Below are 57671 nucleotides of genomic sequence, written 5' to 3' on the forward strand. Positions count from 1 at the left end.
ACGGGCTAAGCTTGTTGAACCGCATCCGCGTCAAGGCAAAGGATGCCATCGACGAGATTAGAATCGTTACGACCGAGGCGACAACGGCAATGTACAGACTGTTTAGAAAGTATGTGCTTATTTTGGCGTTGACCCAAGCCTCGGCATAGTTGCTGAATTTGAATTCCGTCGGAAGCCCGAACGGATTGCTTGCAATTTCCACGTTGTTTGCTTTGACAGACGAGAACAAAACAAAAAGAAACGGGAACAGAATAACGGCGAGATAGGCAAGCAATACGACGTGATTCATGCTGCTTTTAATTTTTTTGACCATATCAATATTCGATCCTTTCCGTTCTTTTTGCGACCAACAGCTGATACAACGCGGTAATGATAAGCGTAAAGATAAAGATTAGAACGGCGATGCTGTTGCCGAAGCCGTATTTGAAGCTCTTGATGGAATGCTTCAACATATAGGTCGCCATTACGTCCGTTGCCCCGGATGGCCCGCCCTTCGTCATGACGAGCACGATATCGGCCGCTTTCATCGCGCCGGCCACGGACAGCATAATGACGACAGAAATGATCGGCATGATGAGCGGAACCGTAATTTTCGTAGCCCGCTGCCAACCCGTTGCCCCGTCGATCATGGCTGCTTCGTCCAATTCCTTCGGAATGGCTATAATCGCCGCTAATACCATGACGATATAGAATCCCGTCCATTGCCATCCGTTCGTAATTAAAATCGAAATCATTGCCCAACTGCGATCAGAAAGCCAGTAGATCTTGTCTACGCCGAACAGCCCCAAGAAGTTGTTCATCAATCCAATATCTGGCTCGTAAATAAATCCCCACAAAATACCTATAACCGCTGTAGACATGACCGAAGGGGCAAACACTGCCGTTTTGTATAAGCCTTTGAGCTTCTTGACATTAGCGATAAGAAGCGAGAACAAAATAATGATCGGAACCTGGATAAACACGGAAAACAATATAAACAAGCCGTTATTTTTGACCGCTATCCAGAAATTCGGGTCCTTAACCGCCCGTGAGTAGTTATCCAAGCCCGTGAATTTCACGACTTTGGAAATGCCGTTCCAGCTTGTAAAGCTGTAATAGGTGGCATTCATTACGGGATATATAAAAAACAAAGTAAACAAGAATAACGTCGGAAGCAAAAATAAAATATAAGTGACTGGATGTCTTAGCGCTTTGTTCATCTCGTACCTCCATACTCCAGATAGTAGGCATCAGGTCTCTATTTAAATTCAGCACCACCCGGCCATTTGCGAGTGGTGCTGAATCGGTTGAATCAGAGGCAATGGATTATTGAGCTGCGTCAGTTTCCTCATTGACTTGCTCTTGCACCTTTTGCATTCCTTCAAGCATCGCTTTCGGCTCTTTTACGCCTTCGATGACTTGTTGAATGCCGGTTCCAAGCTCTGTATTGACTTCGGCTTGCACCAGTGCGTCAAATGCAGGCCAAGTGTATTTCACTTCATTCATCCGTGCCAAAATCTCTTGCATCAACGGATGCTCGGCTACTTCCTTCATTTTGCTTTCTTCAATCTTCATCGAAGGAAGCATGCCGTCTTCTTTGAAGGATTGCAATTGAACGTCTTCATTATAGAAATTCTTAATGAACGATTTGATGGCTGCAAGCTTGCGCGGATCTTCCGCCGCTTTCGCAGAGAACGCATAACCATTATTCGTATCCACCATGGAGCTTGTGCCCTCGCCCTCTTTCAGAGGAGGCATCAGGAAAAATCCGAACTTGTCTTTTGTATCCGCTCCAGCCGTCTTCTCATCCGTCAACGCGGAGTAAGCCCAAGAGCCGTCATACATCATGATAGCTTCGTCCGTGAGCAGCTGATTGCGCTGATTGTTATATTCCAAGCCGAGCTCGCCCTTCTTGAAGTAGCCTTTCTTCACCCATTCTTGGTGCTTCGTTACGGCTTCCACCATTCTCGGGTCATCCCATTTCGACTCGCCTGTTTTGAACCCGTTCGTAAATTCCGCTCCGGCATAATAAGCCCACAGGTTATTCGTCGTCATCAACGGAACCCATGCGTCTTTGGAGGCTTGCGCAATCGGAACCTTGCCGTCCGCTTTGATTTTCTCGGCAATCTGTTCCATTTCGGCCAACGTCTTAGGCAACTCTAATCCCTTTTCCGCGAAATACTTTTTGTTATAAAAGTAGCCTTCTATGGAGCCGCCTTTAGGCAAGCCATAGATTTTCCCTTCGTGTGTCCATGGCGTCAGTGAAACAAACTTGTCGCTCAGCCCCATTTCTTCGAGGATCGGCGTCAAATCGAGCACTAGTCCCTCTTTGGCAAATACCCCCACATCAGGGCTGCCGAATGCGTCGAAAATATCCGGAGGATTGCCCGCAGCCATTTCGCTTCTCAGCTTGTCCTTGCGGTTCACTTCACTCTCGACGCCGTCAAGCTTGATCGTCAGGCCCGGATTTTCCGCTTCCGTGTTCTTCACGACGGCTTGCAAACGAGAAAGACGATTTTTGTTGGAGTCTCCAATTTCAATGTGGCGCATCTTCATTTCGAACGGTTCGACTTTCTCCTCTGCCGGTTTATCCGTTCCCGCCTGCGGGGTCGCAGTTTCTTGTTTGCTGCTGCAAGCCGCCAGCACGGTGGATGCGATAAACAGAAGAGACAGCAGCATGACCAAACTCTTTTTCATATTTTGACCTCCCCATAAGTAATTGAATAATTACTACGCTTTCATTATAGAACTACTTCCAGCCCTTGGTAAGGACGACAAATTCATAATTGGGGGATAAAATTCTCCAATCGCCAAAGAGAGTTGTGCACGTTGACAAAAAAGCGCCCGTTCCGGCGGCCGGTAAAGGATCTCGCAACATTAGGCCCGCTCTAAAAAGAGCGCGAAACACGTTCTCCTCGATGGAGGGGTCGCCAAAAAGTCCTTTTGCCCACTCTCCCGACTATTCAGAATTGAGCTCGATTTCGGTTCATAAAAAAGACGGCCTGCTCCGTCGCAGACCGCCCGTTCCAACTTGCTATTATTTCTTCTTCGTATCGAGGGACTCTTGGTGAATTTCCAGGAAGCGCGTTAAATTCATGCCTTCGAGCGTCTGGATATAAGTGTCCCAATCTTTGTCCGGATCCGCGTCGCCAATAATGAAGCGAGCCATCATTTCATCCACGTAATCGTTAATCGTCTTCGATAAGTCTGACAGCTCGGCCGCCTGCTCATCGGTGAAGAACAGCTGTGGCAGGGCCATGTCCGCGTTTGGCTTGTACGGATCGTAATTTTTCTTCGTTTCATTATAGAGGATGACTTCGAGGCTCGGCTTGCCGTCATTCGGAACCGCCGAGCTTAGGCGAAGCTCGTTCGAACGGTAAGTCGGCGCTGTCTGCTCCCAATGGACATTTTGGATTTGCCCGTATTCCTTCAGCTTCGCCCACTTGGCCGGCTTGCCGTTAATGCCGATTTCGCCTTCCTTGGCCTCACGCCATTCCTCGCCCGGTCGTCCGATCGTCGTGCGCAGCGACACTTCCTCGTCATAGAAGCCATCCGCCCAGCGGAACGCCACGTCCGGATGCTTGGAGTTCTTCGTAATAAGGTAGGCGCCCAGCGAGTAGCCAAACGGGTTATAAGCGGCATACTGCACACCGTTCGGCCCCTTAAGCGCCGGAACCGTCACGTAATCGAGCCAGCGCCCGCTTTCGCCCGCGATTTGCGTGAATACGCCCTGATGTCCGCCAAGCGCCGCGCCCAGCACGACGTCACCCGACGATTCTCCCAGCTTGAGCAGCTGATCGCTGTCCTGCGTGAACACTTGCGGATCGATAAGCCCCTCGCTGTACAGCTTGTGCAAATATTTCAAGCCTTCGCGCCACTCCGGCTTGTTGTAGGCAACCTCGACCTTGCCGTCCTGCACATACATATGAACCCGGGATTCGCTGAATGTCGAATTGAAGACGAACGCATTCATAATAAATCCATCAATGCTCGACAGCCATCCGCTGCTGCGCGGCGCGCCGGACAAGACCACTTCATCCGCCTTGCCGTTGCCGTTCGGATCCTTCTCCTTGAACGCTTTCAGAACAGTGTAGAGCTCATCCGTCGTCGTCGGAACCTTCAAGCCAAGCTTATCGAGCCACGGCTTGTAAATCCACATCTTCTGCGCCATCGAGCAGTGGTAGCAATCGTTAATGCTCGGGAGGGCATAGATATTGCCGTCAGGAGCGGTAATCGCTGGTCCCAGCACTTCGTTCTCGTCCAGAGCCTTCTTGAAATTGACGCTATATTTATCAATATAATCGTTCAATGAGAGGAAGACGCCCTGCTTGCCATAAATCATCTGCTGCGCCGGAGTGACGCCGAAAGACATGATGACGTCCGGATAATCGCCCGATGCCAGCATCAGATTCAGCTTCTCGCTTGCGGATTGCTGCGGCACGACGATCCATTCGACGTGGACATTCGTCTTTTCTTCATACCACTTCGTAAATTCATTCGTCTCGAAGTTCTCGACCAAGGAATTGGAAGGCACCATGACCTTGAGCGTCACCTTCTCTTTCACAATCGGAAATGTGCCCTTCTCCGTTACAATCGACTCCGTATCCGCGCCATTTTCCTCGGCCGCCCCTTTGTCGCCGCCGCCCGAACATGCCGAGAGCATGATCACGGTCATCATCATGGCGCTCAAGAGAAGCGCGCTCCATCGTTTCATCCTCATTCATACTCCCCCTATCAATGAATGGTTATTCATGTTGCGGATCAACCTTTAATCGAGCCAATCATGATTCCTTTGACAAAATATTTCTGCACGAATGGATAAGCAGCGAGCAGCGGTGCGGAGGACACGACGATTAATGAATATTTCAACAGCTCGCGCAAGCCTTGCCGGGCGGCCGCCGTCTGGACGTCGCCAAGCGTCTCCTGGCTTACCTGGTTCTGTATTAAAATGTCCCGCAGCACAAGCTGCAGCGGAAACAGCTTCTCCTTCTTCAGGAAGATGAGCGCATTAAAGTATTGGTTCCATTGATCGACACCGTAAAACAATGTAATAACCGCGATGATCGGTCCGGATAACGGAAGCACGATGCGCAGCAGGAACTTGAAGTCATTGCACCCGTCCATCTGTGCGGATTCAAGCAGTTCCTTCGGTATGCTCGTTCGGAAATACGTCATCATAATCATGACATTCCAGACAGACAACGCCGTCGGTACGACCATCGCCCAGATCGTATCCAGCATTCCGAGCTCCCGCACGAGCAGATAGGACGGGATGAGTCCGCCGTTGAACATCATCGTGAAGACGAACAGGAGCGTGAACGCGCGCCGTCCCTTGAAGTCGCTGCGGGACAACGGATAGGCAGCGAGTATGGTGACGAACAAGCTGACTATCGTGCCAAGCGCCGTATAAATAATCGTATTCTGGAATCCCGTCCATACCATGCGATGACGAAACACCGCCTGATATCCTTCCAGCGAGAAATCAACCGGCCATAGCCATACCTTGCCAGAGATGACGGCGCTGGACGAGCTGAACGAAGCGCTCAGCACATACAGGAGCGGGTAGAGGACGATGATGAGAAACAAACCGAGCACGGCGTTGTTTACGATATGGAACAGACGATCACCTTTGGCAGAAGATAACGTGTCCATGGTTTGCCTCCTTTCGCATCACCATAAGCTCTCCTGCCCCGTCTTGCGGGCGGTGTAGTTCACCGTTACGATCAGCACCAGCGAAATGGCCGACTTGAACAGTCCGATGGCCGTGGCGTAAGAGAAATTCATCGCTTGCGACAACAGGCCGATCTTGTACACGTACGTGTCGATCACTTCAGATGTCTTCAGGTTGAGCGGGTTCTGCATCAAATAAATTTTTTCAAAGCCGGTTTCAAGCAGTTGGCCCGTGTTCAGAATGAGCAAAATCATGGCGATGGGCAAAATGGCTGGCATATCGATATGCCAGATCCGCTTCGTCCGCCCAGCCCCGTCCAGCACGGCCGCTTCATGAAGCGCAGGATCCACCGTTGAGAGCGCTGCCAAATAAATGATGCAAGAAAAGCCGATATGCTGCCAAATGCCCGACCATACATAAATGGATTTGAAATATTTCATTTCGCCCATAAAATGCACCGGGTCAATTCCGAACAAGCCGAACAATTGATTGATCATCCCCGTGCGCGGATCCATGAATTGCAGCAGCAATCCGACAAGGACGACGGTCGAAATAAAATGCGGCGCGTAGCTGACCATTTGCACCGTATTTTTGAACCAGCGGATACGGACCGCATTCAGACTGAGCGCAAGCAGCACCGGCAGCGGCGTGCTGACGACAAGCGAGTATATGCTGATGAACAGCGTATTCTCCATGATGCGCCAGAAATCGTAAGAATGAAAGAACCGCACGAAATGCTTCATTCCGGCCCAATCGCTCGCCCATATGCCCTTTACGACGTTATAATCTTTAAATGCGATTTGCGCGCCGACCATCGGCCCGTATTTAAAGATAAGGACGTACAGAAGGGGAATGAGGAATAAAGCGTACAACTGCCAGGATCGCTTCATGTAAGCGCCCAGCGCCATGGATGCTTTGCGCTCGCCCATCCTATTTGTTACGGTAAGCGAACGCTCTGTTTCTTGCTGTCTTTTTTCAGACAAAGACACACCTCCTGTTCCCCGGAATTTCGATCCGCCTTTGATATTGGATTCGGCACGACATCATGACGGCGCTTACAATTGCAGGTTCTTAGTGTTGCTCTGCTGAACGTATGCGCTCATCGCGTTCATCGTGCCCCTATTGTAGGACGATGGCCGGAACCGGGGAAAGAAGCGATTTTCACAATTTATTCACTTTTTGGGATTGAGGATTATTCCCTTTTCAGCTGCTTAACGTTTTTCGATATTCGCTGGCGCTCATGCCTTGGGTGCGTTTGAAAGCCCGGCTGAACGAGTTGAGTGAATTGTATCCGACCCGCTCCGCTATGGCCGTCACGGGCAGCCCTTGCTTAATCATCGCCTTGGCCGCTTCCAACCGCAGCTTTTCCACATAATCGGAGAAATTCATGCCGCGCTGTTCTTTGAAGAAGGCAGAGACATACGCTTCGGACACATGCAGCTCATCTGCCACCGCCGTCAATGAAAGTGAAGAGTCGGCATAGTTCGCATGGATGTACGTCATCATATCCTCGAACAGCGTCTCGTTCCTGCTCCGCTTGCGTTCATGGACGAGCCGGCACAAATGCGCGAATTCTTGTTCGATCAAGTGGAACAGCTTATGAAGCTCAGCCCCTTTCTTCATCAGCTTCTGCTGGAATAGCATATTATCGGCCAGCATCGGCGCATCAACCGTCTGCGACAGCTTCATGGCTGTCGCATATACATCCATAAGCAGCCACTGCTGCATCATGCGAGACAAGTGCCGCCTCTCCCAATTCTCTGTTCGAATCGCGTGAAGCGCCTCGATCAATTCCTCTTCATTGCCGCCGCGAACCGCATGAATGAGGCGAAGCTCTACATCCGGGTTATACGCATACATATCTTCGCATCCCGATTCTCTTTCACCCCACCATGTCCAAGCCGCTTCAGCATCCCGCTCGAATACCGACTGCAGCTGTTGCGCTTGTTCCAGCGAACGGGGCACATCGAGACGTCTCGCCACCATTCCGCCAACGGTGCAGATCGGAGTAACGTGCGATTGCTTCAGCCGCTTGCATAGCTCATGCAGCGTATGTTCAATCTCATGCTTGAAGCGAGCAGCCTCATCCTCCGGCGCCGTCTGGCCGCCGGCATGCGTGTCATAGAAGAGCAGTGCCACTTGATCCTGCTCGATATCGTGTACGTCGCAGGGCACGCTCGCCATGCCGAACGCTTCATCCATGACGACGAGCCGTTTCAGCTCCATCTCATGCAGAACGGAGGCGCTCCAATCGTCTCCGTGCCAGCCGAGCTGCAGCAGTGCTACCGCATAGCGGGAAGCGTTCCGCTCCAGCCCCGCATGCTCAAGCGAGGCGTGCAGCTGCTGTTCCGTCGCATAGCCGCCGCGAAGCCATTTATCGAACACGGCCATGCGGGCGTATTCCTGACGCTCGGTCAGCTTCTGATCGAGCGTCTTCGTCGTCTCGAGCAGCTCGGCGAACGCGTCGCGCAAATAGGCGAATATGTCCGGCCGTTTGCCGCGCAGCGTCATGCCTGGCTTAGCGTACGCGTTAACGTATGAATACAACCGCTCCAGCGGACGGCTGTGCCGATGGGATAGCCATAAAGCAAGCAGCACGACAACCGCTAAAGAAATGCCGACGAGCGTAAATGTCGTACGCTTGATGGCATGCACGCTTTCCAGGATGTCAGCAGCCGGCTGCGCCGCAATATACGTCCAGCCGGTCTTCGCGGAAGCTATCTGCGAGACGAGCATATCCTGTCCGTCCATGTCTGTGCGGTAATGTGAATTGCTCGTGGACACGGAACGTGCAATCATACGATTGATGGAATTCTCATTACCGCTCCCGATTGAGCCGATGATCTCGCCTTGCCTATTGATAATGCGCACGGTGCCGCCTTGCTGCACATCGATGCTCTGCAATATTTTCTCGATTTCTGTATGGGGAATAAGCGCAACGACGGCCCCTTGATAATACCCCGGATAACCGAGCGACCGCACATATGTCACCATCAGCTCCTCCGTCTGCCGGTAGCGCACCGTCCGCATGCCGATAAAATCTTTCAAATGAAAGGTCTTTAGCATCTCCTGCTTCCATTGCCGGATGTCCCAATCCCTATATCGAAGCACATCTCCGTAAAAGGAGTCGACAGATTCTACCCGATGGGGAGAAATGACGAGCGAGCTGTTCTGAAAGATAACGAAATAGTCCATCAAAAACCGGTTGCTCACGCTATAATCATCAAGCGCGCTGCGGGTCGCCATTACTTTGTACGTATTTGTGCCGACAAATGGATCCGACACCAGTTGAAACCCTTTGACTTTCGGATGATCGGCCACCTGCTGCACGATAGACTCCACTTCGGCGAACCGGGTCTCAAGCAAAGTCTGCGCCTGATACAGCGCTTTATCGTTCCGTTCCAGCACTTCGCGCTCCAGTACATCAATCGTTTCCCGGTAAGCAATCCACCCTGCAGTTAGCGTTAACACCAAGAAAAGCAAATAGGGCAGCAAAAAGCGAATCCATAGCCGTCCCATCAGCTTTTTTGTCCAGATGGAGCGAAGGCGCTCTCTTATGAAACCGCTTGCACGAATGGAATGTTCGGATGATTTCGGCATGCAATGGCCCCCCATTCGGTTTTTTGTTACTACCATACCAGAAAAAGATAGTCCTGAACATAAGGGGAGCCTTACAATTGATTAACTGAGATCGCTTTTAGTACCGATTACGAAATGTGGGATCAATAAAAAACTGACTTGAATTTTTAAACAAGCCAGTTTCATCTTTAAAAGTTATTGAGTTGAGCGATTCTCCACCATTATAAAATTACCTAGACCACCGCTCAGGCTTATGAAGTTTCTTGTGAAGAGGCCTGTCCAAAAACTTCGGAAAACCGAACTCCATTAATTTTTGCTTTACTCTTTCCTTCATTTGCCCGGCTGTGATGTTCGGCTGCGTAGACTCACCATTCGCATAGCAATGACTGCAATATTTTTTGCTTTTCTCTCCGTTCTTCTCCGTTCCGCCCCGCTGCTCGTCTCGAGCTAGAGGCATGCCGCAGCTTTCGCAATTCTTATACTCTTTATCCATATCAACAGTCCCCTTTCAGCGCTGAGATCCGCCTTAACGGGTCTACTTCTCTTTTCTTCTGTACAAATCAATCGACTTATAGCCCTCAGCCAAAATCGACTTCATTTCAACAAGTCTTTTATCCTGCGTTTCTTGCTTTTTCGCACTGTATACATAGCGTGCCCAGTCTTTTTGATACCCAGGGGTCAATGAATTGTAGAAAGCCAATTCTCCGCTGCCCTCCAGATATTTCTGTATGTCTGCAACATGATCGATATAATCATCGACACATTGGCTCTTTTTGGAGCTAGCGGATTTGGACGGTTTCTTTCCTTCCCATTTGAGTCCAATTACAGTAAACACGTCATTTAAGCTAACCATTCTAGCGAACTTGATATCGCTTCCTTGTACATATCCGTCTTTATCCACAAGCCCCATGTTGAAGAAGCTGTCCCGTTCAATGTATTCCGCATACTGGGGATTGTTCTTTTTGGGATAAGCAAAGTACAAGTACCCTTTATCCGGCAGCAACTGCTTCTCAATAACCAACTGCAGATGCTTCTTGAAATCCTCTAACGAAAAAATAAAGGTAAATATAAGATCATACTTCTCCTTACTGATCGCTGTATCATACGCTAATTCATCAAATTCAGAAATATCGTCAGGCTTGTCCAAAACCAGCTTGATCGAATACTTGTTCAAATTCAATTTTTCAATAATGCTTTTCTTGGAGTTTGAGTTCATGGCGCAAGTTCCTTCCCCTATATGCTGTCATTCATTATACGCATCCTTACTATGGAAGGAAACATCAGCTTGTATGTATTGAGGCTTGCGGATCATTGGAGCACCTCTTCCTTAAAAATATGTATTATATAAAACTAGGATTACTATTTTTTATTTCTTGTTTTTTATAGTAGTATTCATTTAAACAAAGGAGGATAAATGCAAGTGGGGCAATTATGTCTTTGACTTCAAAAACATCATCAAATAAAAACCTAAGTGTATATGCTAAGATATCGGTTAAATGGTCATGAGAGTGTAAATCTAGAGGAGAGTTCGAGTTCGATTCTTTGTTTGTTTTCATGAGGTTTTCTTGCAAGTGGATTGAATATTTATATTTTGGTTTTTATAAATAAGCTTATTAGAACATATTATAATATTAAAATTTTAATATACCAACCTATATTGAGGTATATTTTCTTAATAATTTTTTTGGTGCCTTCCTGCCTTATCATTATTCCACACAGAAAATAAGAGCCGCAGGATGTTCTCCTACAGCTCTTCTCCCGGATCAAACTCTCCTGCTACTGTTAATTCTGCACCGCTTCCTTGCGGCCTTGATCGATAAGACGCTGCGCCCGTTCCACTTCTTCCGGTGTCGGCGAAGGCACGCCTTCGAGCGGGTATTTCTCGCCAAGGTGCTCCCATTTGTATACGCCCATCTGGTGATAGGGAAGGATGTCTACCTTCTCAACGCCTTGCAACGATCCGATGAAACGCCCGAGCTCAAGCAAGTCCTCTTCCGCATCATTAATCGTCGGCACAAACACGTGGCGAATCCACATTTTCTTCCCGTGATCCGATAACCAACGCGCCGTTTCCAGCGTCCGCGTGTTCGGAACACCGGTGAGGGACATATGCTTCTCGTTATTGATATGCTTAATGTCGAGCAGCACGAGATCCGTCAAATCATACAGGTCCGCCAGCTTGGTAACTTCATTTACGCCGTTCGTATCAAGCGTCGTATGCAAGTCCCAGCGTTCCTTCACTTGCCGGAACAGCTCCTTGACGAACGGCCCTTGCAGCGTCGGTTCGCCTCCAGATACCGTCAAGCCCCCTCCGGAGCTGCGGTAATACGGCAAATACGATTCGATTTCGGACAGCACTTCCTCGATCGTCATTTCTTTCCCGTCGTTTAAACTCCATGTATCGCGATTATGGCAATATTGGCATTTCAATGCACAGCCTTGCATGAATAATATGAAGCGAATTCCCGGTCCATCCACCGTGCCGAACGTTTCTACAGAGTGTATGCGTCCAATCATCGTATCACGGTCCTTTCTCTATTGCTTTCCACGAGTTCATCCATCCATATCAACATATGTCCAGTGAAAAAGCAAGAGGGGGCGCCCTCCCGGAAAACACCGCAAGGCGCGTTGTTCGGGTATGGCTGCTCCCCCTCCTTCATTATTCGCATATGTTGCTGTCGTAATTCGGACTTACATCGAACCGTGGAATGTCCGGTTAATGACATCCATTTGTTGTTCGCGAGTCAGCTTGATGAAGTTAACCGCATAACCGGATACGCGAATCGTCAGCTGCGGATAGTTCTCCGGATGTTCCATCGCGTCGAGCAATTGCTCACGGTCGAATACGTTGACGTTCAAGTGATGCGCGCCGCTGCCGAAGTATCCGTCCATCATCGACGTAAGATTGGATTTCCGGGCGTCAAGCTCTTTGCCCAATGCTTTCGGCACGATGGAGAAGGTGTTCGAAATACCGTCCAAGCTATGCTCGTAAGGCAGTTTGGCAACCGAACTCAGCGATGCGAGCGCGCCTTTTTTGTCACGGCCGTGCATTGGGTTTGCGCCAGGCGCGAACGGTTCGCCGGCTTTGCGTCCATCAGGCGTCGTGCCTGTTTTCTTGCCATATACGACGTTCGACGTAATGGTCAGAACCGATTGCGTAGGCAATGCGTTGCGGTATGCTTTATGCTTGCGAATCATGTTCATGAACGATTCGACCAGCTCGATTGCAATACTGTCGACACGGTCATCATTGTTGCCGTAGCAAGGATAGTCGCCTTCAATTTCGAAGTCAACCGCGATGCCTTGCTCGTTGCGGATTGGTTTGACTTTCGCGTATTTAATGGCGCTCAAGGAGTCAGCCGCAACCGAGAGCCCTGCAATACCGCAAGCCATCGTGCGCAGAATTTCACGGTCATGCAATGCCATTTCGATACGTTCGTAGCTATATTTATCATGCATATAGTGAATGATGTTGAGCGTGTTCATGTACAGCTTCGCGAGCCAATCCATCATTTGCTTGAAGCGTTTCACGACTTCATCGTAATCAAGCACTTCGCTCGTAATCGCTGGCAGCTCCGGTCCGACTTGAGCGCCGGATTTTTCGTCTTTACCTCCATTGATAGCGTACAGCAAGCATTTTGCCAAGTTGGCGCGAGCGCCGAAGAACTGCATTTGCTTACCGATGCGCATTGCGGATACGCAGCAAGCGATACCGTAGTCATCGCCATAGAACGGACGCATCAGGTCATCATTTTCATACTGAATGGAGCTTGTTTCAATCGAAACCTTCGAGCAATATTTTTTGAACGCTTCAGGCAGCTTCGTGGACCACAGGACCGTCAAGTTTGGTTCTGGAGCAGGTCCCAAGTTATACAGCGTGTGCAGGAAGCGGAAGCTGTTTTTCGTAACGCGAGTCGACCCGTCCATAGCCATACCGCCAATGGATTCCGTAACCCATGTTGGGTCGCCGCTGAACAATTCATTGTAGTCTGGTGTACGCAAGAACTTAACGATACGCAGCTTCATGACGAAATGGTCAACCAACTCTTGCGCTTCTTGCTCTGTCAGATTGCCTTCCTTCAGGTCGCGTTCAATGTAGGTATCCAAGAAGGAAGATACACGTCCAAGGGACATTGCCGCACCGTTCTGTTCTTTGACGGCCGCCAAATATCCGAAGTATACCCATTGGAACGCTTCCTGTGCATTCACGGCTGGCTTGGAGATGTCGAAGCCGTGCATTTCTGCCAACTGCTTCAATTCTCCGAGGGCGCGAATCTGTTCGGAAATTTCTTCGCGGTCGCGGATGGTGTCCGCATCCATTGCATCCACTTCAAGGTTTTTCAGGTCTTGCTTCTTCTGTTGAACTAAATAATCGATACCGTACAATGCGATGCGGCGATAGTCGCCGATGATGCGGCCGCGGCCGTAAGCATCGGGCAAGCCCGTGATGATACCGGCTTTGCGCGCTGCGCGCATTTCGGAAGTATATGCATCAAATACGCCTTGGTTATGCGTTTTGCGAATGTCTGTAAACATTTTAATAATTTCATCCGGCATTTCGAAGCCGTATGCTTTACAAGCGTCAATCATCATGCGAATGCCGCCGAAAGGTTGAATGGAACGGCGGAACGGAGCGTCTGTCTGAACGCCGACCACTTTTTCTTTTTCTTTATCCAAGTAGCCTGGTTTATGCGACGTGATCGTTGAAGGAGTGTTTACATCGACATCCCATACGCCGCCGCGCTCGCGCTCTTCTTTAGTCAAACGGCTTACAATATCCCACAGGTCCTTCGTGTTCTGAGTCGGACCCGCGAGGAACGACTCGTCACCATGATAAGCCAAAATGTTGTCATCAAGGAAATTAGGCACATCTACGTGTCTTTGCCATTTTCCCGCTTTGAACCCACGCCATGGATCCATTGCTTTTACTTCAGTCATGTTCTTTTCAATCACCGACATCGTAATCCCTCCATACATTTGATTATCTGTATGTGCTGTAAACAATCCAGAGCGCTCACACCTAGCATTATCATGTTTATACCCAATCATTGTAATGCCAAATCTTGCTTTTTGTGACGTTTTTCACTTTGAAAGCTGCAAAACTTTATATTCCCTATGCAACTTCTCCAGCAGCAGCGTCTTTTCCTGCTAAGTGCGGCTGAGCATGGGAGTCATCCTGTGCTTCATTGTTGGCTTCCCTTGCTGTGATTTAATTGTACCTCTTTTCACGTAATGTTAATGTGATTTTTATCACAAATCAACTTTCCGACATGAAATTTATCACATTTTATTGTTCAATTTTAGTTGAAAGCAAATGGTTTCGCTTTCATGAAAATAGACAATAGCAGCGAAGAGGGCTGGTCTCTTCGCTGCTGTATAAAGGAAAGGTGGATTAGACTGTCATGTTCTTCATGCTTTCAGTTGCTGCATAATTACTCGAAGCGGCCGTAGAAGGCGTTGCGGTACACTTCCGCCAATTCCGGCACAAGCGGCAGCTTCGGATTCGCCGTTGTGCATTGGTCTTCGAACGCGCGGTCCGCCAAATAATCTACGCGGGATTCGAAATCCTTCGCGTCGAAGCCAATCGCCTGGAACGATTCCTCAATGCCGAGCTCGCGGTTCAAGTCACGAATCGCCTTGATGAGGCTGTTAACGCCCTCTTCCGTTGTACGGGAAGGCAATCCCAGAATGCGCGCGATTTCGGCGTAACGCTCATCCGCCACAAAGTGGTCGTATTTCGGGAACGAAGCGAACTTCGTTGGCTTCTTCGCATTGTAGCGAATGACGTGCGGCATCAGAATGGCATTGGTGCGGCCGTGCGCCGTATGATATTGCGCGCCCCATTTGTGCGCCAAGCTGTGGTTGATGCCGAGGAAGGCATTCGCGAACGCCATGCCGGCAATGGTCGAAGCGTTGTGCATTTTTTCGCGCGCCTTTGGACATGCTTCATGATGGGATTTCACCAAGTTCTCGAACACGAGCTGGATCGCTTTAATCGCAAGGCCATCGGTGTAATCGTTCGCCATGACAGATACGTACGCTTCAATCGCGTGAGTCAGCACGTCCATACCGGTGTCGGCTACGGCAGTCTTAGGCAAGCTGTATACGAATTCCGGATCCACGATGGCTACATCCGGCGTTAATTCGTAATCGGCCAGCGGATACTTGGTGTTTCCTTTTTCTTTATCCGTAATGACGGCGAACGAAGTCACTTCCGAACCCGTACCGGACGTTGTAGGAATAGCTACGAATTTCGCCTTCTGGCCGAGACGCGGATATTTATAAGTCCGTTTGCGGATGTCAAGGAACTTCTGCTTCAAGTTGTCGAATTCCGTGTCCGGATATTCGTAGAACAACCACATGCCCTTCGCAGCGTCCATTGGCGAACCGCCGCCAAGCGCGATAATGCAGTCTGGCTGGAAGCTGTGCATCATTTCCGTGCCGCGTTCAACCGTCTTGGTGGACGGATCCGGCTCCACGTCCGAGAATACTTCGATAGCGACCGGAGTGCGGCGCTGACGCAAGTAGTACTCCAATTTTTCCACATAGCCGAGCTTCACCATCATCGGGTCGGTAACGATCATGACGCGGCTGATGTCCGGCATTTTCGCCAAGTATTGGGTTGCCCCTTTTTCAAAGTAGATTTTGTTTGGCACTTTAAACCACTGCATATTCACTGTACGCTTCGCCACCCGTTTAATATTGAGCAAGTTCACCGCCGTTACGTTCGAGGACGTCGAGTTGCGGCCATAAGAACCGCAGCCGAGCGTCAGGGACGGAATATTCGTATTGTACAGGTCCCCGATGGCGCCGTGCGTGGATGGCGAGTTGACGAGAATGCGTCCTGTTTGCAGGCGGTCCGAGAACTTCGCAATCACGTCGTCGTCGTTCGTGTGGACGACCGAAGAGTGGCCCATGCCGCCGAATTCAACGATCTCTGCTGCGCGGTCAATGCCTTCCTGTGCCGTCTTCACCTTATAGCAGGCAAGCACGGGACTCAATTTTTCGGCGGACAGCGGATATTTCGGTCCGACGCCTTCCAGCTCGGCCACGAGAATCTTCGTGTTGTCCGGCACATTGATGCCCGCCATTTCGGCAATCTTCGTCGCCGGCTGGCCGACAATTACTGGATTTACTGCACACGTTTCGGCTTTCATGGCACTGCCCTGCAGCTTGCCGATTTCCTCTTTGCTCAGGAAGTAGCAGCCTTGGGATTGCATCAGCTTCTTCGTCTGATTGAAGATTGGCTCTTCAATGATGACCGCCTGCTCGGATGCGCAAATCATCCCGTTGTCGAACGTTTTGGACAGAATCAGATCGGTTACCGCTTGGTTCAAGTCCGCTGTCTTCTCGATAAAGCAAGGCACGTTGCCGGGACCTACGCCAAGCGCCGGTTTGCCGCAGCTGTACGCGGAACGAACCATGCCCGCGCCGCCTGTTGCCAGGATGAGCGCTACGTCCGGATGATTCATGAGCGCATTCGTCGCTTCCATCGACGGGAACTCGATCCATTGGATGCAATGTTCAGGCGCCCCATATTTCACAGCCGCGTCATGCAAGATGCGGGCCGCTTCCGCGCTGCACTTCTGTGCGGAAGGGTGGAACCCGAAAATAATCGGATTGCGCGTCTTAATCGAAATGAGCGCTTTGAACATCGTAGTCGATGTCGGGTTCGTTACCGGCGTAATCCCCATCACGATCCCCACTGGTTCGGCTATCTTCATATAGGCGCCGTTCGGATTGTCTTCAATTACGCCTACAGTTTTTTCATATTTAATATGGTTGAAAATGTACTCTGTCGCAAAAATGTTCTTCGTAATCTTGTCCTCGTATACGCCGCGGCCCGTTTCCTCCACAGCCATTTTCGCGAGATGCATATGTTTGTCTAAGCCTGCCAACGCCATTTGTTGAACCACTTTGTCGATTTGCTCCTGATTCATATCCATGAATGCTTCCTGCGCCTTATTCGCGCGGTCAATCAATTGCTGAATGTGCTTCTCGACATTTACGGTTTGCTCGGTCTTTTTCTCTGCAGCTTTCAATTCTGGTTTCGTTGCCATTCTCTCCGCCTCCATTCAAGGACTAAGTGTGAACCTTAGACTTGGTTTCTCTCTTTAGGTCTGTGTTTGGTCTGTTACGGCCTTATCTGAGGTTCAATGGTTATTATTGCTTGTGAATCATTTCACATATTCATTGTAACCGATGATTTTCGTTTGGTATGTGATCTGCATCACAGGTTAAACTACTTTATGATTTCTTTTTTCGTTTTATGATTATGACGATGATCACGGCGTTTTCGCAAAAATGTAACTAATTTTTAGCCTATTTAAATTGACATCTTTCGCTGGAACCTCCATGATAGTATTATCGTATAAAATAGTGAAACTTGTCACATGGAATACCTTGGGTCATAATAACTAAAAATTGAAATAGACAAATTGGAGGAGAATGGAGTGACTAACATCATGGAACGATTTCAAGAACCCTGCAACACATCGTGCTTTTCGGAACAAAATGTGGAGCGCTTAATCAGTATAGCCAAAGACCGCACTTATCCGGAAAGCTCTCACCTGTTCTGGGAAGGCGACGTCTCCGACAAGCTGTTTCTGCTGAAGAGCGGCCGCATCAAGATTACTAAATCGACGGATGAAGGAAAAGAACTTATCCTGTACATGTATCAGGCCGGCGACTTGGTCGGCCAGGTGGATCCGTTTCACAGCACGAAGCATAACTTCACTGCCGAAGTGGTCGAAGAAGCCGATGTTTGGCTGATCGAACAGAAGGATATTGAAATTTTAATATGCCAACACTGTGATTTTTCAATTGATTTTATGAAATGGATGGGTATCCATCATCGTCTAACCCAGACGAAATTCCGCGACCTGATGATGTACGGCAAGCCGGGAGCGCTGTGCTCGACCTTAATCCGCCTCTCCAATACGTATGGCGAGGAGTTGGAGGACGGCGGCATTCTCATCAACAAAAAGATTACGCATACCGACCTGTCCAACATGATCGGGGCTACCCGCGAAAGCGTCAACCGCATGCTTAGCGACCTCCGCAAAAAAGGAGTGGTCGAGTACGAGAACGGCATGATCGTCATTCGCGAGCTCGAACATTTGCAAGAAATATGCCATTGCGAGATGTGCCCGAAGGAGATATGCCGTATCTAAGGGGATGGGCAGCATTATCGTTGATGACAAGTGCATCCTTATAAATAAAGAAGAGGGGGCATCTGCCCCTCTTCTTTATTTATCGGTAACATCATTGTTGCAAAATTATATTCGCTACTAAGCTGTAATGCGGAAAACATGAGCAATAGGCGCTTTTTCTGCAAGCTCAGATGCCGGGAGAGTGATGTTTACTCCATCCTCTACGCGTTTGAAGTCCAACACCTCATCCGTACCGACCAATTCCACTTTGCCTACAGCGCCGGTATATGGAATGAATACGTTTTCCTCAACAAGCGTATTGTCTGAAGGGTACAGGTACGAGCAATATACCGTATTTCCTTTGCGGGTAAACGCACACTGCTTCGTAAAATACGGCGCGCAAATTCTTGTGCCGTAAACAGCCTCTCCGTAAGTTTTCATCCACGTTCCCATTTCCTTCATCCGGACAATAGCCCCTTCCGGCAGCCGTCCATCCGGTTGTGGACCGACGTTCAACGCGAGGTTTCCGCCTTTTGCCACAACTTCGAGCAAAATATGGACAAGCTGCCGTGTTGGCTTGTACTTATCTTCATAGCGGAAAGAGAACGACGTTCCCATCGTAATGCAGCTTTCCCACGGAACATCCATCGGTCCTTCAGGGATCGTCTGCTCCGGCGTGATGATATTTTCGTACGGTCCGCCTACCGTCCGGTCGGCAGAAAGGAGCCAAGGCTGTTGCTCGCGCGCACGCTCGACGACCTCGCCAAGGCGTATATCTTGCCACACTCTGCTGCCTTCTCTTACCCATCCGGCATCCAGCCACAGCACATCGATACGGCCGTACTTTGTCAACAGCTCCATGATTTGCTCATGAGTGAATTGAACGAATTTTTCCCATAGCTCAGGATGCTCCTTCGGATTGTACGACGGTCCGCGCCATGTCTTGTTGCCTCGCTCCATGTCAGGTGCCCAATAATAGGGAGTATGCCAATCGGCTTTGGAGAAATAGGTTGCAATTGCCAGGCCTTTATCACGGAACGCATCGAACAGATGCTTGCAGATATCGGCATATTTGTGCGAGTGAAACGGCGTATCCGCTCCCGTAATCTTGTAGTCAGTCGTTTGCGTATCCCACATGCAGAACCCGTCATGATGTTTCGTCGTAAAAATCAAGTATTTGAATCCGCCTTCCGCCGCCAAATCAGCCCATACGTCCGGTTGGAAACGGACCGGATTGAACGTCTTGTTTAGATCGAAATATTGCCGCTTCAGTTCTTCGCCGTCCACATCCCAGTCGATACCGTCCCGGGACCAGTCTGCATCCTCGTCGCTAAGCGCCCAAGATTCCACAACTCCCAATTGGGAATACGTCCCCCAGTGCATCATGAAGCCGAGCTTTTGGTCTTTGAACCATTCCAGACGCTCCTGCAATTGCGGTTCTTCCGGCTTCACCCATTCATCTTCCGCACTGAAGTTGTGTACGCCTTGCTCCACTACTTGCTCTTCCTGTTGCGCATCGTCATGCTGAGTCGCTTCACTCATTGTTTGTAACCTCCCATTATGGAACTGCATAGCCTATTCGAAACAAAATGTTTCCGCTAACATGGTACATCCCTAGTAAACCAGATAAAGGAGGCTCTGCGCAACATACAAATTTCTTCCCCTTACCTTTTTTCCACGAAATAGACGAGTACAGATATTCTCCTTTTCCGCACGCAAATAGAGAGCGATACACTATCGCGAACGCATGCCGGGGATTATTCTGTCTCTGAGTCTCGGGGAGAATGATGCTAAGAACGATTTACTCGGAGTTGGCCGACCTTGCATCGGTAATATGGCAGTTAACACGACAGCATCACGACAATGAATATTGCGTCACAATAAAAAAGCCTAGAGCCATATACTTGCTCCAGACTTATTGCTTATCGACTTATCTGCTTTATGAATGCGATATTGGCTTTTGAATACTTGGATTTCCTGTATATAGCTGCTTTGAATTTAGATTTTGCTGCGAGCGCTTCTGACCGGGCTGATGAACCAGTAAGCTATTCCGACGAAGACGGCCCCGCCGACAATGTTGCCGAGCGTGACGGGCACCATGTTGTGCAGCCAGCCCGCCAGCGTAATCGTATCCGGATGCTGCGGCAAGAGCAGCGCCACGGTCATGAGCGACATGTTCGCCACGCTATGTTCGAACCCGGTGGCGATGAATGCGTATAGCATCCACCAGATGAGCAGCAGCTTCGCAATGTCTTCTTTGGCACGCATGGATGTCCAAATGGCCAGACAGACAAGCCAGTTACATAAAATGCCGCGGAAAAACAACTCCGTTACCGGCATGCTCATCTTGTTCGCTGTCGCCGCGAACAGCAGATGCTCTGCCGGAATGCCGCCGAATACGCCTGAAGCTTTAATGAGCAGGCTAAACAGAACTGCACCGAGCAAATTACCGGCAAAGACGATAGCCCAGTTTTTCAACGTGTGCGTCCATGGTGTTTTGCCGGATAAGCTGCTTACTGTAAACAGCATGTTGTTGCCCGTGAACAGTTCTGACCCGGCAAAAATGACGAGTGTGAGCGCAATCCCGAATGACATGCCCATCACCATCGGAACGGCGGGCGAACCGGCTGCTTTAAAGTTGCCGCCCACTGTGAAAATAAGCATGATGCCGAAGCCGACATACGCCCCTGCAAGCATTGCGGCTACCACGTAACGGAGCAAACCGCTGGCCATCAGCTTCTTTTTCGCTTCAACTGCCTCATTGATTTTTTCCAATGTCGGTGTATACATGGGTTTCTCTCCCTCCAAACGTGCATGCCGACATCATATCCCTATCCATTTATCTATGTTCTAATTACTGCGGCTGCCACTGCCGCCCAACGTCTAATGGTTTACGCCACGGCGATGTATACTGCAGCTTCTTCAAGGCGAACAGGGAAGGTGCGGGCCTGCCCCGTGTCGGGCGCTTGCACACACCCGTCGCGCAGATCGATCTTCCAATCATGCAGCGGATCGTACAAATAATAGCCGGAGACGATTCCTTCGCTTAACGGTCCGCCTTTCGGATGTGGACTGCGGTTCTCAATTGCATATACGGCCTCCGTCGTATGGAATACCGCCACCTCTATGCCATTGATCAATACGACACGCCCCACTCTAGGGATAAAATCTTCCAGTTGGCCGACGGCAACCCATGATGCCTCCCTATTTATTGACATATGCCAACGCTCCTTTCGTCACTATATCTCCCTTTATTGATGAACGAAGACTTTACCGAACATCTTGTCGCGCAGATCTTGATCAGCAATAACTTGCCGCCACGGTTCCTCCGCACGCGACGACAAAGCTTCATCCATCCGTGCCACCAGCTGTTTGCGTCCCTCCGCGTCTTCAACCGTCGTCTTATGAATATGCTCCAATCCGATTCTTTCCACCCAATCCGAGGTGCGCTCCAAGTAATTCGCCGTTTCACGATAGTGTTGAAGGACTGCCGCAGTAATTTCAATAAGCTCTTCATCCGTCTTCACCTTGCACAGCAAGTCAGCCAAACGCGCCTTAATGCCGCCGTTGCCTCCGATATAAATTTCCCAACCGCCGTCGTTCCCGACGATGCCGATATCCTTCGTGCACGATTCAGCGCAGTTGCGCGGACAGCCGTTGACGGCGAACTTTACTTTGGCAGGGTAATCGATGCGTTCGAACTTGCGTTCCAATAGAGCGCCCATTCCCATCGAATCCTGCGTGCCGAAGCGGCAATAGGTCGCGCCAACGCATGTCTTGACGGTACGCAGCGATTTGGCATAGGCATAACCGGACGGCATGTTCAGCTCCTCCCATACGCTCGGCAAATCTTCCTTTTTCACACCGACGATATCGATTCGTTGCCCGCCTGTCATTTTCACGAGCGGCACGTTATATTTTAACGATACGTCTGCTATCTTCTTCAATTCCGCCGGTGTCGTCATACCGCCGTACATGCGCGGCACGACTGTATAGGTGCCGTCCTTCTGAATGTTCGCATTCATGCGCTCGTTGACAAAGCGCGAGTCTTTCTCGTCTCGATGCGTAAGCGGCCAAATCATGCCCAAGTAATAGTTCAGTGCCGGCCGGCACTTGGAGCAGCCTTCCTCCTGCTTCCAGTCGAGCCTGCGCATAACCTCTGTCGTCGAACGGAGCCCCTGCTCCCGAATAGCCGCTACAATCTCGTCGCGTGTCAACGTCGTGCAGCCGCATATCCCCTGCTTGCCCCCAGCTTCAAAGCCGTCACCGAGCACGTGCTGCAGCAGTTGTTCCACCAATGGCTTGCATCCGCCGCAAGAACGGGATGCGCCTGTGCAGGCTTTGACCTCGTCAAGTGTCGTTAAGCCCTGCTCCGAGATGGCGTCCACGATCATCTTTTTGGTGACGCCATTGCAGCCGCATACGATATCATCATCGGCAAAGTCGGCAGCCGCGTTTGCTTTCGTGCCGCAGCATCCTCCCGCACCGGTCAGCTCGTTATAGAGTTCCTCCGTCATTTCCGCGCCTTGCTTGACGAGCCGTTCCAATTTCGAGGCGTCGTCGATATTGCCAAACAGCACGGCGCCAGCAATAACGTTATCTTTCAGGACAATTTTTTTGTAGGTGCCTTTCCAAGCATCATGGAACGTCACGCATACGCATTCCGGCGTCTCCAAGAACAGGCCTGTCGAGAATACGTCCACGCCGGATACCTTCAACTTCGTCGAGCATACCGAGCCTTCATACGGCTTCGTATCTACTCCGGCCAAGGCCTTGGCCAACACCGCGCCTTGTTCGAACAACGGGGCGACGAGCCCATAGCATACGCCGCGGTGCTCCGTACATTCGCCTACGGCATATACGTCCGTTGCTGCGGTGCGCATATAATCGTCCACTACGATGCCACGATTGACAATCAGTTCACTGGCTCGGGCAAGGTCCACGTTCGGACGAATGCCTACGGCCATTACGACGAATTCCGCTTCCAGCTCGGTGCCGTCGCTGAAGCGCAGCCCTTCGACGCGGTCGCCGCCGAACAGCTCCTGTGTCTGTTTGCCGAGCGCGAACTTGAGCCCTTGCCGCTCCAATTCCGCCTGCAGCATGCGGGCCGCCTTCTCATCAAGCTGCCGTTCCATCAGGAAATCCGGCAGATGGACAACCGTCACGTCCATCCCGAGCTGCACGAGCCCTTTGGCCGCCTCTAGACCGAGCAAGCCGCCGCCGATAACGGCCGCTTTCTTGTACAGCTTCGCGGCCTCCATCATCCGGTCGCAGTCTTCTATGCTGCGGAAGCCGATGACGCCTTGTTTATCAGCTCCCGGGACCGGCAGGATGAACGGCGTCGATCCCGTGGCAATGATAACACGGTCGTAGCCGACTTCGCGCCCGTTGTCCATGTGGACGACACGGCGGGCCGTGTCCACCTTCGTCGCTGTCGTGCCGGCATAAAGGGTAATGCCCGCTTCGTCGTACCAAGCGCGCGGGTTGATGACAATATCGTCCATCGTCTTGCTGCCATCCAACACGTAGGACAGCATGATGCGGTTGTAATTCGGATGCGGCTCTTGACCGATGACAGTAATGTCGTAGCTGTCGGTCAGTTTCATCAACTGCTCCACCGCGTTCATCCCCGCCATCCCGTTTCCGATAACGACCAATTGCAGTTTGCGTGTCATGATTGGTTCCTCCTCCATCGCCCGCATAATGTCAGCAAGCGGATTTACACATGTACATGTTCTATTTTTCACATAACATAACGCAAAGCGCCCTTCTTCTTGTATCCCTATCTAACTGCATGTTCCCAATAAGCTCGAGTTATGATATGTTGATCACATCTGTATCTTACTGGAAATAGATGAACCTGAAGTGTGATTACGCTCACTTCAATTATGGCAATTTTCACAATTTCAACTTTATACCAGCGACTGGTCACAATTTGTTCATCCATACAAGCGGCTCCTATCCCGCATGTTAGTCTGAACATACAAGAAGCCCTTGAATTCAGCTTGCTTGGCGGCAAACCTGAATTCAAGGGCCATGTCTCCATTCATCATGAAGCATCAGGGCGAAATATTCAATTCCACGCGGTCATCCGGTTGAAGGATTTGCTCCAATCCTTTATCTAGTTGCATCGGGGTATCGTTCACTTTAATGTTGACCGTTACGGAGCTATCCAGCTTGTGATTGCCGATAATTGTCACATCTGTTCCGTCTGGCGACAATTCAATGAGAGCAAACTCCCCGATAAGGTCGCTGACTTTCATCTGTTCCTGCCACGACACCGCATAGGAATTTGTTATTTCAGGCACCGTCTTGCCTCCATCAATCCGCAAGGTGAAGCCGGGAGATGGAGCCGCATTTGTTTTTACGTCATGCCGTTTGACAAAGACGACGATCGAATCATTCGGCTGCATGCTGTTCTCCATGGACTCGGGCTTCCTAAGTTCCTCATCGTTTAACAAAATGCCCCAACCCATCTTGGTGTCCAGCGACACGTCTCCGACAGATGCGATACTGAGATGATCTTCTGCCAATTTCACGGAGCCTGACTGCTTCAACGCTTCTGTCACCGTCATCCCCGACTTCCACTCCAACGATATATGTTCAGATAAATTTGGTATATAGGATCCGCCATCAATTTTGATCGTAATTTTAGGTGTCGGAACTGGTTTTTCTTCGGATATCATTTCATTTTGATCAGGTGCTTTAGAACACGCTGCGGTAAAAAGAAGCAGCAGCAACGCGAGCAGCGTTCCTCTCCTCTGTACACGCCTAATGTAGTTGAGCGTCTGATGTATCATGCCTTCACTCACTTTCTTGCCCTCTATTTCAATGCTTGCACTTGGACTTCTAAGTCTATTATGCAGCAAAGAGGTCAAGAAATCGTATCAATCCCGTAACAAAAAATGTCCGTTTATTCATTTCTCGACAAGATAAGGCTGTTTACATGACGACTTCCTCCAATATTTTTTTCATGTAAGCGCGCCGGGCCGCTAAAAAATAGATCGTCTGCATCAGCACGAACATGCCGACCACGATGAGAGCATACCACATCACGTTCGTCATCATCAGATTGCTGAGTGTCTTCATGGCGAACATCGTATGCATGCTGCCAACCAAGCAAGGAGCAAAGAAGATGAGTCCGACCTGCACCGTCACGACGTGCCTGATTTCTTTGATCGACAGCCCGATGCGCGTTAGCGCCCTGAAATGAGCTTGATCGTCCTGCAGATCGGTAAACAATTTAAAATAGATAACACTTCCGCTGGCAAGAAAGAATAACAGGCTGATAAACATTCCGATGAACAGCGTCAATGCCGTCGCATGCATATAATCGTTCCACATTTCTACGCGGCTTGTTACGTAGTAATTCCCATTTTCATTTTTCGGCAAATGATCGCGTATTTTCTGATCGAGCCTGATGGAATTCTCCCAATTGTTCCAGTTGTACACTTGAATGGTGCGGGCAGCGGAGTCGGGAGCCGCTTTATACATCTTATGGAGGATGAGATCATCCACGACGAGCAAATTGAAACCATAATAAACCCGATCAAGCACCCGCTTCTGGATGCGCTTCGTTACATTCAGCATCGCGGTATGCTCGCTTTCATCAATGGTCGCCTTCATCGCGCCTGTATATTTTTTTTCGTCTGCCGGCGGGCGCGAGCCTATACTTCCGTACCCTTCGACACTCGCTTGATTCACGAGAATCGCCTCATTCCCGGCAACGGACAGGGGGGGCTCGTTCAGAATTCCGGCCATGCGGTTATAATCGGATACGGCAATCATGCCGCTATAATCATCTTCGAACCGCTCGCCTTTTATTTTAACCTGCACATGCCGAATCTCGGCAAAATCCGTAATCTCGAACCCGTCATCCTTCCCCCACCCCTTCACCAGTTCGGGAAGCAGTACGGGAACGTCATTTTTGGTCGAGCTTAATGTGAATACATAAGGATTCTCTATGAGCGTTTGCTCCCTCATGCCTTGATCAATGGAATAAAACGTGGCCGTCGCCGTCAATATGACAGCGCACAAAATCGAAACATTGAACAATACCCGCGCATTATCCTTCAATTTAAACGCCGCTTGCGACACGTTCAGCAAATGCGTGCGGCGGTAATAAAATCGTTTATTTTGCTGCAGGAGCCTGATGATGGCCACGCTAAGCTGCGTGAACAAAAAGTATGTGCCCAGCACCGTAAACCCAATCGTCGGCAGTGCCGTCGCGATAAACAGCTCCATATTCGTGACGAACGCCAAGCTGTAGCCCAGCATCAAGGAGAACAACGCCAAAATAACGAGGACCCAAGAAAATTTTGGCGGCTTTTTGGGCTGCTTCTCCGAGCGGATTAAATCGATAATTTCCGTGCGTCCTACTTTTCTGAGCGAAAACAGGGAGATGGCGGCGAACAATGCCAAGTAACCCGCAACCGTCACCAGTATGGCTGACGAATCGATATAGAACCGTATCGGGGATTCCACGCCCAGCATGCGAGACATTGCCAACAGAAACAGCTTCGTGACGATGGTGCCAATTCCCATCCCGACGACAATCGCCAGCGAAGAAATCGTCATATTTTCATAAAAAACCAAGCGCCGCAGCTGTGCCTTCGTCATGCCGAACAGCGTTAGAAGCCCGAATTCCTTCTGTCTCGATTTCAAAAAAGCCGAACTCGAATAGAGGGTGAAGAAAAAAGAGAAGATGATAATCAAATATTCGCAAGCCACCATCATTTTTCGCACCGTATCGCCGCCGCGAATATTTCCGTTCACGACATCGGGATGATAAATGAATGCGGCGTACACGAAAAATATCATCACGGCAACGACGCTGCTTAAAAAATAGGCGCTGTACCGGTGCCAGCTTCCGCGTACGTTACTGGTAGCGAGCCGTCGGAACGTCATCGAAGTTCCCTCCTAACAAGCTTAACGAATCCAGGATTTGTTGGAAGAAGGTCTGCCGATTTGCGCCGCGGCGAATTTCCGAGAAGAGCCGTCCGTCTTTAATGAAGATGATTCGTTTGCAGAAGCTTGCGGCAAAAGCATCATGCGTCACCATCAGAATGGTGCGATTCGCATTCTCATTCAAGTCTTCCAAGGCCATCATCACGTCTTTGGCAGACTTGGAATCCAAATTGCCCGTCAATTCATCGGCGAGCAGCAGCGAAGGCTGGTGGATGACGGCTCGCGCGATCGCGGTGCGCTGCTTCTGGCCGCCCGATACTTCGTATGTGCGTTTGTCCAATATATGCTCAATGCCGAGCCATTTTACCGCATCTCCCAACCGGCGTTCGATCTCTTTCGTATTCACGCCGTCAAGCACAAGCGGCACGATGATGTTTTCTTTGATGCTGAGCGTGTCCAGCAGATTGAAATCCTGGAACACGAATCCAAGCTCGCGACGCCGAAAATGCGCCAGTTTCCGATTGCTCAGCTTCACAGGATCCGTTCCGTTAATATAAACGCTGCCCGAGGTCGGGCTGTCAATCGTCGCCAAAATATTAAGAAGGGTCGTCTTCCCGCTTCCGGAGGGACCCATAATTCCTACAAATTCGCCTTTCTCCACCTGCAAGTTAATATCCTGCAAGGCAGTATAAGTCATTTTCCCTCTCGTTCCGTATACTTTCGATAGTTGTTCCGCCTTTAAAACGGCCATGAGCAGCAAACTCCTTTCCTTCCTGCCTGTCTTAACGCTTTGTCGCATCCTATTCGCTATGTTCTCAGTATATCCCCTTGGGGCTCCGTTCCGACATCGAATAAGCTTTCAATCGAATTCCATCACTTACAAATTTGTAACCTTCAATAATAACAGCCCTTCTTCTGTTCTGAAAAAGGGCTGATTTCTGCCTTGCCATACAGCTAAGATCGTTGAATCAAATCATGGTGCAGCGCCGTCGTCGAGAACAACAGCGTCACCGTAGTTCCTTCATTAAGCTTGGAAGCAATGCTCACCGTGTGTCCGAGGCGCGCGCATACTTTACCTACCAAATAAAGCCCCATTCCGGTTGCATCCCCTTCTTTCCGGCCATTTTCACCCGTAAAGAAAGGTTCGAACACGCGCGGAATATCCTGCTCCGCAATGCCGACGCCCTCATCCTCCACCTGTAGACGAACGACTCCATTCGCCTCCTCCACATGGAACTGAAGCGTCTTAGCGCCTGGCTTATCCTTGGAATACTTGATGGCGTTGGTCACCAATTGAGTCAGAATGAAAGAGAGCCACTTCTCGTCACTCTCCACAATGATGTCGCCTGGGGTTACTTTCGGGAAGATCTGATACCGGATAAGCGATTTTTTATTCTGATTAATCACCTGCCGGATCACATGCTGCAGATGAAGGCCCGACACGTGCAAATCCAGTTCGAATTTGTCAAGACGGGCGGTATGCAGCATCATATCCAGCCCCCGCGTCAGGCGATCCCCCTCTTCGCTTATGCTGGAGAGGAGCTCCTCCGTCTCTGTGCCAGACAAGTTATGCGAAGGCTGCTGGGTTAGCAGATGGATAACCGATACCGGTGTTTTCATATGGTGGACCCATTGATTCGTAAAATGAACATGCTGTTCCCTGTCTTGGCGCAAAGAGAGCAGCTCGTTCATGAATGAGCGGTACTGGCGGGTCACCAATGCATGCATCCGTTTCTGCTCCCTCGTTACAGGGTGCTGCAAGCATAGCGTAAAATCGCTATCGCTCAAGTTCGATTCCGCATTGTAAATCTCTTTATACCAGCGGCGCTGATTCGTATAGTCAAACACCAAGCCCGCCATCATAACAATCGCTCCGAGAATGAAAATATAAATTAAGCTCTCGCTGTAAACATATCGCTGCCCGATTCCGAGATCCAGCCATACGACGACCAGAGACAACGCAATCGCAATCAGGCACGAACAAATAATAGTCAAGCGGTCCTTCACATATTGGAGAAAAGTCATGCCAAGTTTCATTGCTCCACCCACGAGGCCAGCATACGGTATCCTTGCCCCCGAACCGTCTCAATCGCTTTGTGTATCCCGATCTCCTCCATCTTCTTGCGCACCCTGGTCACGTTTACGGTAAGCGTATTGTCATCGACGAAATCGACATCGTCCCATAACGTTTCGAGGAGCGTCTCCCTGGACACGATATGTCCGATTCGCTCCATCAAGCAGCCGACGAGAAGCGCTTCGTTCTTCGTCAAGTCCACCCGCTCGCCTTGCCATTCCAGCGTATTCTTCGAGCGATGCAGCACCAGCCCTTGAACGGCCAGTTCCTCTCCGTTGCCTCCGCCGTTTGCCGCGTACTCGCCGTACGTGCGGCGCAGCACGCCTTTCACCTTAGCCAGCAGCACATCAAGATGGAACGGCTTCGTTATAAAATCGTCGCCGCCATTTTCGATGGCCATCACCTGATCCATCTCGCCCGTGCGTGCAGACACGAAAATAATCGGCGCATTCGTTACATTGCGGAACTGACGGCACCAATAGAAGCCGTCATACGCCGGAAGATGAATATCGAGCAGAATCAGGTCGGGATTTATCGATAAAAGTTCGTCCTTCAACGCTTTGAATTGCGTAGCCCGCACGACGTTATAGTCGTATTTTGCAAGAGAAGATTGTAGTATGGAAGCGATTTTGTCATCGTCCTCCACGATCATAATGGTGTACATACTGATTCCTCCAACTGTCAACAGTTTCACTGCATACTTTCCTGTTCTAACATCATATCACAAAGAAAAGTCTTTTTTATAGATGTGATTCCGTCAAAGCATCTGTATAAGCCGAATTCTTTTACCCCTATATTGTTTTTCGCGGCCATAGCAGCCTCATTGAAAAATATACAGTAAATTGGCAAAGAAAAAAGTCCCTGCCAAGGGACTCTTTCGCTCTTTTTGCATTACGTTTCATTCATAGGTGACAAGGCCAGCATTCATTTCGAGTTGTTGCCTCGATCGCTCTGATTCGATAATGACACGCGTTTTGATGGAATAATGGTGGAAATGGCCGCTTTGTTAATCAGGTTCGATTTCAAATCCGTCTGCAGCAAAATACTGTACGTATCAAAAAAAGTGATCGTACCTTGCATGCGCACACCATTTTTTGTAATCAGCGTAATCATTATTTTTTCGGACACCAATTGATTCAAAAAATGTTCCTGCACCTTGATTTTTACCATGTTAACACATCCCTTTCTCTATATATTAGGATTCCATACCAGTTTAACATAGATTTTCCTAAATGTGCATCTTACATCGTTAATACAACAAAACGACCGGCGTATCGCCGATCGTTCGCTAGTATTATATATTCGTCCCTAACGTACGCTAAGTTGGTTAGGCGTATCATTAACGGTTGCAGTTACAGGCTTCCTCCAAGCTGCCGGCAATAAAGCATCCGCTCAGGCAACGCCATATCGCGGAAAGAGAACGTTGTTCTCCAGATGAACATGCTCGAAGGTCATGCCCTCCAATTCCTCCAGCCGCGCATACGTAATCCGGTATGTCGTGCACGCTCCCTCCGGCGGCGTAAAGTCCCCGGTCAGTCCGCGTATTTGCTTCAGAAGCGCACCCGCTCCATCGTGTTCTCCTTCAAGCTCTTGAATCGTGCCCGCAACCCCGGCTTGCGTCACGGCAGCCGGCTCTTCCTCCGCTGCAAGAATGAGCGGGAATGACAGCTCCTCTTCCTTGGCAATATGCTCTTCAAGCTCCGCTTTCAGCTGATTGAACTTCTCAAACAGCTCGATTAGATGAGGCTGGTCTCCCCCATGCACATGGGCTACGCGGGCCACATTGGCTGCGATTTGCGGCAGCTGCTCGCGCAAATAACGATGGTGCTTATTCACGACATACTCAATCAATGAACGGGAGGACATGTATTGCCACTCCATCGCGGGACTTGCGGCAGGCGCTTGGGCCTTCATTTCCGCTAATTGGGCGACGATCGCATCTGCCTCCAATCCGCGCTCGGCTGCCGCTTCGGCAATCGGGCGGTTCCCTCCACAGCAGAAATCTATTTTTAAACGTTTGAACAAATCGCTGGCAGCGGGATATTGCAGCACCGCATCGCGCACGGTCATATCGGTTGAAAACATAAAGCTTCCACTCCTTTATCCTTCACTCTCGCTGTACGCAGAGAGCTGAAAAAGTATGATGACTTATGAATCTGGATTCATCATACGCTAGATAAAGCAACGGAAGCGTGATTACGGTCACTTCATTTCATACAAATTTACGACGGCTGAGGAGCTTCCTGGAACGTGACCAGAACCCCGCCTTCTCCGGCATACGTGCCGATGATCGGTCCCATGTTGACGAACAGCACCTGATCAAAATGATATTTATCCAATAATTCCTTCAGGAATGCTTTGGCGCGCTCCTCGCAGTTAGAGTGCGCAAGCGCAATCCAATCTTTATCGACTTGATGCCATGCATCGCCGACCTTCTCGATCAGACGGCGGAGCGTCTTCTGGGTTCCGCGAATCTTCTCCATGACTTCGATTGAGCCTTCTTCGTTTGCTTCCATCAGAAGCTTTATGTTCAACATGGAGGCAACCGTACCCTTCAATCGGCTCAACCGGCCGCCACGAATGACATTCTCCAATGTATCCAGCGTAAAGTAAGTTCGGGTATGATTCACGTAATTCATCATCTTGTTCATCAAGTCATGCAGCCCTGCGCCCTCCTTGGCCAATTGAGCCGCGCGCACGACCAGCAGGCCCAATCCCAAGGAGGTCGTCTTCGTATCGATGACCTCGACCCGATTGGGGTGACCTTCTTCCTCATACATCGCTTTTGCCATGACAGCGTGATTGTAAGTGCTGCTCAAGCTGGATGTTAAGGCCAAGACCAAAATATCATTCTCCGTGCCAAGCGATCTGTACATGTGATAGAAATCGGCAGGCGACGGACTGGACGTCTTCGGCAATTCTTCCTCCTCTCGCATCCGGTCGTAGAAAGCTGTCGTGTCCATGTCGGAAGTGAGCACCTCTTGACCGAACCGAACGTAGAGCGGCACAACGTGAATGCCGAATTGTTGAATAATCTCTGGAGTTAAATCTGAACTGCCGTCCGTAATGATGTGAATGGTCATGTCATTCCCCTGTCCTATAGTCTATTTTCAGCGTCATTCCGATCTATTATAAGGGGTACCCTAGCAGTTTACAACGACTAAAAGGAGCCAGCCCGCAGGAAACAAAAAACCGGGGAACAAAAGTTCTCCCCGGTTTATAAGGATATATGACGCTTTAATGCTATTATCCTGTAAAGATGTCATGATCCACGTAGCGCCCGCCATTCAACTCGCTAATAACATGGATAGCAACTCTGGCGCCGTCTCCTGCCGTAATGATCGTATGCATGCTCACCCCGGCGGCAGTTCCAGCGGCCCACACCCGGTCCGCGCTCGTCCGGCCTTTATCATCCGTGTCGATAATCGTCTTCACGCGCGGCTCTGTGCCCGGCTTCAGCTTCAATCCGCTCTGCTGCGCAGCATCCACAGCAAGTCCCGTCGCGACAATGACATGCTGAGCCTCGTAGCTGTCTCCGCTCTCCGTCTTCACGGTGACCGAAGAAGAACCGGATTCGATGAGAACCGCTTTGTCCTGCTTGAAGACAGCTCCGAATTTCTCAGCCTGCTCACGGCCAATCGCCAACATGTCAGGTCCGGAGATATCGCTCACTCCATAATGGTTCGCAAGCCATGCCCGCTTGGTCAGACCATGATCGTTATCCAGCACAAGCGTAGCTTTGCCCGCTTTGGCCGCGAACAATGCCGCGCTTCCTCCGGCAGGCCCTCCACCGATAACAATGATATCTTGCATTCATTCTCACCCTTTCATGAAGAGCTATTCTCTTTATGAATTCACCGGATGTTCTGAAGTTGAATCATCGTCGCCAACGCACTCCACCGGTTCGTTCACCCAACGTTCCGCCCATTCCTGAATGGCTTCCATGACCGGCTCCAGAGCTCGCCCTTTATCAGTCAACGCATATTCAATGCGAACAGGTGTCTCTGGATATACATTTCGCACAACAATACCTGCCGCTTCAAGATCTTTCATACGTTCACTCAACATTTTGTCGCTCATGGTAGGAATGAGTGCGGAAATGTCTTTAAATCGCTTCGGGCCACTCAGTAGCACCTGTATGAGCAGTCCGTTCCAGCGCTTGCCTAGCACGCAAAACGCAGCTTCAAACCGCGGGCACATACCCAAATGATGTGATTCCATCCGTTCATCCCTCCTTCTTAACTTACAAAATGTAAGCATATTTATTTTACCATAGCGCTTTTAAAAAGAAAACGGGGGCGGCATTCCCATTCGTAACAAAAAATATATGATATTGAAATCGTTCTGATACTTATCCTATGCAGAGGCGCATTATAATAAAGTAAATATAACCCAAAAAGACAGTATAATAACATTGCATGTTCAATGCGAATAGGAGGAGCCTGTTGCAGCACCATCACAATCGGGTAGGCCGAACTGAACGGCATCGAAAGCGAAGACAGCTTCGAAATCGGCGGATGAAGCGCATGGCGGCGCTATGCGGCTTGTTAGCCGCCGTCATCTGCGGCATCTTCATTGGCATTTATCACTATCCTTTATTTGAGGCACAGCAATCCGGCCAAGCCGAATTCCAAGTAGCGTCTCCTCCCGCTTCGCCATCTATCGCTGCCGCGCCAGCAGTGCAGGAAGAAGGGACGCCGAACGACGAATCGGCCGCACTCCCCCCAGAACAAGGGCCGATACACATCATATTTGCGGGCGATGCGCTGATGGATTGGTCCGTCAAAAAAACAATCCGGCAAAAAGGGCCGGATTATCCTTTCCAATATGTAGCCGCCGACGTGCAGAAGGCCGATTTTGCCGTGGTCAATCTGGAAACGACAATCACCCGCCATACCGAGAAGGATACGAATCAATGGTACAACTTCAAGTCGGATCCGGTATCGCTGAAAGGGCTGAAAAATGCCGGATTCGATCTCGTCTCGATCGCCAACAATCATACACTTGATTTCAAGCAGAAGGGCTTTCTCGACACGCTGCACTACTTGAAGGAATACGACTTGCCCTATGTCGGCGGAGGGATGAACAAAGAAGAAGCGTATCGGGCTCATACCGTTACCTTGAAGGGAAAGACAGTTAAATTTCTTGCCTTCTCCCGCTTCATCCCGCAGACGTATTGGTTCGCCGGGAAAGATAGGCCGGGGATTGCCGAAGCCTATAACAAGTCCAGCGTCCTGCCCGTCATCGAACGGGAACGGAAAGACTGCGACTATTTGTTCATCTATATGCATTGGGGCGTTGAAAAAAACAACCGGCCTGAAAAATGGCAGCGCGACTATGCCCGGGAAATGATCGATGCCGGGGCAGACGCGATTATCGGCAGCCATGTTCATGTGCTGCAAGGGTTTGAATTTTACAAGGATAAACCAATCGCCTATTCTATCGGCAATTTCCTGTTTCCCGATTATGTCCGGAACGATCGCGCAGATACGGGACTGTTGACGTTAATGATAGACGAGGATGGGATTTCTATGTCGTTCGATCCTTATTTTATTTATAAAGATCAAATCGTTAAAAAAGATGAAAATTATGAGAAAAAACAATTAAAGTATTTGGAATCTATTTCATTTGGTGTTAAAATGAACGGCAAACAGGTGTGGGATGCAGTGAAAGCCGGCCAAAAAAACCCATCCCCTTCAAACCGCAAAAGCTAACGCCACGAACACAGACGCGAACCTGTTCCAAGGGACGCGTCTGTTTATTTGTGTTGAACGAGACGAGAACAAAGGATGGTTGATTCGGTGAGAAAAGCTAGGATTACAATAATCGGCAGCTTGAATATCGATTTGGTAACGGTTACCTCGACCATTCCGGCCCAAGGCCAAACCGTGCAAGGCGACAGATTCGCCACTCTGTGCGGAGGCAAAGGCGCGAATCAAGCGATCGCTTGCGCCCGTCTCGGCGCCGAGGTCCGCTTTATCGGATGTGTGGGCGGCGATGCGTTCGGCCGGATGATGCTGGATAACTTGCAGCAGGAACGGATTCATACGGAAGGCATCGGCATCGTTAGCGAGGCCGCTTCTGGAACCGCATCCATCATCGTCAACGATGGGGATAACCGGATCATCGTCGTTCCAGGGGCGAATGGCCTGCTCACGCCAGATCATGTTAGACGCCATGCCCAGACGATCCAGAGCTCCGACGTCATACTGATGCAGCTCGAAATCCCGCTTCCAGCGGTGCGGGAAGCATTGAGCATTGCAGCCCGCAGCCATGTGCCCGTCATTCTCAATCCGGCACCTGCTATGACGCTGGGTGATGACATCTTGGCGCAAGTCTCCATCCTGACGCCGAATGAGCATGAATTGGCGGCTCTCTTCGGCGAGGATGATTCCGAGCAGGCCTTTCCGTGGCAAGCGGCCATCTGCTCCATGCCCGGGCGCATCGTCTTGACCCGAGGCGCGGATGGAGCTTATTGGTCGGATGCCGGAGGCCGTCTCCATCATCAGCCGGGCTGCGAAGTCAATGTCGTCGATACGACCGGCGCAGGCGATACATTCAATGGCGCGCTCGCTGTTCTTCTAGCCGAAGGCAACAGCATGGATGATGCGGTGCGCGGTGCGGTGGCTGCCGGTGCGTTAGCGGTGACTCAATTCGGAGCCCAGAGCGGGATGCCCACACGCTCTCGATTGGAGCAACATTTAAAGGAGGACTAACTCTCATGTATCACATTCGTATGCTGCAGCCGCTCGATTATGCCGGAGCGGTCTCCTTGTCAGATGAAGTGTTTCGCAATGATACGCAAATGTCGATGGAACAAGGTTTTCCGTATTTATTTTCTCCAATCTATTCCCATTCGTATGGCGCATTTGAGGAAGAGCGGCTTGTCGCCCATATGGGACTGCTCCCCTCCAAGCTGCGTCTGAATTCGGTGCGGCTGCCTGTCTTCTCGCTCGGCTCTGTCTGCACATCGCCCGTGGCGCGCGGCAACGGCGTCGGAACAGATCTGCTTCATCAGGTGCAGCGGCATGCCGATGAGACCGGGTCCGTGCTTATGTTCATTTCCGGCGGCCGCTCCTTGTATACGCGCAACCGCTGCTACCCATTCGGACAAGTGACCGTATATACGGTAAGCCCCAATGACGAGACGGCGGAGGCCAATATGGCGCTATCCGAGCGCGAACGGGCGCATGTGCGCGAGCTGACGGCGCTGGATTGCTTCGCGTGGCATGAGCTTGCCGAGCAGCGTCAGACGGCTTTTGATTTCAGCATGTGGGACTTGTACGGTCTGGAGCATGCAGGAGCTTACGCCTCCTGCGTCTTGATGAAGCCGAAGGTGTACGTGCTTGAACGCGGCGGCAAGCTCGCGGCATATGCCTATGCGCTGCGGCCATCCGCCAAGCAAGCGGATGGCGTGCCTCGAATATTGGAGTATGGAGGTTCGGGACCAGACGTCTCCCTTCTCATGCAGCTGCTCTTGAACAAGAAGAAATACGCCCATTTGCAAATTTATGTGCCGTGGCAAGACCAAAGCCTGCATGATGCGCTATCAGCCTATCCTTCCCAGGTGCAAGCGAACGACGGGACTGTATTTATTCCGAACGTAGAACGATTGTTCCGGCATTTGCAGAGCTGGTGGCAGGAGCGCGGGGCGCTCGCCGCACATATGCAAGCGCTGCCGCTTGGCGACGGGAAGGTGCAGCTCGGCTATCCTGACGCCGAGCCGGTCCAGCTGGAGGAGCGGGACGTCGTGAAGCTGCTGTTCAGCCCGGATGCGGACGGCCTGCTGCCAGCATCATGGCCGTCCTTGGATCAGTTGAACATCACGGTTCCGCTGCCATATACGATTGGATTGCACTATATTTGACGAATTTGACGCATTGCTCCCTCTTGCGCGGGCTACGTCAAAATAACGGCGCTGACGATGCCGGGCCCATGAATGCCGATCGTCAGGTCGTTCTCGATATCGGCGCTGCGGCTCGGGCCGGTAATCAAGTTCAACGATGACGGCAGCTTCGCCAGATCGCCATGAGAAGCACGCAGCCGTTCGAACGCTTCTCCCATGCGGGCGACGATGCGATCCGCAGGGAAGACCGCCAGCAGCATGCCGGGCATGAGGCTGACCGAACGGCCTTGCGCTCCTGCAGACAGCACGGCCAGCGTTCCTGTATTCGCGATGACGGCTGCGGGAGCGACAATGCCAAGCTGACATCGTTCCACGGCCCGAAGCAGCGGACTGCGCGCCTGCCATTTCGCCCCGGCAAGCGCTCCCGCTTCTCCGGGCTCCGATGTGCCGAGCCGCTCCAATGCGGCTTTCCACGCGTCTTCCCCTTCTGGCCCGTTTGCCGATTCAGACCAAGGCACACCGATGAGGCGCTGTTCATTCAGCACTCGCGGAACGCCATAGGATTGCAATTCCGGAGTGTTGGCATAGACGGCGCGCTCCAGCACGCCATGCTCCTTCAGCTCGGCGATGCTGGCGGCGATCGCTTCCGCCGCTTGCGCGGCAGGAGCCATGCGGACAAGCCCCGTCAGCGCCGTCCAGCTATCCATGAACAGCTGCACGCATTCCTCTCGATCCAAGCGGCTCATCCGCTCGCGATATGAATCAGGCACCCCGCCTAACTCCACGGCCGGCGGTAGTTGTAGCGGCTTGGCGCGTCCGAGCCGCGCCGCGATTTGCGTTAGAAACTGCTGCTGATTCATTTGTCCACTCCGTCCTTTCCTTTGCCTTCGGGGGCTGCTGCCTCCCGTGATGCCGAATCCTGCTGCAATTCTCGCTGCAGCTCCGCCCATGAATCCCGGAACGACTGCTTCGGTATCGCGGGGAAGGTGCGGGACTTCGTCCATCCGGCAGCCGGTCCGGGCGCCTTGCGGATCACTCCGCCGCGAACAAGCGGCTTCTGTCCATAGTAAGCTGCTTTCCCGGCCATCCGGTACCATTTGACATTGCTGAACACCTTCCCGAACATGTTGAACCCAAAGCGTTCCGCAGATGGGGTGAAGCCTTCTTTCACCTTGCGCGCCCGCAAGTATACGAGCATGTCGTGCAGCGGAATTTTGACCGGACAGGCCTCGTAGCAAGCCCCGCATAAGGAAGACGCGTAAGCAAGCGTGCCCGCCTCCTTCATATCCTGCTGCAGGAGCGGGGTCAGCACGGCGCCGATCGGCCCGCTATATACCGAGCCATACGTGTGGCCGCCGACGTGGCGATAGACCGGACAGACGTTCAGACAGGCTGCGCAGCGGATGCAATGGAGCACTTGCTGGAACTGAGGATCGCCCAGCTGTGCGGAACGTCCGTTATCCAAAATAATGACGTGCAGCTCTTCGGGTCCGTCCAAGTCCCCTTCCTGCCGCGGTCCGGTAATGAAGGAAGTGTAAGTCGTCAGCTTCTGCCCCGTAGCGCTGCGCGCGAGCAAATTAAGCATGACCTCGACATCCTCGAAGGTCGGAACGAGCCGCTCCATTCCCATGACGACGACATGCGTCTTCGGAACGGTCGTGACCATGCGGCCGTTGCCCTCATTGGACACCAACGTCACCGTGCCCGATTCCGCAATGCCGAAGTTGCATCCGGTCAGCCCGATCTCGGCCTCCAGAAAAAATTGTCGCAGCTTGCGCTTCGCGAAAGCAGCAAGCTCCTTCGTTTCCGGAGGAAGCTGCTTGCCTGCTTCCTTCATGAACAGCTCCGCAATTTGCGATTTATTTTTGTGAATCGCCGGAATAATGAGATGAGAAGGCGTCTCCTGGGCCAGCTGCAAAATATATTCGCCCAAATCGGTCTCGATGGCCTCGATGCCGCGCTCCTTGAGGCGTTCATTCAGATGCATCTCCTCGGACACCATCGACTTGCCTTTGGCTACGAGCTTCGCCTGCTTCTCCTCCGCAATGCGCAGGAAAGTCTGGACGGCGTCTTCCCCCGTGCCGCAAAAATGGACGTGTCCGCCCCGGCTGCGCACCTGATCCGCAAATTGTCCCAAGTAATAGTCCAAATGCGCGATCGTATGCTCGCGAATCGCCCGCCCCCGTTCCCGCCATTCTTCCCAGTCCCCGAATTGCTCGGCGGCGGACAACCTTCCGGTGCGCAGCTTATCTGTAGTGAAGGCGACGGCTTGGCGCAGAAAATCGTTCCGCAGCACCGCCTGCGTGCGCTGCTTCAATCCGCTGCCTATCCCTCCGTTAACGTTGTTGGATGAAGTCGCGCTCACGACGTTTCACTCCTTCCTCAAGCAGCTCCGCCAGATGCATGATGCGAATCGGACGCCCCTCTTTATTGAGCCGCCCCCCAATATTCATTAAGCACCCCATATCGGAACCGATTAAGATATCCGCCTCTGTATCGACGACATGCTGCGCTTTTTCCGTTACCATTGCTTCCGACATTTCCGGCATCTTGATGGCGAACGTGCCGCCGAAGCCGCAGCAGTCTTCCTTATGCGGCAAATCAACCAACGTCAAGCCCTTCACCTGCTGCAGCAGCAGCATGGGCTCCTCCGCAATGCCCAGCAATCTCGCGGCGTGACAGGAAGGATGATACGTCGCCTTGCCGTCGAACGCCGCCCCGACGTCCGTTCTCCCCAATACATGGACGATGAACTGGGAAAACTCATACGTGCGCTCAATGAGCCCTTTCGCTTTTTCGAGCCACTCCGGTTCATCCCGGAATAAATCTTCATAGTAATGATGCACCATGCCGGCGCAAGAGCCGGATGGCGTCACAACATAATCGCTATGCTCAAATGCAGTAATCCAATGCCTAGCGACTTCCCTCGCGTCGTCATGATAGCCGCTGTTGAAGGCTGGCTGCCCGCAGCATGTCTGCAGCGGCGGGAAATCCATGTCGCAGCCGAGCCGGTGCAGAAGCCGGACCACGCTTTCGGCAACGCGGGGAAAGCAAGTATCCGCCAAGCAGGTGACGAATAATGATACGCGCATAATTGCCCCTTCTTTCATCGTCGTTCACCAAGGAACGAGCAGGATGGAAAAGAAGCGCCCGCAGGCCTTGCAGCCGTCGAGCGCTTAAGTTATTAATACTCGGCTGCCATACGGTTGGTTAGCGAACCGAGCTTCTCGATTTCAATGGTGACAAGGTCGCCGTCTTGCAAATAGACGCGCTTGTCTTCCGGCAGTCCGAGCACGACGCCTTCCGGCGTTCCCGTCAAAATGATGTCGCCCGGCACAAGCGTCATATGGCGCGAAATATAGCTGACGATTTCGTCGCAATGGAAGATCATGTCCGACGTATTGGAATGCTGGCGCGTTTCGCCGTTCACGATGCATTTGATGTCGAGCTCGTTCGGATTGCCGACTTCATCGGCCGTGACCAGATACGGGCCAAGCGGGCTGAACCCGTCGCACGATTTGCCGAGCAGCCATTGCTGGGTGCGCATTTGCAGATCGCGCGCGGACAAATCATTGACGCAGCAATATCCAAAGACGTAATCGAGCGCCTCCTCCTTGCTTACATCCTTCGCCGCCTTCCCGATAACGATGACAAGCTCGGCTTCATAATCCACCTGATCGCTTACGCGCGGAAGCGTGACATCGTGGCCATGCCCCGTGAGCGTGTTGTTGAACTTGTTGAATAAAATGGGATACTGCGGAATGGGCGCATTCGTCTCTTCGGCATGCTTGCGGTAGTTCAAGCCGACGCAAATGATTTTTTGCGGCTGCGGCACGCATGGCCCGTAATTTAATTCGCTTTCATCCAGCACGACGCCCGCCTGGGCCGCATATGCTTCGACTTCCGCGCGCACGCCCGCGCCGCCTGCAATAATGTCGTGCATCGAATAAACTTCGCTTACGTCAGCCACACCGCGCTCTGTGACTGCCCCCGTTCGCAGCTGTCCATTTTGATCATAAAACGTGACATATTTCACCGCTTATTCCTCCTCCGTGAAGTACAATTCATATAAATGCGTTATTCCATTATGCATTTTTGCCGAACACAACTCCGCCATCAATATACAGCGGGGAGCCCATCATAAATTTAGATTCTTCGGAAGCCAGGAACAGGGCGCCTTCCGCCACGTCTTCGGGACGTCCCAGTTCTCCGCTGAGCTGCCGAGTTTTAATGGAAGCGATCGCTGCTTCCGGATCATCGTAGGAACTGCGCAGATAGTTTTCCACGAATGGCGTGAAAATCGTGCCCGGCAGCAGCGCATTCACCCGGATATGGTATGGCGCATAGTCCACCTGCATGGACTTCGTCAATGACAGAACCGCTCCCTTCGTTGCCGCGTAGGAAGCGCGATTCGCGAGTCCCATCTCCGCTATGCAAGAGGACATGTTGATAATGGTCCCGCTGCGCTGCTCCATCATAGACGGGAGAACATATTTGCTCGGCAAAAAGACGCCGCGGATATTGATCGCCATGACACGATCCCATGCTTCCGGCTCGATTTCGTGCAATCTCCCGACACCGCTCACGCCCGCATTGTTGAACAAAACGTCAATGCGTCCGTATTGTGCGACAACGGCGTCTGCCATCGTTTTCGCTTCCTCGGGAGAGGTGACGTCGACCTGAGTGAACATCGACTTGCATCCAAGCTCTTCAATCATCCGGACGGTTTCTTGCCCGCCTTCGGATTGAATATCCGCCACGACGACAGTCGCGCCTTCCTTGGCGAACCGAAGGGCGGTACTCCGGCCGATGCCGGAGCCCGCGCCGGTAATGATACACACCTTTCCTTCCAAGCGCATGCTGAATCTCCCTTCCTTCTATACGAATGTAATTTTTATGCTAATTATGCTAGTTATTCCAGTTGACAGATACGTTGAACTACTGAATTCCGGTCGCACTCCCCCTCGGTCAACAACAATGGCTCCAATATTGTCCAAACGCTCCATGGAATGGATGAACGGTTGATATAGGGAACATTTTGAGTGAATGGGAGCGCCTCCAACTGCAATAATGCAGGTGAGAGCATCCTTTTTCCGTCATTCGTCACGCTGAACTGCAAATGTGCAGCACATTTTCGCACCATCACATAAATAATGAAAACCACCTCGCTTTTCACTGCATATTTGCAGTTCAAACGACGAAAAGAGCGAGATTTCGCAAAAACAACTGCACAAATACAGTTCGATAGCTCTTCAATTGCCTTTACCTCCGTCGAAAAGCGCAATTGGCGCACTCCAATCTGCGGCTTATCAAGGCGACGAACTCTGCTTTCGCTGCTTTTGTTCACTCTCCCCTTCGTTCAGTAACAACGTTCCCGCATATCTCAGGCGCTAGACGGCGCGAGCGGACGGTGATGTTGCCGCATCGGCCGAGAACCACTGTTGGCCGCATTTAACCTTCATCGATACGGTTTCTGAATGAGAGGGAGAGTGGAGTTGGCAGCGTTCCGTTCTTGGCTTTTGGCAATCGCCATCTCGACATCCGTTCATTGCCGTTCCCGCAGGCTCATAACCCCCTTATCCGGATACAATCATGAGATTGGCATAAGGCGTCGTATCTCCCGTCCGGATGACTGCGCGCGATTCCGGGCACAGCTGCTTGAACTCGACGTGCGGCATCACCTTCCACCCCACATCCGGCAAGAGCGTCTTGAGCTCGGCCACCCTTGCGGGACTGAACGACTGCATCTCTTCCGTGATGACGACGCAGTCGATGGTGAATTCTGCGGCGACCGCCCGCAGCACGTCCACGACGGTCGGAATGTCGTCGCATAAGGCGAGATCAAGCCGCTCCACGCTCATCGGCACCGGAAAACCCCGATCGCACACCGTCAGCATATCGGTATGTCCCGTTTCCGAAAGAATGCGGTTCAGCTGCGGATGCAAAATACCGCTTTTCTTCATCGGCTCACCTCCCCGGGGCTCACGGAAGAGAGAGCGGCCTGCCGGGCCGCTTCCTCCCGCTGATCCAGCGTCAGCCGCTCGCGGAAGCTTGGAGCCGGCCGCTTCAAGTACAACTGCTCCACACCGTCGACGACGGTGACGGCCACGAGCTCCCAGCCTTGTTCCCCTAATTCATTCAAGGAAATCGCATCATGCTCGATGCGATATTCCCATTTGGACAGACTCAACGTGATTCAACCTCCCATTGGAAGGCCACCACACGGGCTGGAGCGCCGCTGGAATCGCGGATATGAAGCGGCAGCGCCATGACATGCCATTCTCCTTCACGTAGCGCAGGATCATTCAGCTGCAAGCCTTCCGCCACCCAGATGTTCGCTCCCAAGACGATGCGGTGCGTCTCCTCATTCTCTTCCCCCGTGCCGCCGATGCTGAAATGATCGATGCCAACCGCCTTAATGCCCCGTTCCGCCAAATAGCGGGCGCCTTCGTTGGACAAGTAAGGAGATTCATAAATCCATTCCTTCGTCCAGCCGCGTTTCTCGCCCCAACCGGTATACAGCAGCACAATCGAATGCTCATCCAATTGAGCTGCATACGGTTCCAAATCCGCGCGGCCGATCGGATGCTTCGCCCCTCTGTCCTGCAGCGGAACGAACACCATCCTCCCTTGAAACTGCCCGACTGGGATGCGATCCAGCGTCAGCTCGAATTCGCCGAGATGGGCAGGCGCATCCATATGGGTTCCGGTGTGCAGGTTCATCGTAATCTTCTCCAGCTTCCAGCCGTCCCGCGGTCCTACGCAGATGTAGTCCATCTTCGGCGGTTCAAAGTCCGGCAGCACCGGACATAGATGATACAGCTCCTGCGACAGATCGACCATTCTCGAAATATTGAGCATATGCCGTCACCTACCGTTCCATATGGTCTTCCGGTTGTGCCGCCTTCACCGTAAGGCCGCCGTCCACCATGAGGAGATGACCGTTCACCTGCATCGCTTCCTCGGACGCCAAAAATACGACTGCATCGCCGATTTGGCGCGCCGTGCCGAGCCGCTTCATCGGGTTCGCCTGCTCTTCCTTCGCGCGCATGCCCGGCGCCGCCAGGAAATCCGTGCACATATCGGTATCAACCGTGCTTGGTCCGACCGCGTTCACGTTAATGTTATATTTGCCGAGCTCGATTGCCATGCCCTTCGTCAGCATATGGGCGGCAGCTTTGGAAGATTGATAATGCGGAATGACCGGGCTTGTAACCATCAGGCTGGCTGTCGACAGCACATTGACAATCTTGCCGTACCGCTTCTCGATCATATGTTCCGCCGCGCGCTGCGAGGTCATGAAAATGGCTTTGACGTTCGTGTTGTATGTGCGATCCCACGTCTCTTCCGTCACCTTCATGAACGGCTCGAACGGCGCGATGCCGGCATTGTTCACGAGCACGTCGACGCAGCCCAATTCCTTCTCGACCTCATCGAACATGTTCAACACTTCCGCCTTGCTGCCGACGTCCGCTTGCACAACGATCGCTTTGCGGCCCATTTCTTCAACCTTCTTCCGGACGGCCACTGCCTTCTCGTAAGAAGACGGAGAGGCATAGTTAATCGCAATGTCCGCGCCTTCTTCCGCCAATCGATATACAATCGCTTCTCCAATACCGCGGCTTCCCCCGGTAACTAATGCGATGCGTCCTGCTAAACGACCCATGTCAGTTCCTCCTCTGTTATCCCATAAGTAAGTAAATGTCTGATTGAAAGAGAGGTTGTTCGAAAAAGTCCATTTTTGAATTATTATAAGCTCGGTCCAATTCGGTTAATGCTGAACTCCGCGTGGCCGAGCACTTCCGCCTTCGTCAATCGGCCGTCGCTCACGCCGCGGATTTCATCCCAGATCTGCTTGCCCGCCTCCTCCAAGGAGACCGTTCCTTCCAGCATTCCGCTGACATCCACATCCATGTTGTCCGCCATCCGCTCCGCGCAGATGCGGTTGCCGGTAATCTTGATTACCGGAATGACAGCGGAGCCGGTAGGCGTGCCGCGTCCCGTCGTGAAGCAGACCAGATGCGCGCCTCCCGCCGCCATCCCGGATACGCACTCAATGTCGTTGCCCGGGGAATCCATAAAGTATAGGCCGCCCTGCGGAATCGGCTCGGCGTATTCGATTACCCCCTCAATCGGCGCTGTGCCGCATTTGCTGATGCAGCCGAGCGACTTCTCCTCAATCGTGCTCAAGCCTCCGGCGATATTGCCCGGACTAGGATTGCCGCCGCGCATATCGGCCCCCATCCGCTCGACTTCCTTCTCGAAACGGTTCACGATATGATACAGATCGTCTGCCGTTGCTGCCGTGCGGCAGCGATCTGCGAGCACATGCTCGGCGCCGATAATTTCCGTCGTCTCTCCGATAACGATAGTGCCTCCTTCGGCAATTAGAGCATCGGCAGCCACGCCTAGAGCCGGATTCGACGCGAGTCCGCTCGTCGCATCGGAGCCGCCGCATTTGACGCCGATTTTCAGCTCGGAGAACGGAATCGCTTCCTTCGTCATCGCATCGAGCTTCGCTCTCATCTGCTGCGCCAGCTGAACGCCATGCTGAATCGCTTTGACCGAGCCTCCGACGCTCTGAATATCGAATACTTCCACGAGCTTGCCTGACTTGCGAATTTCGTCTGCCAGCCGTATCGGATCGACGACTTCGCAGCCCAAGCTGACGATAACGACCCCGCCGACATTCGGGTTCTTGCCCGTTCCGGCGAGCACGTCGAAGGTGCGATCCTTATCCGCGCCGATCTGGCTGCAGCCGTGTTGATGCGGGATGGCCACCGTATTCGGAACAAGCTGCTGAATGCGGTTGCACACTTGATTCGAGCAGATAACGGTAGGAATAATTAATAAATGATTGCGAATCCCGACCTCGCCATTCGGTCTCCGATAGCCTTGAAACGTTAAACTCATGCTAGGTTCCCCTTTCCCGTACATATGAGCTATGCTTTCGATTTCGGATTCCTCTCGGCTCCGTTACGCTTCCGCCGCAGAGGGCGCTCCCGCAGCCTGATCTCCGCGCCCCCGAATCCCTTCGATATTGTGCACGTGCACGTGATCGCCAATCGGTATGCCGCAGACGGCACGTCCGATGACTTCCCCATATTTGCGCACGTGCTCGCCTTCCGTTATCTGAACGACCGCCACCTTATGACCGAAAGGAATCGGCTGATTGACCACCAACGCCACTGAATTCCCTTGAACTTCGCACGTAATGGTCTCGCCTGGAACCAACTCCCTCAGAGCGGTCGCGACATGGTCGCGGCGATCCATTACGATAACGCTTACACCTTTGTGCATAGCCTTATCTTTCATGCAAATCCCTCCACCTTTAAATGGAAATGTTACCGTTAACCCAAAGATATCATGCGTTCCCCTTGATGTCAATGTTACAAATAGAATAAAATGAAATCGTATAACTATTTTCATGCTTGTACCCATTTCAATAAAATAATAGGAGATTTCAGTCTATGGCTACCATTTATGATATTGCAAAACGGGCCAATGTGTCGGCAATGACAGTATCAAGGGTCATTAACAACACGGGCAGAGTCAGTGAGAAAACCCGTACAAAGGTTAAGAAAGTCATGGAAGAAATGCACTACATCCCCAATTCGGTCGCCCGCTGCCTTGTGACACAGGAGAGCAAAATATTGTCTTTGCTCATTACAGATATAACGAATCCATTTTTTACAACGATGGCACGGGGTGCGGAAGATGCTGCGATGCGGCACGGGTACCGGCTCATGTTCGGCAACAGCGACGAGAGCTTCGCGAAAGAAAAAGATTATGTGGAAATGATTCTGTCCATGCGTGTGGACGGCGTGCTCTTCTCGCCAAGCGGGGACCGTTCCCGCGAGCATCTGGAGTGGCTCAAGCGCCAGAACGTCCCATTCGTCCTGCTCGACCGCGAAGTTCCTGGCGTGGAGTGCGACGCCGTGCTCGGAGACAGCCGTATCGGCGCACAGCACATGGTGCGGGAAATGATTAGGTGCGGACACCGCCGCATCGCGCTTGTGAACGGCTCACAGGACGTATCGACGGCGCGGGAACGGCAGGCGGGCTATGCCGACGCATTACGGGAAGCCGGCATTGAATATGCAGAGCAGCTTGTCATGGAGACAAGCTATCTGGGCGAGAATGATTCGTTATCGCTCTCCCACTGGATGGATTTAGCGCCGGGACAGCGGCCAACGGCCATCTTTGCCGCGAACAATATGCTGGCTTTATCCGTGCTCAAGGCCGTGCGCGAAATGGGGCTGCGCGTTCCCGAGGACTTGTCGCTCGCCTGCTTTGACGATTTTGGCTGGGTGGAAGAGGCCAATCCGTTCTTTTCCGTCGCTTCACAGCCTTCGTACGAATTCGGGGAGAAGGGCATCCAACTCCTGTTGGAGCGCATCAAAAATCCGGACGTGCCTTCAAGACGAATCGTGCTCCCTTGCAGCGTACATATGCGCCAGTCTGTCGGACAGCTGCAGACCGTACAGTAAGGCCAAGCACGGCGATCCCGTTTATAAATAGGCCGGCAAAGAGAATCCCTGACGATTTTGGCACAGCGCTTACAGGGTCTCTTTGCCGTACCTTTCTATCTCTTGAATGACAAGCCCGATTCCTCGCTCTATGTCCTCCATTCTTACATTCGACACGTTTAATTTCAGCAGCGGCCGCTTCGGAAACGAAGACAAATAATTCGCTTCCGCCGTCTCTACGAGAATGGAATTCCGCTTCAACCTCGACTTTAATTGTTCACTCCGCACTCGTTTATCCAATGTCATGCACGTGTGAATGCACGGATTAACAGCAGGTGTATAACGGTATAGCCCCTTGCTTTGGCGCTGCGCCTTTTCCAATGCAGAGGTCAAACGTTCCGTGCGCAGCGAATATGCGGAGCCAATCTTCTGCTTGTGGCGCTCGAACATGCCGTTTTTGATGTAAATCTCGAGCGCCGCCTGCGACAGCATGGAACTGTCGATATCAAGCAGCTTCTTGTATTTATGGAACGGCCCGGCAATGCTTGGCGGGATGACGGCGGCGCCGACGCGCAGACCCGGGAAAATGATCTTTGAATAGCTTTTTAAATAAATGACATGCGCAGACCGATCGTAGGCATATATCGGATCCGCCTTGGCATCCCGCTCCAAGTCAGCCAAGTAGTCATCCTCCACAATATACACGTCATACCGCTCCGCCAATTCGGCGATCGCCTGCTTCTGCTGCCGGGAGTAAGACGTTCCGAGCGGATTATGAAACCGCGGCATCGTATAGAAAAACTTAATCCGCTGCGTCCGGAACAGCCGTTCCAGCTCATGCAGATCTATGCCTTCGCCCGTGCGCTCAATCCCCAGCACGGGGACATGATGCGTCTCCACATACTCGATATACAAATGATAGCCCGGCTGCTCGATCAAAATCGTGTCCTTCCCGTTCGGAAACGGAATGGCCGTCAAAATTGCCAGTGCTTGTTGAATGCCCGAAGTGATATAGATGTGATTCGCATTCGTAAACACTTGATAATTGGCCAGTTGCTTCCCGATCACCTGAATTAGCGAGGGGAGCCCTTGCGGAGTGCCATACACGAACAGTTCATTTTTATAAATATCGATCGCTTTATTGATGCACTGTTGAAAATCCAAATACGGAAACACCTCGGGATCCGGTGCGGAGGAGGCAAAATCAAGCTTGGTTCGATCGGTATGCTGCCGCTGCTCTCGCTTCATCACGTAATATCCGCTTTTCGCGACGGAATACACCATATGGCGCTGTTCCAGTTCATCGAGCGCGCGAATAATCGTGCTTTTGCTGCAACCATATTGTCCGGCCAACATGCGAATCGATGGCAGCTTGTCCCCCTCCTTGTACTCGCCGCTCTGAATCCATTGCTCCAAGTCATTCAATAAGGACAAGTATTTATACATGGAAGACACCTTTCTCGTATTTATTCTGTAATCTGTACCGGTACAATTAAGGTTTATTTGTATTGTATCACGAGGGGGGATTGAATACGATGTATCTATACCGGCCGGTAACATGTTAAGCGGATTTCGTTCAATTATATATATGAACATCCTCTGTAAAGGAAGTGGAACCATGATAGATTCCTCCGAGAAAAAAGCTTATCTTGCAGCCATATTATACGCCTTCATCATCGGCTTCTCGTTCGTGTTCGTGAAGCTGGCCTTGACGGCGGCTGATCCGATGAGCACGCTCGCCCATCGCTTTACCGTATCCATTGCCATCGCTACTATCCCTGTTGCATTCGGATGGGTAAAGCTGAACATCTCGCCCAAAGACATTGTGCGCATCCTGCCGCTCGCGCTGTTCTATCCGGCGATGTTTTTCGCCTTCCAAGCGTTCGGCTTGGTCTACGCCAGCTCCTCCGAAGCGGGAATCATTCAGGCGGCGGTGCCTATCTTCACGATGCTGCTCGCTTCCTATTTTCTCAAAGAACGTTCAAGCCTTGGACAAAAGCTATCCGTCGCCTTGTCCGTGGCCGGGGTCATTTACATCTTCATCATGAATGGAGTCGCAATCGATGCTTCCAACGTGAAAGGAACCGTGCTCATCCTGCTGTCAGCGCTAGCCTCGGCAGGGTACAACGTGATGGCGCGGCCGATGACCCGCAAATTCAAGCTGATCGATATCACGTATATGATGACGCTCGTCGGCTTCCTGACGTTTAACCTGATGTCGCTCGCGACTCACGGCATGAACGGAACGGCAGCGCTCTACTTCGCGCCTTTTGCGGATTTGACTTTTATCGTATCGATATTGTATTTGGGAGTGCTCTCCTCGCTCGTCACCTCCTTCTTGTCCAACTATGCCCTCTCGCATATGGAGGCCTCGAAGATGAGTGTATTCGGCAACCTGGCCACGTTCATTACGATGATTGCCGGGGTCCTGGTGCTGGATGAGCAGCTCAAATATTATCACCTCATTGGCGCCTGCATGATTGTTCTCGGCATTGCGGGAACTGCATTTCTCGGCAAGCGCCATGCGAGAGCGCATTGACGCCAACGGCAAACAAACACACGCACGGAGTAATGACCCATACTCCAAAGCGTGTGTTTGGCGCGTTCCGTATAACCTGAATCCTTACCCGCTAATGCGCTGGAATTGACTGCTCACCAAGCCATGGTAAAATCCTCTCTGCGCCATCAGCGAATCGTGCGATCCTTGCTCGATAATGGCGCCCTCTTCCAGCACGAGAATGAGGTCGGCTTGACGAATCGTATTCAGCCTGTGCGCGATGACGATATTGGTCCGTCCCTTCATCAGCCGGTATAGCGCCTCTTGGATTTTCAGCTCCGTAATCGTATCGATGCTGCTCGTCGCTTCATCCAATATTAAGATGGCCGGGTCTGCCAGCAGCGCGCGGGCGATGGACAGCAGCTGCTTCTGCCCTTGGCTGATGCCGCTGCCGTCCTGCTCCAGCACCGTGTCGTACTGCTGCGGCAGCTTCATGATGAAGGAATGGGCGTTCGCGAGCTTGGAGGCCCGCTCCACCTCGGCGTCGGTCGCATCGAGCTTCCCATAGCGGATATTGTCGCGAATCGTGCCTTGGAACAGATATGAATCCTGCAGCACGAACCCCATATGGAGGCGCAGATTGTTCCGCTTCACGTCCTTGATGTCGATGCCGTCGATACGGATATGCCCGTCGTCGGAATCATAGAAACGGGAGAGCAGCTGCACAATCGTCGTCTTCCCCGCCCCCGTCGGTCCGACCAAGGCAACCGTATCGCCGGGCCCTGCATGGAACGAAATGTCCGTGACCGTCTGTCCACGCTTGTCATAGGCGAAGGAGACATCCTTGAACTCGATCTCGCCTCGCACTTCCGCAAGCTCGACCGCCTTCTGCTCGTCGATGCTCTCTTCATCCTCTTCGAGCACTTCGAAGACCCGCTCCGCCCCGGCAATCGCGGACAAAAAGGTATTGAACTGGTTCGCCAGATCGCTCAGCGGGCGCGTAAACTGCCGCGCATATTCGGAAAAGGTGACGATGACCCCGATGGAAATCATGCCTTGGAGAGCAAGCACCCCGCCCGCTCCGGCGATGATCGCGAAGCTCAAGTTGTTCAGCACGTTCATCAGCTTCGGAATGAAGCCGGAATAGGTCTGCGCCCAGTAGCCGGACGTCTTCAGCTTCCCGCTCTTCTCGAGGAACTGCGAGATGACCCTTTGTTCCTGCGAGAACGTCTTGACGATTTTTTGACCGGAGAACGTTTCTTCGATAAACCCGTTCAGCTCCCCCAAATTGCGCTGCTGCTCCTTGAAATATTTCCCCGTCCGCTTCGTAATCCACTTCATTCCGAGAAACATGAGCGGTACGATAATGAGCGTAATCAAGGTCAGGAGCGGGCTGAGCCACAGCATGAGCGTAATCATGCCGATGAATGTCAATATGCTGGACGACAATTGAATGAACGAGCTGTTCAGCGTCTGGCTCACATTGTCAATATCATTGGTGAGACGGCTCATGAGCTCGCCATGCTGCCGCTTGGCGAAGTACGATACCGGAAGCCGATGCAGCTTGCGGAACAGATCCGTCCGCATGCCGTACACCGCTTTCTGGGCGACTCCTATCATCCAGTAGTTCTGCAGCCAGAGCGACGCGAAGTTCAGCGCATACACGCCCGCAATGAGCGAGATCACCATGATGAGACCCTGACTGTCGCCCGCCACGATGAACTGGTCGACGGCCATCCCCACGAAGAAAGGCCCGAGCAGCCCCATTACGGTGCTCGTCAGCACCATGATGAAGATGAGCGTTAATAGTCCTTTGTAGTCCGCTAAGTAGGACCAGATTTTTTTCAGCGTGCCCGCCCAATCTTTCGGTCTTGCTTTCGGCTTGCCTCCCGGCGCGGCGTTGCCCCGGCCGCCCGCCCCGGCGGCTTCCCTTGCGCCAGGCTGGGCAGGCTTATGTGCCGGCATTGGCATGGATTGCGACCCCCTCTCCGTACTGGGATTGGACGATGCGGCGATACATCTCCGAATGCTGCAACAACGAAGCATGATCGCCTTGCGCCAGCAGCTTGCCGTCTTCGAGCAGCAGAATCGTGTCGGCCTGCAGCGCCGTGCTGATCTTTTGCGTAATAATCAAGGTCGTACACGGATACTCCTGCAGCGATGCAAGCAATCTGGCTTCCGTCTTGACGTCCAAGGCGCTCGTGCTGTCGTCCAAGAGCAGAATCGCCGGCTTGCGGATAAGCGCCCGCGCGATGGACAAGCGCTGCTTCTGCCCGCCGGACAGATTGACGCCCTTCTGTCCGAGCACCGTATCGTATTGCTGCGGGAGCTTCATAATCGTGTCATGGATTTGAGCGCTGCGGGTGGCGGCAATTACTTCTTCCGTCGTGGCGCCTTCTTTGCCCCATTTTATATTGTCCATGACGGTTCCCGAGAACAGCAGCGCTTCCTGCGGCACGAAACCGATGCTCCGGCGCAGCGTATCCAGCTTCATCGTCCGGATATCCATATCATCGATCCGCACGCATCCTCCGTTCACGTCATATAGACGGGGGATGAGCTGGAACAACGAGGTTTTGCCCGAGCCCGTTGCGCCGAGAATGGCGACGGTCTCGCTTGGTTGCGCGGTGAACGTAATCGATTGCAGCACGGGCAGCTCTGTTCCCGGATAGCGAAACGACACATCCTCGAACGCAACCTTCCCGCTGCGAATGGCCAAGGATGCATTCGCGGCGGCGCTGTCCGTTACATCCACAGCGGTGCCAAGCACCTCCGCTACCCGCTGCCCCGATGCCTTCGCCCGGGAAATGACCATCATGATCATCGACACCATGGACATGGCGCCCGTCATCCGCGCCACATAATTGACGATAGCGACGACTTCGCCGACGTTCACTCCGCCTGCCTTCACTTCCAAATGGCCGAACCAGAGGATGCCGAGCACACTCAAGTTCATGATGAGCAGCAGCAGCGGAATCGTCAGCTCGACTAAGCGCAGAGCGGCTACGTTCTTGGCCATCAGCTCCTCGTTGGACTTCGCGAACCGCTTGTTTTCGTGGTGATGCCGCACGAAAGCTTTAATCAATCTCATACCGAGCAGGTTCTCGCGCAGCACGCCGTTTGCCTGGTCCAATTTTTCCTGCACGGAACGGAACAGGACGAATCCCTTATTCATAATCCAAACGAGGAGCGCGAGCAAAAGCGGCATGACCACCGCCAAGATAAGGCCCAGCTTCACGTTAACGGCCAGCGCCATAATCAGGCTGCCGACAACGAGCAGCGGCGCCCGCATGATGATGCGCAAGCTCATGAACACGACATTTTAACATTTGCGTCACATCGCTCGTCACGCGGGTAATCAAGGTAGCGGTCGAGAATCGATCGAAATTGGCGAAAGAAAACGATTGGATTTTTTCGAACAAATGTTTACGGATGTCAAAACCAAAGTTTTGACTGACGCGTGCCGCGTAAAATGAATTGATGATGCCGCAAACGAACCCGAGCAGAGCCAACGCGACCATTGCTCCGCCCCAACTCAGCACAACGGAAAGATCTTTCTGCGTAATTCCTTCATTGATGATTTTGGCTGCGATTAAAGGATGCCACAGCTCGACGGTGAGTTCGATAAGCATGAGGAACAGCGCGATGCCCATCGGCCTTCGGTACGGATTGAGAAACGACAACACCTTGCGCATGGATCAGCCTCCAACGTAAATTTTTGTTGCATCTATACAGTTCCATTATTTCACATTGTTAATGGAATCATTTGCACACTATTATACAATACGCGGCCTCGGACAAACCGAATATTTCACAATTTACGTATTGCAGTTGAATCTTAACCGCAATAACGCCCGCTTCAACTGCAATTGCCAGGTTGTTGAGAAACCCCGCACGAAACAAATAAGGGTGGTGGGTGTCCGCTGGAGAGACCTCGCGCTCAAGCTCAGTTGCGCATTTGTTTGGCCCCTTTGCTCGCGTACCGCAATGCTGGAATGCAAAAATACAGTTCAATTTAGCATATTCTCACAAATATTGGTAATCGCTACATTATAAACTGCACTTTTGCATTTCAACAGCCCAAAAGCCCGCTTTCCTCAAAAGCAACAGCCTAAAAGCAGTTCGCATGCCCCTGCATCATCCCCTTCCTTGCCACCTGCCGCCCCCAACCATCACGTTCTATACGATTCAGCATCTTCTGCTCCCGCCAACCTCGGACTTAGGCTCTATCCATTCAACCCCGCCTCAGAAAACAAAAAAAGTGCCGGTATAGGAGGAAACCGACAGGTAGCTTCCTTCCACCGACACGAATGGGTTGGGGGCAAGTTCGTCCTCGAGGGAACTGTTGTGCCATCGACATGCAAAAAGTAATCCGATGACGAACTCACCCCAGGATGGGTCGTATGAGTAATAGGGTTAAAACATGACACAAAGTTTGACTGAGGTAGCGCATGAGAATAATAACCGCCAGTCATGGCATCGCCTGTCTTGACTCCTATTGTAGCCTCTGTTGATGCATGCAGCCATTTAACTTGCTTACAAACAGCTTACATTGTTGTAAGAGTGGCAGCGTTCGGTTTATTGTCTGTCACCCTTTTACCGCTCCCGCCGCCATGCCTTTCATCACCTGCTCCTGAAACAGGATGTAGATGATGATCGTAGGCAGCGCCGCTATTCCGAGTGCCGCCATCGTCAGCTTGTAGTCCGTCGAGTAGCCTGTAGCGAACACGGACAGACTGAGCGGCAGCGTCTTCATCGCCGGGCTGTTGATGAAGACGAGCGCAAAGGCAAAGTCATTCCAGAAGCGCAAAAAGCCGAGTATAGCCACCGTAGCCAACGCCGGCAAAGAAACCGGAAGCATAATGCGGGCGAAGATGCCGGTGTAGCCGCAGCCGTCCACAAGCGCCGCTTCCTCCATTTCCTTCGGGATATTGGCCAAATAAGCCGCCACGATAAAGATGGCGATCGGAAGCTCAAATGCTGTATAAGGCAAAATAAGAGCGGCATACGTGTTCAAAATCCCCATCTGATTCATCATGATAAACAGCGGTACGAGCGTGCTGTGAATCGGAATGAGCATGCCAAGCACGAACAACAGATGAATGAGAGCTCTGCCGCGGAACGTGAAACGCGCCAAAATATAAGCCGCCAACGCCCCCAACAGCAAAGTGAGCGCTAACGACAGCGTCGTAACGATGAACGAATTGAGCATGGCCAGTCCCATCCCCGACACTTCCCAGGCACGGGCGAAGTTCGACCACTGCCATGATTGCGGCAAACCGAACGGATGCGCGTAGAATTCCTCATTCGTCTTAAATGCGCTCAAATAGAGCCAAATGAGCGGATATAGCGTAACCAGAGCATACGCGCCCAATCCGCAAGAAACGCAAATGCGGGTGATGCGCGCCTTCCGGCGTCCGGCTGACATTGGATATGAATCCCGCGTCCGCACGGCCGCTGCTGCGGAGGATGATTTCATGCCCAGCTCTCTCCCTTCCAATGTAAATGCGGCAGCGCTCTCATCTATGTTCCTTTTTCATCAGCCATTGCGATCCGGCAACCATCAGCAAGCTGATCATAACGATCAGGGTAGATACGGCGCTGCCATATCCGAAGCGATAGACAGTAAAGGTGCTGTTGTACATATACGAAGCAAGCAGCTCGGTCGCATGGGCGGGACCGCCATTCGTCATGACATAAATCAGGTCGAACGCCTTCAAGCTCCCGGATATGCACAGAACGATAGCGACCTTGAGCGTATCCCAGATGAGCGGCAGCGTTATTAAGCCCAGCTTCCGCAACCCTCTCGCGCCGTCCAAGTGCGCCGCATCGTCCAGTTCAGCCGGGATGCTGTGCAGCGCGGCCAAAAACATGATTAAATACGGGCCGATGTAATTCCACACGACCGGAATCGCAATCATCCACATGGCGATGCCGGGCTCGGAAAGCCATGCGCGCCGCCAATCTTCAAGCCCTGCGGCACTGAGCGCCGCATTCAGCAGCCCTGTCTGCGGATGATAGATGTTGCTCCAAATAATCCCGATCACGACCGATGAAAGCACCATTGGCATAAATACGGCAGACCGGACGATGCGTTGAAACCATGTGCCGCGCTTCAGGAGAAGCGCAAGCAGCAGCGCGATCGGCACCTGACCGAAGACGGACGCGGCGACGACGATCATATTGTTGCGCAGCGATAGCCAGAAGACCGAATCCTTAAGCGCTTCAACGAAATTATCGAAGCCGATGAAACGGGCGGCCCCGATTCCTTTCCAATCAAAAAAGCCATAATAAGCCGACCAAAAGATCGGAATGATGACAAAAATCGTATACAAGACGAGCGCAGGGGTCAAACCTGCCGTAATGAACGCCCGTTTGTTGCTCCACGCGCGCATAGGGGCTCCTCCTTTCGCTGTACGGGGGCGCTCTTTCTCCCAACCAAGCTAGCAAACCTCTGCCCAGGCCCTTTAAAGAACTACATATTCCGCTTGCGCAATGGCGTGCGATCCTTCCTGACGATATCGGAAGGCGGGCGCGCTCGCCAACATGCGGCTGACGGCGCACGCCCTTCCCAATCCGCTGCTGGTACATCGCCTCCCGGCTTACTTGCCGAGCGCCTTCGCCTGCGCCTCCTGAATCTTCTGCGCCACGGCCTCCGGCTTGCCGCCCATCAACAGCTCCTGCAGCCCGTTGTTGACCGCATCCGTTCCGGCGCTCGTCAAAACGGCATCATATACCGGCGTGCGCTTCACTTCATTGACAAGGCGGTTCACCTTGGCAAAGAGCGGGGATACTTTGCTCTCATCCAGCTCCAGCTTGAAGCTGACCAGCTGATTCGCCTCCAGCGTCCGCTTCTGCGCCTCGGGACCGGACATGGCGAATATCAAGTCATAGGCCGCTTCCTTGCGCTTGCCTTCTGCCTTCTTGCTAAGTCCAAGACCGACGCCGACCACGCCGGACAATGTCTTCGGGTCTCCCTTCCCGCCCGGAACGGCTGGGAGAACGGCCGCGCCCATTTGCTGCAGCGCTTCCGGCGTCGCATTCGCGGACAAGTTGGTCAAGGCCCACCCGCCGTCAATCATCATCGCCGCCTGGCCTTGGGCGAACATCATTTCCATCTGCGTGTTGTCAATGCTGTTCTCTCCGTCCTGGAATGCGCCAGCCTCCTGCAATCCTTGGAACAGCTCCAGCGCCTTGACGAATCCCGGGTCTGTAAATTGCGCCCCGTCTTGATTGGCCGCCTTCAAAAACCATTCCGTTCCGGTCACGCGGTCGGCGATCGAGCTCATAATGCTCGATTGCGCCAGCCACGCCGCCTTGTTGCCAAGCGCAATCGGCGTCACTTTGTTCTCCTTCAGCGTTGCGACCGCCTTCATCAAGTCGTCCCACGTGGCAGGGACTTGAAGGCCGTATTTATCGAATATCGCCTGATTGTAATACAGAATCGAGGTCGGCGAGAGCCCCATCGGCACGCTGTATGTGCCTCCGTCAATCGTA

The 57671-nt window shown here is 52.0% G+C and carries 49 protein-coding genes and 1 pseudogene (2 of these 50 running past the window's edge); 6 read left to right on the top strand and 44 right to left on the bottom strand.

What is annotated here, in order from left to right:
• The 12 genes from JSQ80_RS00580 to adhE all read right to left on the bottom strand — a co-directional run.
• Positions 1-313, bottom strand: partial view of a carbohydrate ABC transporter permease gene (locus tag JSQ80_RS00580; protein WP_087433716.1) — the 5' end (the start) only. It extends 518 nt beyond the left edge of the window; only the first 313 of its 831 coding nucleotides appear in the window; it begins with the start codon at positions 311-313; the stop codon falls past the left edge of the window.
• Position 314: 1 nt separating this feature from the next.
• A complete protein-coding gene (locus tag JSQ80_RS00585) occupies positions 315-1199 on the bottom strand; it encodes a carbohydrate ABC transporter permease (protein WP_206093949.1) in 885 nt (294 codons plus the stop codon).
• Between the two features lie 106 nt (positions 1200-1305).
• Positions 1306-2676 (bottom strand): ABC transporter substrate-binding protein, encoded by a 1371-nt coding sequence (locus JSQ80_RS00590; RefSeq protein ID WP_206093950.1) that lies wholly within the window; start codon positions 2674-2676, stop codon positions 1306-1308.
• 340 nt (positions 2677-3016) lie between these two features.
• Complete coding sequence (locus tag JSQ80_RS00595; RefSeq protein ID WP_206093951.1) at positions 3017-4699, bottom strand: ABC transporter substrate-binding protein; 1683 nt, start codon at positions 4697-4699, stop codon at positions 3017-3019.
• 41 nt (positions 4700-4740) lie between these two features.
• Positions 4741-5631, bottom strand: a complete 891-nt coding sequence (locus JSQ80_RS00600) for a carbohydrate ABC transporter permease (RefSeq protein WP_087433713.1) — start codon at positions 5629-5631, stop codon at positions 4741-4743.
• An 18-nt stretch (positions 5632-5649) separates the two neighbouring features.
• Positions 5650-6633 carry an ABC transporter permease gene (locus JSQ80_RS00605; protein ID WP_140397881.1) on the bottom strand — a complete coding sequence of 328 codons (984 nt, stop codon included), beginning with the start codon at positions 6631-6633 and terminating at the stop codon, positions 5650-5652.
• A gap of 220 nt (positions 6634-6853) precedes the next feature.
• Complete coding sequence (locus JSQ80_RS00610; RefSeq protein WP_206093952.1) at positions 6854-9250, bottom strand: helix-turn-helix domain-containing protein; 2397 nt, start codon at positions 9248-9250, stop codon at positions 6854-6856.
• A 208-nt stretch (positions 9251-9458) separates the two neighbouring features.
• On the bottom strand, positions 9459-9722 hold the full coding sequence (locus JSQ80_RS00615; RefSeq protein ID WP_206093953.1) for a zinc ribbon domain-containing protein: 264 nt from the start codon (positions 9720-9722) through the stop codon (positions 9459-9461).
• A gap of 42 nt (positions 9723-9764) precedes the next feature.
• The gene (locus JSQ80_RS00620) at positions 9765-10445 is read right to left on the bottom strand and encodes a YdeI/OmpD-associated family protein (protein WP_206093954.1); all 681 of its coding nucleotides are present in this window, start codon (positions 10443-10445) and stop codon (positions 9765-9767) included.
• A 566-nt stretch (positions 10446-11011) separates the two neighbouring features.
• A complete protein-coding gene (gene pflA / locus JSQ80_RS00625) occupies positions 11012-11746 on the bottom strand; it encodes a pyruvate formate-lyase-activating protein (RefSeq protein ID WP_206093955.1) in 735 nt (244 codons plus the stop codon).
• A gap of 174 nt (positions 11747-11920) precedes the next feature.
• Positions 11921-14188 (bottom strand): formate C-acetyltransferase, encoded by a 2268-nt coding sequence (gene pflB / locus JSQ80_RS00630; protein ID WP_206093956.1) that lies wholly within the window; start codon positions 14186-14188, stop codon positions 11921-11923.
• Between the two features lie 473 nt (positions 14189-14661).
• The gene (gene adhE / locus JSQ80_RS00635) at positions 14662-17289 is read right to left on the bottom strand and encodes a bifunctional acetaldehyde-CoA/alcohol dehydrogenase (protein WP_206093957.1); all 2628 of its coding nucleotides are present in this window, start codon (positions 17287-17289) and stop codon (positions 14662-14664) included.
• Between the two features lie 405 nt (positions 17290-17694).
• On the opposite strand from adhE, the gene JSQ80_RS00640 reads away from it, so the two are divergent.
• Complete coding sequence (locus JSQ80_RS00640; protein WP_087433781.1) at positions 17695-18402, top strand: Crp/Fnr family transcriptional regulator; 708 nt, start codon at positions 17695-17697, stop codon at positions 18400-18402.
• A gap of 117 nt (positions 18403-18519) precedes the next feature.
• Here the strand turns inward: JSQ80_RS00640 and JSQ80_RS00645 are convergent, their stop codons facing one another.
• The 14 genes from JSQ80_RS00645 to JSQ80_RS00710 all read right to left on the bottom strand — a co-directional run bounded on the left by JSQ80_RS00645 (position 18520) and on the right by JSQ80_RS00710 (position 33583).
• Entirely contained in the window at positions 18520-19923 is a 1404-nt protein-coding gene (locus JSQ80_RS00645; protein ID WP_206093958.1) for an alpha-L-fucosidase, read from the bottom strand.
• A gap of 456 nt (positions 19924-20379) precedes the next feature.
• Positions 20380-21171 (bottom strand): formate/nitrite transporter family protein, encoded by a 792-nt coding sequence (locus JSQ80_RS00650; RefSeq protein WP_206093959.1) that lies wholly within the window; start codon positions 21169-21171, stop codon positions 20380-20382.
• 101 nt (positions 21172-21272) lie between these two features.
• Entirely contained in the window at positions 21273-21599 is a 327-nt protein-coding gene (nirD, locus tag JSQ80_RS00655; protein WP_176392824.1) for a nitrite reductase small subunit NirD, read from the bottom strand.
• A 33-nt stretch (positions 21600-21632) separates the two neighbouring features.
• Positions 21633-24056, bottom strand: a complete 2424-nt coding sequence (gene nirB / locus JSQ80_RS00660; protein ID WP_206093960.1) for a nitrite reductase large subunit NirB — start codon at positions 24054-24056, stop codon at positions 21633-21635.
• A 384-nt stretch (positions 24057-24440) separates the two neighbouring features.
• Entirely contained in the window at positions 24441-25193 is a 753-nt protein-coding gene (locus JSQ80_RS00665; RefSeq protein WP_336245692.1) for a hypothetical protein, read from the bottom strand.
• A gap of 130 nt (positions 25194-25323) precedes the next feature.
• Positions 25324-27288, bottom strand: coding sequence for an ABC transporter permease (locus JSQ80_RS00670; protein WP_206093961.1), 1965 nt, complete (start codon positions 27286-27288; stop codon positions 25324-25326).
• A complete protein-coding gene (locus JSQ80_RS00675) occupies positions 27260-28039 on the bottom strand; it encodes an ABC transporter ATP-binding protein (protein WP_087433701.1) in 780 nt (259 codons plus the stop codon). Before JSQ80_RS00675 ends, JSQ80_RS00670 begins: the two co-directional genes overlap by 29 nt.
• 203 nt (positions 28040-28242) lie before the next feature.
• Entirely contained in the window at positions 28243-29325 is a 1083-nt protein-coding gene (locus JSQ80_RS00680) for a sensor histidine kinase (protein WP_206093962.1), read from the bottom strand.
• Positions 29322-30026, bottom strand: coding sequence for a response regulator transcription factor (locus JSQ80_RS00685; protein WP_087433700.1), 705 nt, complete (start codon positions 30024-30026; stop codon positions 29322-29324). Before JSQ80_RS00685 ends, JSQ80_RS00680 begins: the two co-directional genes overlap by 4 nt.
• A gap of 260 nt (positions 30027-30286) precedes the next feature.
• Positions 30287-30532, bottom strand: coding sequence for an RNA chaperone Hfq (hfq, locus tag JSQ80_RS00690; RefSeq protein ID WP_206093963.1), 246 nt, complete (start codon positions 30530-30532; stop codon positions 30287-30289).
• A 222-nt stretch (positions 30533-30754) separates the two neighbouring features.
• Positions 30755-31447: an iron-sulfur cluster repair di-iron protein gene (ric, locus tag JSQ80_RS00695; RefSeq protein WP_206093964.1), complete on the bottom strand. Its 693-nt coding sequence runs from the start codon at positions 31445-31447 to the stop codon at positions 30755-30757.
• A gap of 137 nt (positions 31448-31584) precedes the next feature.
• On the bottom strand, positions 31585-32445 hold the full coding sequence (locus JSQ80_RS00700) for a DegV family protein (RefSeq protein ID WP_206093965.1): 861 nt from the start codon (positions 32443-32445) through the stop codon (positions 31585-31587).
• Between the two features lie 163 nt (positions 32446-32608).
• On the bottom strand, positions 32609-33175 hold the full coding sequence (locus JSQ80_RS00705) for an FAD-dependent oxidoreductase (RefSeq protein ID WP_206093966.1): 567 nt from the start codon (positions 33173-33175) through the stop codon (positions 32609-32611).
• 33 nt (positions 33176-33208) lie between these two features.
• Entirely contained in the window at positions 33209-33583 is a 375-nt protein-coding gene (locus JSQ80_RS00710; RefSeq protein WP_087433695.1) for a winged helix-turn-helix transcriptional regulator, read from the bottom strand.
• Positions 33584-33807: 224 nt separating this feature from the next.
• On the opposite strand from JSQ80_RS00710, the gene JSQ80_RS00715 reads away from it, so the two are divergent.
• The 3 genes from JSQ80_RS00715 to JSQ80_RS00725 all read left to right on the top strand — a co-directional run bounded on the left by JSQ80_RS00715 (position 33808) and on the right by JSQ80_RS00725 (position 37229).
• Positions 33808-35076: a CapA family protein gene (locus JSQ80_RS00715; protein WP_240463433.1), complete on the top strand. Its 1269-nt coding sequence runs from the start codon at positions 33808-33810 to the stop codon at positions 35074-35076.
• Between the two features lie 87 nt (positions 35077-35163).
• On the top strand, positions 35164-36078 hold the full coding sequence (rbsK, locus tag JSQ80_RS00720; RefSeq protein ID WP_206093968.1) for a ribokinase: 915 nt from the start codon (positions 35164-35166) through the stop codon (positions 36076-36078).
• Between the two features lie 5 nt (positions 36079-36083).
• Positions 36084-37229: a GNAT family N-acetyltransferase gene (locus tag JSQ80_RS00725; RefSeq protein WP_206093969.1), complete on the top strand. Its 1146-nt coding sequence runs from the start codon at positions 36084-36086 to the stop codon at positions 37227-37229.
• 32 nt (positions 37230-37261) lie between these two features.
• Here the strand turns inward: JSQ80_RS00725 and JSQ80_RS00730 are convergent, their stop codons facing one another.
• From JSQ80_RS00730 to JSQ80_RS00785, 12 genes are all read right to left on the bottom strand, one after another.
• Positions 37262-38068 (bottom strand): LutC/YkgG family protein, encoded by an 807-nt coding sequence (locus JSQ80_RS00730; protein ID WP_087433692.1) that lies wholly within the window; start codon positions 38066-38068, stop codon positions 37262-37264.
• Positions 38065-39573: a LutB/LldF family L-lactate oxidation iron-sulfur protein gene (locus tag JSQ80_RS00735; protein WP_336245693.1), complete on the bottom strand. Its 1509-nt coding sequence runs from the start codon at positions 39571-39573 to the stop codon at positions 38065-38067. The genes JSQ80_RS00730 and JSQ80_RS00735 overlap by 4 nt, the downstream gene beginning before the upstream one ends.
• Complete coding sequence (locus JSQ80_RS00740) at positions 39545-40300, bottom strand: (Fe-S)-binding protein (protein WP_206093970.1); 756 nt, start codon at positions 40298-40300, stop codon at positions 39545-39547. The genes JSQ80_RS00735 and JSQ80_RS00740 overlap by 29 nt, the downstream gene beginning before the upstream one ends.
• A 92-nt stretch (positions 40301-40392) precedes the next feature.
• Positions 40393-41244: a fumarylacetoacetate hydrolase family protein gene (locus JSQ80_RS00745; protein WP_087433690.1), complete on the bottom strand. Its 852-nt coding sequence runs from the start codon at positions 41242-41244 to the stop codon at positions 40393-40395.
• Positions 41245-41293: 49 nt separating this feature from the next.
• Complete coding sequence (locus JSQ80_RS00750) at positions 41294-42067, bottom strand: SDR family NAD(P)-dependent oxidoreductase (protein ID WP_206093971.1); 774 nt, start codon at positions 42065-42067, stop codon at positions 41294-41296.
• Between the two features lie 53 nt (positions 42068-42120).
• Positions 42121-42555 (bottom strand): hypothetical protein, encoded by a 435-nt coding sequence (locus JSQ80_RS00755; protein ID WP_206093972.1) that lies wholly within the window; start codon positions 42553-42555, stop codon positions 42121-42123.
• Positions 42556-42784: 229 nt separating this feature from the next.
• Positions 42785-43171 (bottom strand): D-ribose pyranase, encoded by a 387-nt coding sequence (rbsD, locus tag JSQ80_RS00760; RefSeq protein ID WP_206093973.1) that lies wholly within the window; start codon positions 43169-43171, stop codon positions 42785-42787.
• The gene (locus tag JSQ80_RS00765) at positions 43168-43398 is read right to left on the bottom strand and encodes a DUF4177 domain-containing protein (protein WP_206093974.1); all 231 of its coding nucleotides are present in this window, start codon (positions 43396-43398) and stop codon (positions 43168-43170) included. Before JSQ80_RS00765 ends, rbsD begins: the two co-directional genes overlap by 4 nt.
• Positions 43395-44069, bottom strand: coding sequence for a cyclase family protein (locus JSQ80_RS00770; RefSeq protein ID WP_206093975.1), 675 nt, complete (start codon positions 44067-44069; stop codon positions 43395-43397). Before JSQ80_RS00770 ends, JSQ80_RS00765 begins: the two co-directional genes overlap by 4 nt.
• Positions 44070-44079: 10 nt before the next feature.
• Positions 44080-44874 (bottom strand): SDR family NAD(P)-dependent oxidoreductase, encoded by a 795-nt coding sequence (locus tag JSQ80_RS00775; protein WP_206093976.1) that lies wholly within the window; start codon positions 44872-44874, stop codon positions 44080-44082.
• Positions 44875-44957: 83 nt separating this feature from the next.
• Complete coding sequence (locus tag JSQ80_RS00780) at positions 44958-46121, bottom strand: UxaA family hydrolase (protein ID WP_206093977.1); 1164 nt, start codon at positions 46119-46121, stop codon at positions 44958-44960.
• 63 nt (positions 46122-46184) lie between these two features.
• Positions 46185-46523, bottom strand: coding sequence for a UxaA family hydrolase (locus JSQ80_RS00785; protein ID WP_206093978.1), 339 nt, complete (start codon positions 46521-46523; stop codon positions 46185-46187).
• Positions 46524-46678: 155 nt separating this feature from the next.
• Between JSQ80_RS00785 and JSQ80_RS00790 the strand changes: the two genes are divergently transcribed.
• Complete coding sequence (locus JSQ80_RS00790) at positions 46679-47698, top strand: LacI family DNA-binding transcriptional regulator (RefSeq protein WP_206093979.1); 1020 nt, start codon at positions 46679-46681, stop codon at positions 47696-47698.
• A 69-nt stretch (positions 47699-47767) separates the two neighbouring features.
• Here the strand turns inward: JSQ80_RS00790 and JSQ80_RS00795 are convergent, their stop codons facing one another.
• Positions 47768-49123, bottom strand: coding sequence for an aminotransferase-like domain-containing protein (locus tag JSQ80_RS00795; protein WP_206093980.1), 1356 nt, complete (start codon positions 49121-49123; stop codon positions 47768-47770).
• Positions 49124-49295: 172 nt separating this feature from the next.
• Here JSQ80_RS00795 and JSQ80_RS00800 point away from each other — a divergent pair, with 172 nt between their 5' ends.
• Positions 49296-50216 carry a DMT family transporter gene (locus tag JSQ80_RS00800; protein WP_206093981.1) on the top strand — a complete coding sequence of 307 codons (921 nt, stop codon included), beginning with the start codon at positions 49296-49298 and terminating at the stop codon, positions 50214-50216.
• 84 nt (positions 50217-50300) lie between these two features.
• Here JSQ80_RS00800 and JSQ80_RS00805 read toward each other — a convergent pair whose 3' ends face one another.
• The 5 genes and pseudogenes from JSQ80_RS00805 to JSQ80_RS00825 all read right to left on the bottom strand — a co-directional run.
• Positions 50301-52145, bottom strand: coding sequence for an ABC transporter ATP-binding protein (locus tag JSQ80_RS00805; RefSeq protein WP_206093982.1), 1845 nt, complete (start codon positions 52143-52145; stop codon positions 50301-50303).
• Positions 52126-53869, bottom strand: a pseudogene (locus tag JSQ80_RS00810) (ABC transporter ATP-binding protein). Before JSQ80_RS00810 ends, JSQ80_RS00805 begins: the two are co-directional and overlap by 20 nt.
• Positions 53870-54762: 893 nt before the next feature.
• A complete protein-coding gene (locus JSQ80_RS00815) occupies positions 54763-55602 on the bottom strand; it encodes a carbohydrate ABC transporter permease (protein WP_411829082.1) in 840 nt (279 codons plus the stop codon).
• Between the two features lie 91 nt (positions 55603-55693).
• Positions 55694-56569, bottom strand: a complete 876-nt coding sequence (locus JSQ80_RS00820; protein ID WP_206093983.1) for a carbohydrate ABC transporter permease — start codon at positions 56567-56569, stop codon at positions 55694-55696.
• 207 nt (positions 56570-56776) lie between these two features.
• On the bottom strand, positions 56777-57671 hold the 3' portion of the coding sequence (locus tag JSQ80_RS00825; protein ID WP_206097426.1) for an extracellular solute-binding protein. 479 nt of this gene lie beyond the right edge of the window; the window shows 895 of its 1374 coding nt (coding positions 480-1374); the start codon falls outside the window, past its right edge; it ends in the stop codon at positions 56777-56779.

The sequence above is a fragment of the Paenibacillus apiarius genome (assembly GCF_017052585.1).
Classification (GTDB): domain Bacteria; phylum Bacillota; class Bacilli; order Paenibacillales; family Paenibacillaceae; genus Paenibacillus_B; species Paenibacillus_B apiarius.

Coding starts and splice junctions, on each gene's coding strand:
- JSQ80_RS00610 (WP_206093952.1), bottom strand. CDS start 9,250: ATGCCGAAATCATCCGAACATTCCATTCGTGCAAGCGGTTTCATAAGA.
- JSQ80_RS00675 (WP_087433701.1), bottom strand. CDS start 28,039: ATGGCCGTTTTAAAGGCGGAACAACTATCGAAAGTATACGGAACGAGA.
- JSQ80_RS00815 (WP_411829082.1), bottom strand. CDS start 55,602: ATGTCAGCCGGACGCCGGAAGGCGCGCATCACCCGCATTTGCGTTTCT.
- rbsD (WP_206093973.1), bottom strand. CDS start 43,171: ATGAAGAAAAGCGGTATTTTGCATCCGCAGCTGAACCGCATTCTTTCG.
- JSQ80_RS00740 (WP_206093970.1), bottom strand. CDS start 40,300: ATGCGCGTATCATTATTCGTCACCTGCTTGGCGGATACTTGCTTTCCC.
- JSQ80_RS00585 (WP_206093949.1), bottom strand. CDS start 1,199: ATGAACAAAGCGCTAAGACATCCAGTCACTTATATTTTATTTTTGCTT.
- JSQ80_RS00730 (WP_087433692.1), bottom strand. CDS start 38,068: ATGAATCAGCAGCAGTTTCTAACGCAAATCGCGGCGCGGCTCGGACGC.
- JSQ80_RS00645 (WP_206093958.1), bottom strand. CDS start 19,923: ATGAGTGAAGCGACTCAGCATGACGATGCGCAACAGGAAGAGCAAGTA.
- hfq (WP_206093963.1), bottom strand. CDS start 30,532: ATGGTAAAAATCAAGGTGCAGGAACATTTTTTGAATCAATTGGTGTCC.
- JSQ80_RS00670 (WP_206093961.1), bottom strand. CDS start 27,288: ATGACGTTCCGACGGCTCGCTACCAGTAACGTACGCGGAAGCTGGCAC.
- ric (WP_206093964.1), bottom strand. CDS start 31,447: ATGTTTTCAACCGATATGACCGTGCGCGATGCGGTGCTGCAATATCCC.
- JSQ80_RS00700 (WP_206093965.1), bottom strand. CDS start 32,445: ATGACCATTCACATCATTACGGACGGCAGTTCAGATTTAACTCCAGAG.
- JSQ80_RS00725 (WP_206093969.1), top strand. CDS start 36,084: ATGTATCACATTCGTATGCTGCAGCCGCTCGATTATGCCGGAGCGGTC.
- JSQ80_RS00750 (WP_206093971.1), bottom strand. CDS start 42,067: ATGCGCTTGGAAGGAAAGGTGTGTATCATTACCGGCGCGGGCTCCGGC.
- JSQ80_RS00615 (WP_206093953.1), bottom strand. CDS start 9,722: ATGGATAAAGAGTATAAGAATTGCGAAAGCTGCGGCATGCCTCTAGCT.
- JSQ80_RS00620 (WP_206093954.1), bottom strand. CDS start 10,445: ATGAACTCAAACTCCAAGAAAAGCATTATTGAAAAATTGAATTTGAAC.
- adhE (WP_206093957.1), bottom strand. CDS start 17,289: ATGGCAACGAAACCAGAATTGAAAGCTGCAGAGAAAAAGACCGAGCAA.
- JSQ80_RS00685 (WP_087433700.1), bottom strand. CDS start 30,026: ATGTACACCATTATGATCGTGGAGGACGATGACAAAATCGCTTCCATA.
- pflB (WP_206093956.1), bottom strand. CDS start 14,188: ATGTCGGTGATTGAAAAGAACATGACTGAAGTAAAAGCAATGGATCCA.
- JSQ80_RS00795 (WP_206093980.1), bottom strand. CDS start 49,123: ATGTATAAATACTTGTCCTTATTGAATGACTTGGAGCAATGGATTCAG.
- nirB (WP_206093960.1), bottom strand. CDS start 24,056: ATGACACGCAAACTGCAATTGGTCGTTATCGGAAACGGGATGGCGGGG.
- nirD (WP_176392824.1), bottom strand. CDS start 21,599: ATGTCAATAAATAGGGAGGCATCATGGGTTGCCGTCGGCCAACTGGAA.
- JSQ80_RS00820 (WP_206093983.1), bottom strand. CDS start 56,569: ATGCGCGCGTGGAGCAACAAACGGGCGTTCATTACGGCAGGTTTGACC.
- JSQ80_RS00800 (WP_206093981.1), top strand. CDS start 49,296: ATGATAGATTCCTCCGAGAAAAAAGCTTATCTTGCAGCCATATTATAC.
- JSQ80_RS00805 (WP_206093982.1), bottom strand. CDS start 52,145: ATGCCAATGCCGGCACATAAGCCTGCCCAGCCTGGCGCAAGGGAAGCC.
- JSQ80_RS00600 (WP_087433713.1), bottom strand. CDS start 5,631: ATGGACACGTTATCTTCTGCCAAAGGTGATCGTCTGTTCCATATCGTA.
- JSQ80_RS00790 (WP_206093979.1), top strand. CDS start 46,679: ATGGCTACCATTTATGATATTGCAAAACGGGCCAATGTGTCGGCAATG.
- JSQ80_RS00770 (WP_206093975.1), bottom strand. CDS start 44,069: ATGCTCAATATTTCGAGAATGGTCGATCTGTCGCAGGAGCTGTATCAT.
- JSQ80_RS00640 (WP_087433781.1), top strand. CDS start 17,695: ATGGAACGATTTCAAGAACCCTGCAACACATCGTGCTTTTCGGAACAA.
- JSQ80_RS00680 (WP_206093962.1), bottom strand. CDS start 29,325: ATGAAACTTGGCATGACTTTTCTCCAATATGTGAAGGACCGCTTGACT.
- JSQ80_RS00775 (WP_206093976.1), bottom strand. CDS start 44,874: ATGGGTCGTTTAGCAGGACGCATCGCATTAGTTACCGGGGGAAGCCGC.
- JSQ80_RS00595 (WP_206093951.1), bottom strand. CDS start 4,699: ATGAGGATGAAACGATGGAGCGCGCTTCTCTTGAGCGCCATGATGATG.
- JSQ80_RS00650 (WP_206093959.1), bottom strand. CDS start 21,171: ATGTATACACCGACATTGGAAAAAATCAATGAGGCAGTTGAAGCGAAA.
- JSQ80_RS00785 (WP_206093978.1), bottom strand. CDS start 46,523: ATGAAAGATAAGGCTATGCACAAAGGTGTAAGCGTTATCGTAATGGAT.
- pflA (WP_206093955.1), bottom strand. CDS start 11,746: ATGATTGGACGCATACACTCTGTAGAAACGTTCGGCACGGTGGATGGA.
- JSQ80_RS00705 (WP_206093966.1), bottom strand. CDS start 33,175: ATGCAAGATATCATTGTTATCGGTGGAGGGCCTGCCGGAGGAAGCGCG.
- JSQ80_RS00780 (WP_206093977.1), bottom strand. CDS start 46,121: ATGAGTTTAACGTTTCAAGGCTATCGGAGACCGAATGGCGAGGTCGGG.
- JSQ80_RS00590 (WP_206093950.1), bottom strand. CDS start 2,676: ATGAAAAAGAGTTTGGTCATGCTGCTGTCTCTTCTGTTTATCGCATCC.
- JSQ80_RS00710 (WP_087433695.1), bottom strand. CDS start 33,583: ATGGAATCACATCATTTGGGTATGTGCCCGCGGTTTGAAGCTGCGTTT.